The 53,636-nt window shown below is 64.6% G+C and carries 63 protein-coding genes (1 of these 63 running past the window's edge); 22 read left to right on the top strand and 41 right to left on the bottom strand.

The annotated features are described in order from the left end of the window. Positions 1–243: 243 nt before the first annotated feature. Positions 244–1,932, bottom strand: a complete 1,689-nt coding sequence (gene fadD2 / locus CHB99_RS14680) for a long-chain-fatty-acid--CoA ligase FadD2 (RefSeq protein ID WP_042126536.1) — start codon at positions 1,930–1,932, stop codon at positions 244–246. A gap of 201 nt (positions 1,933–2,133) precedes the next feature. Here fadD2 and CHB99_RS14675 point away from each other — a divergent pair, with 201 nt between their 5' ends. Continuing rightward, positions 2,134–3,078, top strand: coding sequence for an alpha/beta hydrolase (locus CHB99_RS14675; protein ID WP_042126538.1), 945 nt, complete (start codon positions 2,134–2,136; stop codon positions 3,076–3,078). Positions 3,079–3,115: 37 nt separating this feature from the next. After that, positions 3,116–3,586, top strand: a complete 471-nt coding sequence (locus CHB99_RS14670) for a MaoC family dehydratase (protein WP_042126540.1) — start codon at positions 3,116–3,118, stop codon at positions 3,584–3,586. Positions 3,587–3,592: 6 nt separating this feature from the next. Here the strand turns inward: CHB99_RS14670 and CHB99_RS14665 are convergent, their stop codons facing one another. The 5 genes from CHB99_RS14665 to CHB99_RS14645 all read right to left on the bottom strand — a co-directional run bounded on the left by CHB99_RS14665 (position 3,593) and on the right by CHB99_RS14645 (position 6,746). Then, on the bottom strand, positions 3,593–4,828 hold the full coding sequence (locus CHB99_RS14665) for an RNA polymerase sigma factor (protein ID WP_042126542.1): 1,236 nt from the start codon (positions 4,826–4,828) through the stop codon (positions 3,593–3,595). Continuing rightward, a complete protein-coding gene (locus tag CHB99_RS14660) occupies positions 4,828–5,319 on the bottom strand; it encodes an SRPBCC family protein (protein WP_042126544.1) in 492 nt (163 codons plus the stop codon). The genes CHB99_RS14665 and CHB99_RS14660 overlap by 1 nt, the downstream gene beginning before the upstream one ends. A gap of 18 nt (positions 5,320–5,337) precedes the next feature. Then, a complete protein-coding gene (locus CHB99_RS14655; protein WP_042126546.1) occupies positions 5,338–5,682 on the bottom strand; it encodes a YciI family protein in 345 nt (114 codons plus the stop codon). A gap of 42 nt (positions 5,683–5,724) precedes the next feature. After that, positions 5,725–6,150, bottom strand: coding sequence for a YybH family protein (locus CHB99_RS14650; protein WP_042126548.1), 426 nt, complete (start codon positions 6,148–6,150; stop codon positions 5,725–5,727). 107 nt (positions 6,151–6,257) lie between these two features. Beyond that, entirely contained in the window at positions 6,258–6,746 is a 489-nt protein-coding gene (locus tag CHB99_RS14645; protein ID WP_245655625.1) for a GyrI-like domain-containing protein, read from the bottom strand. A gap of 114 nt (positions 6,747–6,860) precedes the next feature. On the opposite strand from CHB99_RS14645, the gene CHB99_RS14640 reads away from it, so the two are divergent. Continuing rightward, on the top strand, positions 6,861–7,667 hold the full coding sequence (locus CHB99_RS14640; protein WP_052419485.1) for an AraC family transcriptional regulator: 807 nt from the start codon (positions 6,861–6,863) through the stop codon (positions 7,665–7,667). Here the strand turns inward: CHB99_RS14640 and CHB99_RS14635 are convergent. The 4 genes from CHB99_RS14635 to CHB99_RS14620 form a co-directional block, all read right to left on the bottom strand. Then, on the bottom strand, positions 7,645–8,289 hold the full coding sequence (locus CHB99_RS14635) for a LysE family translocator (RefSeq protein WP_042126551.1): 645 nt from the start codon (positions 8,287–8,289) through the stop codon (positions 7,645–7,647). The two genes, CHB99_RS14640 and CHB99_RS14635, sit on opposite strands and share 23 nt — an antisense overlap. A gap of 82 nt (positions 8,290–8,371) precedes the next feature. After that, positions 8,372–8,704, bottom strand: coding sequence for a type II toxin-antitoxin system HicB family antitoxin (locus tag CHB99_RS14630; RefSeq protein WP_042126553.1), 333 nt, complete (start codon positions 8,702–8,704; stop codon positions 8,372–8,374). Beyond that, the gene (locus CHB99_RS14625) at positions 8,701–8,955 is read right to left on the bottom strand and encodes a type II toxin-antitoxin system HicA family toxin (RefSeq protein WP_084702814.1); all 255 of its coding nucleotides are present in this window, start codon (positions 8,953–8,955) and stop codon (positions 8,701–8,703) included. Before CHB99_RS14625 ends, CHB99_RS14630 begins: the two co-directional genes overlap by 4 nt. A 57-nt stretch (positions 8,956–9,012) precedes the next feature. Next, positions 9,013–9,969 carry a threonine dehydratase gene (locus CHB99_RS14620; RefSeq protein WP_042126555.1) on the bottom strand — a complete coding sequence of 319 codons (957 nt, stop codon included), beginning with the start codon at positions 9,967–9,969 and terminating at the stop codon, positions 9,013–9,015. 90 nt (positions 9,970–10,059) lie between these two features. On the opposite strand from CHB99_RS14620, the gene CHB99_RS14615 reads away from it, so the two are divergent. The 3 genes from CHB99_RS14615 to ada all read left to right on the top strand — a co-directional run bounded on the left by CHB99_RS14615 (position 10,060) and on the right by ada (position 13,283). Next, on the top strand, positions 10,060–11,424 hold the full coding sequence (locus tag CHB99_RS14615) for an aminotransferase-like domain-containing protein (RefSeq protein WP_042126557.1): 1,365 nt from the start codon (positions 10,060–10,062) through the stop codon (positions 11,422–11,424). 50 nt (positions 11,425–11,474) lie between these two features. Next, positions 11,475–12,101, top strand: coding sequence for a DNA-3-methyladenine glycosylase family protein (locus CHB99_RS14610; RefSeq protein WP_042126560.1), 627 nt, complete (start codon positions 11,475–11,477; stop codon positions 12,099–12,101). Positions 12,102–12,221: 120 nt separating this feature from the next. Further along, positions 12,222–13,283: a bifunctional DNA-binding transcriptional regulator/O6-methylguanine-DNA methyltransferase Ada gene (ada, locus tag CHB99_RS14605; protein WP_042126562.1), complete on the top strand. Its 1,062-nt coding sequence runs from the start codon at positions 12,222–12,224 to the stop codon at positions 13,281–13,283. Positions 13,284–13,341: 58 nt separating this feature from the next. Here the strand turns inward: ada and CHB99_RS14600 are convergent, their stop codons facing one another. After that, positions 13,342–13,596, bottom strand: a complete 255-nt coding sequence (locus CHB99_RS14600; RefSeq protein ID WP_042126564.1) for a DUF2790 domain-containing protein — start codon at positions 13,594–13,596, stop codon at positions 13,342–13,344. Positions 13,597–13,870: 274 nt separating this feature from the next. Between CHB99_RS14600 and CHB99_RS14595 the strand changes: the two genes are divergently transcribed. After that, complete coding sequence (locus tag CHB99_RS14595; RefSeq protein WP_245655626.1) at positions 13,871–14,332, top strand: GNAT family N-acetyltransferase; 462 nt, start codon at positions 13,871–13,873, stop codon at positions 14,330–14,332. Here CHB99_RS14595 and def read toward each other — a convergent pair. From def to CHB99_RS14575, 4 genes are all read right to left on the bottom strand, one after another. Continuing rightward, positions 14,284–14,823 carry a peptide deformylase gene (gene def / locus CHB99_RS14590; RefSeq protein WP_042126567.1) on the bottom strand — a complete coding sequence of 180 codons (540 nt, stop codon included), beginning with the start codon at positions 14,821–14,823 and terminating at the stop codon, positions 14,284–14,286. The genes CHB99_RS14595 and def overlap by 49 nt on opposite strands. Continuing rightward, the gene (locus CHB99_RS14585) at positions 14,813–15,787 is read right to left on the bottom strand and encodes a YihY/virulence factor BrkB family protein (protein WP_042126568.1); all 975 of its coding nucleotides are present in this window, start codon (positions 15,785–15,787) and stop codon (positions 14,813–14,815) included. Before CHB99_RS14585 ends, def begins: the two co-directional genes overlap by 11 nt. Before the next feature lie 159 nt (positions 15,788–15,946). Then, positions 15,947–16,126, bottom strand: a complete 180-nt coding sequence (locus CHB99_RS14580) for a CsbD family protein (protein WP_042126571.1) — start codon at positions 16,124–16,126, stop codon at positions 15,947–15,949. A 126-nt stretch (positions 16,127–16,252) separates the two neighbouring features. Next, complete coding sequence (locus CHB99_RS14575; RefSeq protein ID WP_042126573.1) at positions 16,253–16,678, bottom strand: hypothetical protein; 426 nt, start codon at positions 16,676–16,678, stop codon at positions 16,253–16,255. Positions 16,679–16,854: 176 nt separating this feature from the next. Between CHB99_RS14575 and CHB99_RS14570 the strand changes: the two genes are divergently transcribed. Next, entirely contained in the window at positions 16,855–17,232 is a 378-nt protein-coding gene (locus CHB99_RS14570; protein WP_042126576.1) for a hypothetical protein, read from the top strand. Here the strand turns inward: CHB99_RS14570 and CHB99_RS14565 are convergent, their stop codons facing one another. After that, positions 17,233–18,069 carry a CvfB family protein gene (locus CHB99_RS14565; protein ID WP_042126578.1) on the bottom strand — a complete coding sequence of 279 codons (837 nt, stop codon included), beginning with the start codon at positions 18,067–18,069 and terminating at the stop codon, positions 17,233–17,235. 165 nt (positions 18,070–18,234) lie between these two features. Here CHB99_RS14565 and CHB99_RS14560 point away from each other — a divergent pair, with 165 nt between their 5' ends. Further along, on the top strand, positions 18,235–19,101 hold the full coding sequence (locus tag CHB99_RS14560; RefSeq protein ID WP_042126580.1) for a DUF6279 family lipoprotein: 867 nt from the start codon (positions 18,235–18,237) through the stop codon (positions 19,099–19,101). Between the two features lie 138 nt (positions 19,102–19,239). On the opposite strand, the gene aceK is transcribed toward CHB99_RS14560, so the two are convergent. Continuing rightward, positions 19,240–20,970, bottom strand: coding sequence for a bifunctional isocitrate dehydrogenase kinase/phosphatase (gene aceK, locus CHB99_RS14555; RefSeq protein ID WP_042126582.1), 1,731 nt, complete (start codon positions 20,968–20,970; stop codon positions 19,240–19,242). Between the two features lie 230 nt (positions 20,971–21,200). Here aceK and CHB99_RS14550 point away from each other — a divergent pair, with 230 nt between their 5' ends. Further along, positions 21,201–22,121, top strand: a complete 921-nt coding sequence (locus CHB99_RS14550; RefSeq protein ID WP_042126585.1) for a DMT family transporter — start codon at positions 21,201–21,203, stop codon at positions 22,119–22,121. Here CHB99_RS14550 and CHB99_RS14545 read toward each other — a convergent pair. From CHB99_RS14545 to cysK, 3 genes are all read right to left on the bottom strand, one after another. Further along, positions 22,066–22,947, bottom strand: a complete 882-nt coding sequence (locus CHB99_RS14545; protein WP_042126586.1) for a DMT family transporter — start codon at positions 22,945–22,947, stop codon at positions 22,066–22,068. The two genes, CHB99_RS14550 and CHB99_RS14545, sit on opposite strands and share 56 nt — an antisense overlap. Positions 22,948–23,399: 452 nt before the next feature. After that, positions 23,400–24,335, bottom strand: a complete 936-nt coding sequence (locus CHB99_RS14540; protein ID WP_042126595.1) for an aspartyl/asparaginyl beta-hydroxylase domain-containing protein — start codon at positions 24,333–24,335, stop codon at positions 23,400–23,402. A 159-nt stretch (positions 24,336–24,494) separates the two neighbouring features. Further along, positions 24,495–25,469: a cysteine synthase A gene (gene cysK, locus CHB99_RS14535; protein WP_042126597.1), complete on the bottom strand. Its 975-nt coding sequence runs from the start codon at positions 25,467–25,469 to the stop codon at positions 24,495–24,497. Positions 25,470–25,829: 360 nt separating this feature from the next. On the opposite strand from cysK, the gene CHB99_RS14530 reads away from it, so the two are divergent. Both CHB99_RS14530 and CHB99_RS14525 read left to right on the top strand, forming a co-directional pair. Next, positions 25,830–26,675: an AAA family ATPase gene (locus CHB99_RS14530; protein WP_042126600.1), complete on the top strand. Its 846-nt coding sequence runs from the start codon at positions 25,830–25,832 to the stop codon at positions 26,673–26,675. A 19-nt stretch (positions 26,676–26,694) separates the two neighbouring features. Beyond that, positions 26,695–27,873, top strand: coding sequence for a vWA domain-containing protein (locus CHB99_RS14525; protein WP_042126604.1), 1,179 nt, complete (start codon positions 26,695–26,697; stop codon positions 27,871–27,873). A gap of 118 nt (positions 27,874–27,991) precedes the next feature. Here CHB99_RS14525 and CHB99_RS14520 read toward each other — a convergent pair whose 3' ends face one another. The 6 genes from CHB99_RS14520 to CHB99_RS14495 are packed head-to-tail and all read right to left on the bottom strand — an operon-like array spanning position 27,992 to position 32,190. Further along, positions 27,992–28,912, bottom strand: a complete 921-nt coding sequence (locus tag CHB99_RS14520) for a 5-oxoprolinase subunit C family protein (RefSeq protein ID WP_042126606.1) — start codon at positions 28,910–28,912, stop codon at positions 27,992–27,994. Further along, complete coding sequence (pxpB, locus tag CHB99_RS14515) at positions 28,909–29,604, bottom strand: 5-oxoprolinase subunit PxpB (protein WP_042126608.1); 696 nt, start codon at positions 29,602–29,604, stop codon at positions 28,909–28,911. The genes CHB99_RS14520 and pxpB overlap by 4 nt, the downstream gene beginning before the upstream one ends. Beyond that, positions 29,601–30,353 (bottom strand): 5-oxoprolinase subunit PxpA, encoded by a 753-nt coding sequence (locus CHB99_RS14510; RefSeq protein WP_084702818.1) that lies wholly within the window; start codon positions 30,351–30,353, stop codon positions 29,601–29,603. Before CHB99_RS14510 ends, pxpB begins: the two co-directional genes overlap by 4 nt. 21 nt (positions 30,354–30,374) lie before the next feature. Continuing rightward, positions 30,375–30,896, bottom strand: coding sequence for a DUF2937 family protein (locus CHB99_RS14505; protein ID WP_042126611.1), 522 nt, complete (start codon positions 30,894–30,896; stop codon positions 30,375–30,377). Between the two features lie 10 nt (positions 30,897–30,906). Beyond that, on the bottom strand, positions 30,907–31,683 hold the full coding sequence (locus CHB99_RS14500; RefSeq protein ID WP_042126612.1) for a class II glutamine amidotransferase: 777 nt from the start codon (positions 31,681–31,683) through the stop codon (positions 30,907–30,909). Positions 31,684–31,707: 24 nt separating this feature from the next. Beyond that, positions 31,708–32,190: a hypothetical protein gene (locus CHB99_RS14495; protein WP_042126614.1), complete on the bottom strand. Its 483-nt coding sequence runs from the start codon at positions 32,188–32,190 to the stop codon at positions 31,708–31,710. Positions 32,191–32,272: 82 nt separating this feature from the next. On the opposite strand from CHB99_RS14495, the gene CHB99_RS14490 reads away from it, so the two are divergent. Further along, positions 32,273–34,324, top strand: coding sequence for a S9 family peptidase (locus CHB99_RS14490; RefSeq protein WP_042126616.1), 2,052 nt, complete (start codon positions 32,273–32,275; stop codon positions 34,322–34,324). A gap of 85 nt (positions 34,325–34,409) precedes the next feature. Continuing rightward, on the top strand, positions 34,410–34,883 hold the full coding sequence (locus CHB99_RS14485) for a Crp/Fnr family transcriptional regulator (RefSeq protein WP_042126618.1): 474 nt from the start codon (positions 34,410–34,412) through the stop codon (positions 34,881–34,883). Here CHB99_RS14485 and CHB99_RS14480 read toward each other — a convergent pair. After that, a complete protein-coding gene (locus CHB99_RS14480) occupies positions 34,880–35,158 on the bottom strand; it encodes a hypothetical protein (protein ID WP_042126620.1) in 279 nt (92 codons plus the stop codon). The two genes, CHB99_RS14485 and CHB99_RS14480, sit on opposite strands and share 4 nt — an antisense overlap. Before the next feature lie 124 nt (positions 35,159–35,282). Here CHB99_RS14480 and CHB99_RS14475 point away from each other — a divergent pair, with 124 nt between their 5' ends. The 3 genes from CHB99_RS14475 (at position 35,283) to CHB99_RS14465 (ending at position 36,621) form a co-directional block, all read left to right on the top strand. Continuing rightward, complete coding sequence (locus CHB99_RS14475; RefSeq protein WP_042126623.1) at positions 35,283–35,660, top strand: YajD family HNH nuclease; 378 nt, start codon at positions 35,283–35,285, stop codon at positions 35,658–35,660. 60 nt (positions 35,661–35,720) lie between these two features. Then, complete coding sequence (locus CHB99_RS14470) at positions 35,721–36,191, top strand: RNA methyltransferase (RefSeq protein WP_042126625.1); 471 nt, start codon at positions 35,721–35,723, stop codon at positions 36,189–36,191. A 67-nt stretch (positions 36,192–36,258) separates the two neighbouring features. After that, positions 36,259–36,621 (top strand): YgaP family membrane protein, encoded by a 363-nt coding sequence (locus tag CHB99_RS14465; protein WP_042126627.1) that lies wholly within the window; start codon positions 36,259–36,261, stop codon positions 36,619–36,621. A gap of 105 nt (positions 36,622–36,726) precedes the next feature. Here CHB99_RS14465 and CHB99_RS14460 read toward each other — a convergent pair whose 3' ends face one another. Next, positions 36,727–37,947, bottom strand: a complete 1,221-nt coding sequence (locus tag CHB99_RS14460; protein ID WP_089266545.1) for a hypothetical protein — start codon at positions 37,945–37,947, stop codon at positions 36,727–36,729. A 36-nt stretch (positions 37,948–37,983) separates the two neighbouring features. Further along, entirely contained in the window at positions 37,984–38,433 is a 450-nt protein-coding gene (locus tag CHB99_RS14455; protein WP_042126629.1) for a YcgN family cysteine cluster protein, read from the bottom strand. A gap of 156 nt (positions 38,434–38,589) precedes the next feature. Between CHB99_RS14455 and CHB99_RS14450 the strand changes: the two genes are divergently transcribed. Continuing rightward, entirely contained in the window at positions 38,590–39,183 is a 594-nt protein-coding gene (locus CHB99_RS14450; protein WP_042126631.1) for a nitroreductase family protein, read from the top strand. A 79-nt stretch (positions 39,184–39,262) separates the two neighbouring features. Here the strand turns inward: CHB99_RS14450 and CHB99_RS14445 are convergent, their stop codons facing one another. The 5 genes from CHB99_RS14445 to CHB99_RS14425 all read right to left on the bottom strand — a co-directional run bounded on the left by CHB99_RS14445 (position 39,263) and on the right by CHB99_RS14425 (position 43,999). Next, positions 39,263–40,195, bottom strand: a complete 933-nt coding sequence (locus CHB99_RS14445; RefSeq protein WP_042126633.1) for a D-2-hydroxyacid dehydrogenase — start codon at positions 40,193–40,195, stop codon at positions 39,263–39,265. Between the two features lie 66 nt (positions 40,196–40,261). Next, positions 40,262–40,555 (bottom strand): YcgL domain-containing protein, encoded by a 294-nt coding sequence (locus tag CHB99_RS14440; RefSeq protein ID WP_042126635.1) that lies wholly within the window; start codon positions 40,553–40,555, stop codon positions 40,262–40,264. Beyond that, positions 40,552–41,685 carry a ribonuclease D gene (rnd, locus tag CHB99_RS14435; protein ID WP_042126637.1) on the bottom strand — a complete coding sequence of 378 codons (1,134 nt, stop codon included), beginning with the start codon at positions 41,683–41,685 and terminating at the stop codon, positions 40,552–40,554. The genes CHB99_RS14440 and rnd overlap by 4 nt, the downstream gene beginning before the upstream one ends. Positions 41,686–41,809: 124 nt before the next feature. After that, on the bottom strand, positions 41,810–43,444 hold the full coding sequence (locus tag CHB99_RS14430; protein ID WP_042126639.1) for a phosphoethanolamine transferase: 1,635 nt from the start codon (positions 43,442–43,444) through the stop codon (positions 41,810–41,812). A 189-nt stretch (positions 43,445–43,633) separates the two neighbouring features. Next, positions 43,634–43,999: a 5-carboxymethyl-2-hydroxymuconate Delta-isomerase gene (locus CHB99_RS14425; RefSeq protein ID WP_042126642.1), complete on the bottom strand. Its 366-nt coding sequence runs from the start codon at positions 43,997–43,999 to the stop codon at positions 43,634–43,636. A 110-nt stretch (positions 44,000–44,109) separates the two neighbouring features. Here CHB99_RS14425 and CHB99_RS14420 point away from each other — a divergent pair, with 110 nt between their 5' ends. Further along, complete coding sequence (locus CHB99_RS14420) at positions 44,110–44,340, top strand: DUF465 domain-containing protein (RefSeq protein ID WP_042126644.1); 231 nt, start codon at positions 44,110–44,112, stop codon at positions 44,338–44,340. A gap of 40 nt (positions 44,341–44,380) precedes the next feature. Here CHB99_RS14420 and CHB99_RS14415 read toward each other — a convergent pair whose 3' ends face one another. Beyond that, the gene (locus tag CHB99_RS14415; protein ID WP_042126646.1) at positions 44,381–45,331 is read right to left on the bottom strand and encodes an aspartyl beta-hydroxylase; all 951 of its coding nucleotides are present in this window, start codon (positions 45,329–45,331) and stop codon (positions 44,381–44,383) included. Then, positions 45,319–46,110 carry an aspartyl/asparaginyl beta-hydroxylase domain-containing protein gene (locus CHB99_RS14410; RefSeq protein ID WP_042126648.1) on the bottom strand — a complete coding sequence of 264 codons (792 nt, stop codon included), beginning with the start codon at positions 46,108–46,110 and terminating at the stop codon, positions 45,319–45,321. Before CHB99_RS14410 ends, CHB99_RS14415 begins: the two co-directional genes overlap by 13 nt. A gap of 289 nt (positions 46,111–46,399) precedes the next feature. Here CHB99_RS14410 and CHB99_RS14405 point away from each other — a divergent pair, with 289 nt between their 5' ends. From CHB99_RS14405 to CHB99_RS14395, 3 genes are read left to right on the top strand one after another with little or no spacing between them, the layout of a single operon-like run. After that, positions 46,400–47,713: a glycosyltransferase gene (locus tag CHB99_RS14405; RefSeq protein WP_042126650.1), complete on the top strand. Its 1,314-nt coding sequence runs from the start codon at positions 46,400–46,402 to the stop codon at positions 47,711–47,713. A 56-nt stretch (positions 47,714–47,769) separates the two neighbouring features. Continuing rightward, positions 47,770–48,891, top strand: a complete 1,122-nt coding sequence (locus tag CHB99_RS14400; RefSeq protein WP_042126652.1) for a DegT/DnrJ/EryC1/StrS family aminotransferase — start codon at positions 47,770–47,772, stop codon at positions 48,889–48,891. After that, complete coding sequence (locus CHB99_RS14395; RefSeq protein WP_042126654.1) at positions 48,888–49,589, top strand: WbqC family protein; 702 nt, start codon at positions 48,888–48,890, stop codon at positions 49,587–49,589. Before CHB99_RS14400 ends, CHB99_RS14395 begins: the two co-directional genes overlap by 4 nt. A gap of 16 nt (positions 49,590–49,605) precedes the next feature. On the opposite strand, the gene CHB99_RS14390 is transcribed toward CHB99_RS14395, so the two are convergent. The 5 genes from CHB99_RS14390 to CHB99_RS14370 all read right to left on the bottom strand — a co-directional run. After that, the gene (locus CHB99_RS14390; RefSeq protein ID WP_042126656.1) at positions 49,606–50,247 is read right to left on the bottom strand and encodes an HNH endonuclease family protein; all 642 of its coding nucleotides are present in this window, start codon (positions 50,245–50,247) and stop codon (positions 49,606–49,608) included. Continuing rightward, positions 50,231–51,667, bottom strand: a complete 1,437-nt coding sequence (locus tag CHB99_RS14385; RefSeq protein ID WP_042126658.1) for an AAA family ATPase — start codon at positions 51,665–51,667, stop codon at positions 50,231–50,233. Before CHB99_RS14385 ends, CHB99_RS14390 begins: the two co-directional genes overlap by 17 nt. 111 nt (positions 51,668–51,778) lie before the next feature. Continuing rightward, on the bottom strand, positions 51,779–52,504 hold the full coding sequence (locus CHB99_RS14380; RefSeq protein WP_042126660.1) for a class I SAM-dependent methyltransferase: 726 nt from the start codon (positions 52,502–52,504) through the stop codon (positions 51,779–51,781). Positions 52,505–52,506: 2 nt separating this feature from the next. After that, on the bottom strand, positions 52,507–53,286 hold the full coding sequence (locus tag CHB99_RS14375) for a phytanoyl-CoA dioxygenase family protein (protein WP_042126662.1): 780 nt from the start codon (positions 53,284–53,286) through the stop codon (positions 52,507–52,509). A gap of 8 nt (positions 53,287–53,294) precedes the next feature. Continuing rightward, positions 53,295–53,636 carry the end of a class I SAM-dependent methyltransferase gene (locus CHB99_RS14370; RefSeq protein ID WP_042126664.1) on the bottom strand. It continues 438 nt past the right edge of the window, so the window shows 342 of its 780 coding nt (coding positions 439–780); the start codon falls outside the window, past its right edge; the stop codon is at positions 53,295–53,297.

The following is a 53,636-nucleotide window of genomic DNA, read 5'->3' as shown; positions in this document are numbered from 1 at the left end:
ATTATTGATATTTGATGTCAGTTTATTGCAAACCGAGTGATCAGAAGCGCGCCGAGAGTAACAGCTTTGATTTGTGTCGCCTAGAGCTAAGGTAGCCCAACTGGTCATTAAAATGACTCATTATGTTGCTACGGTCATTTTTAGAGTTAATAGTCTAATGGCTTTGTTCGGCGCCATGAAAAAGCCGCGAGAAGCGCCTTTTTCAAGGCTCTAACTCGCGGCTTTCGGCTTGGCTCAGGGGGCTTATGCAGGTTCTCTCAACTCGCGCCGCAGGATCTTCCCGACCGGTGTCATCGGCAGCGAATCGCGCAGGACGATGTGCTTGGGTACCTTGTAGCCGGTGAAGTTGGCCTTGCAGTAGGCCTTCAGTTCTTCCAGGGTCACACCGCCCTCGCGGGCCACGACGAAGAGCTTCACTGCCTCGCCGGAACGCTCGTCCGGCACGCCGATGGCGGCGCAGGCGGCGACTTTCGGGTGGGCCATGACCACGTCCTCGATCTCGTTCGGGTACACGTTGAAGCCCGAGACGATGATCATGTCTTTCTTGCGATCGACGATGCGGGTGAAACCGTCCGGATCGATCACCGCGATATCGCCGGTCCTGAACCAGCCGTCGCCATCGAACGCCTCGGCGGTCGCGTCCGGACGCTGCCAATAGCCTTTCATCACCTGCGGGCCCTTGATGCACAGCTCGCCGCGCTCGCCCAGGGGCATTTCGTTGCCCTCGTCATCGGTGACCTTGAACGCCGTGCCCGCCACCGGAATCCCCACGGTACCGAGGCGCGCCAGCTCGCCATAGGGGTTGGTGCTGGCCACCGGCGAGGTTTCGGTGAGGCCGTAGCCCTCGACGATGCGACAGCCGGTGAGCTGCTCCCAGCGCTCGGCGGTGGCCTTGACCAGCGCAGTGCCGCCGGAGTTGGTGACCTTCAGCGCGGAGAAATCCAGGTCCTTGAAGCCGGGGTTGTCCATCAGTGCGACGAACAGGGTGTTGAGCCCCAGCAGCGCGGAGAAGCGCCACTTCTTCAATTCCTTGACGAAGCCCGGGATATCTCGCGGATTGGTGATCAGGACGTTGTGGTTGCCGGTCACCATCATGCACATGCAATTCGCCGTGAAGGCATAGATGTGGTACAGCGGCAGCGGCGCGATCATCACTTCCTGGCCGTCCTTGAGCAGCTTCTGCCCATCCGCGCCGAGCTGGGAGAAGCAGGCCAGGACCTGGAGCATGTTGGCCACCAGGTTGCCGTGGGTGAGCATGGCGCCCTTGGCCACCCCGGTGGTGCCGCCGGTGTACTGCAGCACGGCGATATCGTCGTGCGCGGACTGCACCGGCTTCAACGCATGACCCTTGCCCTGGCGCAGCACCTGCCTGAACGGCAGCGCCTGCGGCAGGCTGTAGGCGGGGACCATCTTCTTCACCCTGGCGACGATGGTGTTGACCAGCCAGCCCTTGGCCGGCGGCAGCATGTCGCCCATCTTCGCCTCGATGAGGAAGTCGATGCCGGTGTCCGGCAGTACCTCCTGGACCAGCTTGCCGAACATGTTCAGGTAGACCAGGGCACGGGCGCCGGAGTCCTTGAACTGGTGGCGCATTTCCCGCGCGGTGTACAGCGGATTGGTGTTGACCACGATCAGCCCGGCACGCAGCGCGCCGAACACGGCGATGGGATACTGCAGGACGTTGGGCATCTGCACGGCGATACGCTCGCCCGGCTTGAGGTCGGTGTACTGCTGCAGGTAGGCGGCGAAGGCCGCGGAGTAGCGATCCAGTTCGGCGTAGGTCAGGGTCACACCCAGGTTGCTGAAGGCCGGTCGGTCGGCGAACTTCTTGCAAGAACGTTCGAATACTTCGATCACCGACTTATAGCTGCTCATGTCGATCTGTGAAGGTACGCCAGCAGGGCGTTTGTCGTTCCAGAAATCGGCGTGCATTTATTATTGTCCTCAGTCCTGAGCCTTTTCGGGGCCGCATTGCTGCTTGCAAAACGGCATTCAGCGGACGTTAGCACCTCTGTGGCAGGTGGCAAATATGCCAAGCGTTGTCATTGATTGTGTGAATACTGGGTCTCCGCACCTTGCAACTCATCAAGCGGCTATACACTCAACGGCATCCCACGGTCTGGAAAACCGCCCATGCTCTACGACGCTTTCTGGCTGCCGGCCAGCAACCATTGCAGCCTGTATGTCCACCAGTGGCTGCCGTCTACACCGGTGCGCGCGGTGGTATTGCTGGCCCACGGCATGGCCGAGCATGCCGGTCGCTATCAGCGCTTCGGCGAGGCCCTGAGCAGTGCCGGCTTCGCCCTCTATGCCCACGACCAGCGCGGTCACGGACGCACCGCCGAGCTGGGTACCCTTGGCCTGTTCGCCCGCGAGAACGGCTGGAACAGCGTGGTCAACGATCTCGGCCTGCTCAACCAGCACATCGGCCAGCAGCATCCCGGCGTGCCGGTATTGCTTTTCGGTCACAGCATGGGCAGCTACATCGCCCAGGCCTATCTGCTGCACCACAGCGCCAGCCTGCAGGGTGCGGTGCTCAGCGGCTCGAACTTCCAGCCGCCAGCGCTGTACCGCGCGGCGCGGCAGATCGCCCGTCTGGAAAGCTGGCGCCAGGGCCCGCTGGGGCGCAGCGCCCTGATCGAGTGGCTGTCCTTCGGCTCGTTCAACAAGGCCTTCAAGCCAAACCGCAGCGCCTTCGACTGGCTCAGCCGCGACCCCGACGAGGTGGACAAGTACGTGCAGGACCCGCTGTGCGGCTTCCGCTGCTGCAACCGCCTGTGGATCGACCTGCTCGCCGGCCTCGAACAGATCAGCCGCACCAGCAACCTGGCGCAGATCGATCCGAACCTGCCGATCCTGGTGATTGGCGGTGAATGTGATCCGGTCAGTGCCGGCAAGCGTCTGAAGGATCTGACCGGTGCCCTGCGCCTGTCCGGGAACCAGCACGTGGAACTGCGACTCTATCCGCAGGCCCGCCACGAGCTGCTCAACGAAACCAACCGTGACGAGGTCACCACGCAGGTGATCGACTGGCTCGAACGGACCCTGGCCCTTGGCCGGCCCGTGCGCAGCGAGTGATACTGCCTCCCCGTCGCACCCAGAAGGAATCTCCTGAATGACCCAGGTCACCAACACGCCTTACGAATCCCTCGAAGTCGGCCAGACCGCCAGCTTCAGCAAGACCGTCGAAGAACGTGACATCCAGCTGTTCGCCGCGATGTCCGGTGACCACAACCCGGTGCACCTGGATGCCGAGTTCGCCGCGAAGAGCATGTTCAAGGAGCGCATCGCCCACGGCATGTTCAGCGGTGCGCTGATCAGCGCCGCGGTAGCCTGCGAGCTGCCCGGCCCCGGGACCATCTACCTGGGCCAGCAGATGAGTTTCCAGAAAGCGGTGAAGATCGGCGACACCCTCACCGTGCGCCTGGAAATCCTCGAAAAGCTGCCGAAGTTCCGCGTGCGCATCGCCACCCGGGTGTTCAACCAGAACGAAGAACTGGTGGTCGACGGCGAAGCCGAGATCCTCGCCCCGCGCAAGCAGCAGACCGTCGAGCTGGTCAGCCCGCCACCGATCACCGTCGGCTGATCCGCCTCACAGCCCTTGCAAGCGGCGCTCGATGAAGCGCCGCTCGGGCTCCTGCCGGGTCAGGTCGAGGGCGACGCGATACGCCTCGCGGGCCTGACCGTGGTGTCCCATCTGGCGATACAGCTCGGCCCGCGCGCAATGCGCTGGCTGGTAGTCGCGCAGGTCGCCGCGATGCAGAATCGCTTCCACCACCGCCAGCCCGGCCTGCGGCCCGTCCCGCTGCGCCAGGGCGGCGGCCCGGTTGAGTTCGATCACCGGTGAAGGCCAGCCGCGCAGCAACACATCATAGAGCCCGACGATCTGCACCCAGTCAGTCTGCGCCGTGCTCGCCGCCTCGGCATGCACCGCGGCGATCGCCGCCTGCAGGCTGTAGGGACCGAAGCGCCGGCTGCGCAACGCCTGCTCCACCAGGGCGCAGCCTTCAGCGATCAGGGCCTGGTCCCACAGTGCGCGATCCTGCTGTTCGAGCAGGATCAACTCGCCCGGCAGCGCGCTGCGTGCCCGCGAGCGTGACGCCTGCAACAGCATCAGCGCCAGCAGGCCGAGCACTTCCGGATCGGGCAGCAGCTCGCGCAACAGCCGCCCCAGGCGGATCGCCTCGGTGCACAGGTCGTCGCGCACCACACTGTCGCCGGATGACGCCGAATAGCCTTCGTTGAACACCAGGTAGATCACCCGCAGCACACTGTCCAGACGCTCCGGCAACTCGGCGAGGGCCGGCACCTGGTAGGGAATCCGCGCATCGCGGATCTTGGCCTTGGCGCGGACGATGCGCTGGGCGATGGTCGCCGGCGTCTGCAGGAAGGCCTTGGCGATTTCCTCGGTGGTCAGGTCGCAGACTTCGCGCAGGGTCAGCGGCACCTGGGCATCCGCCGCCAGCGCCGGGTGGCAGCAGGTGAAGATCAGGCGCAGGCGGTCGTCCTCCAGGTCGTCCACGTTCATGTCCTGCGCCTCCAGATCCTCCAAGGCCTGGCGCAAGACCTCGGGCGAGCGCTCGAAACGGGCCCGTCGACGCAGGCTGTCGATGGCCTTGAAGCGCCCGGTGGACACCAGCCAGGCCCGCGGGCTCGCGGGAATGCCGTCGCATTGCCAGCGCTCCACGGCGATGAAGAAGGCTTCATGCATCGCCTCCTCGGCCAGATCGAAATCGCCCAGCAAACGGATCAGGGTCGCGAGAATCCGTCGCGACTCCTCGCGATAGACCGCCTCGACCGCCGCGCGGACTGCCTGCGCCTCGACCATCAGTCGTCCAGCGGTCCGCTCACCAGCTCCACCAGACGGTCGAGACTTTCGCCCCAGCCGCGGTGGAAGCCCATCTCCTCATGGGCCTGGCGATCGCTGGCGCTCCAGTGCCAGGCGCGGGCGGTGTAGAGGGTCTTGCCATGGATATCGTCGAGGGTGATGACCACGGTCATGAAAGCCTTGGCCGATGGCACCCAGCCAGGGCCGAAGGCGTCGGTGAAGACGATCCGCTCCGGCGCGACGATATCGAGAAACACCCCCTGGTTCGGGTACTCGCTGCCGTCCGCGGCACGCAGCACGGTGCGGAACAGGCCGCCGACCCACAACTGCATCTCGCACAACGGCGTGGTCATGCCGTGCGGACCCCACCAGCGACTGAGCAGTTGCGGATCGGTCCAGGCACGAAACACCCGGGTGCGCGGCGCGTCGATCAGACGACTCAGCGACAGTTCATGCAGCACCTCTCCCTGGCCGGGTTGTTGAGGATGCATTGGTCTTGTTCTCCTCGTTCAGGGTTGCAGCTCGCGCACCGGCCGGACCTCGACGCTGCCCACCCGCGCCGCGGGAATGCCGCGGGCGATGTTCAGCGCCTCGTTGAGATCGCGTGCCTCCACCAGGTAGAAGCCGGCCAGTTGCTCCTTGGTTTCGGCGAAGGGGCCATCGGTCAGGCTCATCTGGCCGCCCCGCACCCGCACCGTGGTGGCGGTCCGCACCGGCTTGAGCGCCTCGGCGGCGAGCATGCGCCCGCTGTCGAGGATCGACGCCGCGTAGGCCATGCATTCGGCATCCGCGGGGCTCTCGGGCAGACCGTGCAACAGGGTTTCATCACAGTAGACCAGACACAGGTATTTCATGATGTTCTCCGACGCGGGGTGAGGGTCGATCGATGACTGGCGTCAGGGCTTGAGGTCGAACAGGGCTTTCTGGGTTTCCATGTCGAAGGGCGCCGACCAGTGTTCGTGGATGACCTGCCAGGCGCCACCACGACGCCGGTAACCCACGCTGACGCGCATGTAGCCGCACTGGCTTTCGTCGTCCGCCGGGCCGCAGCGATTGAGCCAGTGCGCCAGGGCCAGGTCGCCATCGGCGTGCACGGTCAGTTGCGCCACCTCGAAGACCATCGGCCCGGTGCAGAAACCCATGCACATTTCCCAGTGCGCGCGGTAGGCGGCCTTGCCCTTGAACTGCAGGGACTTGATCGCATCGAAGGCGACGATGTCGTCGGCATAGGGGGCGACGATGGCGTCCAGATCGCGGTCTTGCACCGACTGGATCCAGCGCTCGACCAGTTGACGGATTTCGTGTTCGGCTGCGGTATTCATCGCTACGCCCTCCGGGGCTTCGTCAGGTTTCGGCGTCAGAACATTCCGGCGCCGTCACTCACTGGTCGAACGGGAGGGGCGGCAATCGACAGCCCGCCTGAAAAAAATCAGCGGGGCTCCAGGGGAATCCAGATTTCCACCGTGCCACTGGCCGACTCGGGGTCGAAGGCCTCGCCATAGCGCTCGAATTCGGGCGCGTCGGCCGCGCGTTCACCGGACTGCGGGAGCCATTGTTTCCAGATCTTTTCAAAGGTGTGACCGAGGCCGTTGACCTTGCCGTGGTGCTCGAACACCGCATAGCGCTGCGGGGCCAGGGTGTGCCAGGTAAATCCCTGGGGCAGTGCGTCGGGATTGCGTACTTCGACCCCGGCGATGTAGAGAAACCCGCCCTTGCCGTCGAAGTTGCAGCAGACCCCATAGCTGTCGCAGCCAATCTGCCCGGGCACCTTGCCGATGTGTGCGGCGAAACGCTGCCAGAGTGCAGGAATGCCTTTGTTGGTCTGCAGGGTGTAATGCTCGCCGAAACCGGCGATGGTGAATGACCGTCCATTCTCGATTCTTGCCGGAGCGAATCCGGTGTCCATTTGGGTCGACATATCCGTGCCTCACAAGGTCTGGTCAAAAAAGCTGGCGGGGCGGCATTTTCGGTTGCCGCGCCTGCTGGCACTCGGCTAGCGTAGCCGCGTTGCACACTTCGGGGAATCTGCCAGATGGCATTAGTCAGTCAGGCGTTACGGACTTGTGGACTGGTCGAATCTTCCTGGGTTGAGGCCAGTGACGCCGCGCGCTTCGAGCGCCACACTCACGACGAGTACGTCCTGGGCGCGAACCTGCGGGGAAACGAGCGGATCTGGCTGGATGGCGAGACTCTCGACGTGCCTCCCGGGGCCATCACCCTGTACAACCCGCTGGCGGTCCAGGCCTCGGAGTTCGGCCCGGGCGGCGTGGAGTACATCAGCCTGCACCTGGCCCCGGACGCGCTGCGGCGGATCGCTCGGGAAAACAACCTGAAGCAGGTGGACGGCCTGCCGAGCTTCGCCCAGGGCGTATCGCACGATGCCGGGCTGTACCGCGCCATCATCGACTTCGCCCGCAGCCCTGATGGACAGCCTGCGGATCAGGAGGAAGCGCTGCTGATCCTGCTGGCCCGGCTGCTCGAACAACCCACCGCGCCGCTGCCCGAACGAACCTACGCGGTGCGCCAGGCGATCCAGTGCATGCGCGACACCGCGCAGGGCCGGCTGGAACTGGAAGAGCTGGCGGCGGTGGCGGGCCTAAGCAAGTACCACTTCGTGCGCTGCTTCAAGAAGGCCACCGGACTGGCGCCGTTGCAGTACCACATGCAGGTGCGCCTGAGCGAGGCGCGCCGCCGCCTGCGCCTCGGCGAGCATCCCGCGGAAGTGGCGGATGCCCTCGGCTTCTATGACCAGAGCCACTTCATCAACGCCTTCCGCCGGGTCATGGGCATCACGCCCAAGCACTACTGGCTGGCGTTCAGAGGGCCGGGGCGAGGATGAATTCGCGGTAACCGGAGACGATCACGTAGACCGCGAAGTAGCAGAAGATCCCCGCCGAAGCCAGGTACGACCAGATCAGCAGACGATCCCCGAGCAGTCGCCCGCCATGGCTGGCGACACCGCACAGGGTCAGGCACCAGAGCACTCCGGCACAGAAGAACCCGCCGAGGAACAGCCCCGCCTCCAACGGGCCGCCAGCGCCGGAACGGGAAATCAGCACCCCGCCCACCGCGGCGAACCAGAGGATCGCGCTGGGCGAGGACATGGCCAGCACGATCCCGCGGACAAACTCGCGCCAGGGCGACTCGCGCACCACCTGCACCGCGGTGTCCAGATGCGCATCGCCGCGCAGCGCCGCCAGCAGCATCTTCACCGCGAACCACACCAGCAGCAGCGAGCCGCCGATCCACAGGGTCCAGCGCACCGCCTCGAACTGCAGCAGCACGGTCATCCCGGCCAGCGCCGCGAGGGCGTAGATCAGGTCGCCGACGCAGGTGCCCAGGCCCAGCCACATGCCCTGCCAGAAGCCGCGCTGCATGGCCAGGGTGATCATGGCGATATTGGCAATGCCGATATCCAGGCACAGGGACAGGCTGAGAAGAAATCCGTTGGAGAAAGGCATGAAGGGATCCGCTACCGACTACGAAAAAGGCAGCCGGTATTGAAGCGGATCAGGCAGGAAATGTATTGGAAGAAATTGCGGATCAGGCCAAGGCAGCCTGCTCGAAAACCTCATCGGCCCATTGGTTGAGACTCTTGCCCTGCTTTTGCGCGGCAATGGTCGCAGCCGCATGGACCTCCGGGCGAATCCGCAGCATCACCTTGCCGGACGCCGGCTTGTCCGGCGTCACACCGCGCTCGATGCAATCGGCGAGATAGTCTTCCAGCGCGCCCCTGAATGCCTCGTGCAGTTCACTGACGGAACTCGCGTGGAAACTGATGATGTCGCGCACACCCAGCACCCGCCCCACGAAAATATCGTCGCGGGCATCGTACTCGACCCGCGCCGAATAGCCTTTGTAACTCATGTTGCTCATGCCTGAACTCCTGCCCGCAGAAGAAACTCCCGTGCTTCTTCGACCTGATAACGCCTGGCCTCCTTGCCCGGATGTGGCCGGTGGCAGCGCCATTGATGCTGCCCCAGCACAAGCTTGACCCGCGAACCTTCACGCTCATGCACCGAGCCGCCCAGATGGACGATCAGGGCTTCGATATCGGCGAACACCAGTGAAGTACTGGTGGGTAGCCTGAAGATGGCTTCGAGAGTCTTGCGATGTCGATTCTGCATCGGAAAATGCTATCAAATTAAGATAGCACTTTTTCCCTGAAGTTCATTCAAGACTTTTCAATCCCCCGCCAGCACCCGCGCATACCCCTGCCGATCGATGTTCGCCCCACTCAACACCACCGCCACCTTCTTCCCGCGCTGCCGCTCGCGCTCCTGGCACAGCGCGGCCAGGCCGGCGGCGCCGGCGCCTTCGGCCGTGTTGTGGGTGTCCTCGTGATAGATGCGCATGGCCTCGGCAATCTCGGCATCCGTCACCCGGACGATACGCGCCGCCCCCTGGCGAATGATCTCGAACGCCTCCGCCACCGGCATGCGGCAGGCCATGCCGTCGGCGAAGGTATTGGCAGTCGCGGTGGTGACGATACGGCCCTGCTCGAAGCTCTGCGCGTAGGCATCCGCTTCACTGGACACCACACCGATGATCTCGGTATCCAGCCCCAGCAGGTCGCGGGTCCGGATCAAGCCGCAGATACCCGAGCCCATGCCGATCGGCACGTACACCGCATCCAGCCGCGCCACGGCCTCGAACAGTTCCAGCGCGTAGGTCGCCACACCACGAATCAGGTCCGGGTGAAACGGCGGCACGCTTTCATAGCCATGCACTTCGGCCAGTCGCGCGGCCTCGGCCCGCGCCAGATCGAAGTCGGCACCGTGCTCCACCAGCTCGGCGCCAAGGGCGCGCATCGCCGCGTTCTTTTCCCGGGAATTGCCTTCGGGCACGACGATGATGATCGGCACCCCGGCCTTGCCTGCCGCCAGGGCCATGCTCTGCCCGTGATTGCCCCGGGTCGCGGTGACCAGGCCACGCGTCTGCGGTGCCCGGGCCAGCAGCGACTGCACATAGAGCAAGCCGCCACGCACCTTGAAGGCGCCGGTGGGCGCATGGTTCTCGTGCTTGACCCAGACCTCGCAACCCAGTCGCTCGGCCAGGCGCGGCCAGGCGTACTGCGCAGTGGCGGGGACCTCGGCACGGACCAGACGGGACGCTTCGCGCAGGGCAGGCAGATCGAACATGGAACACCTCGGATCGGATGGAGTTGACCCGATCCTGGCTGCCGCGCATTGTATGGGTCAAACCTTATATTGCATGGCCAACAATAAAACATGTGGACCCCCACCCTCACCGATGACGGCCAACCGCGCTACCTCGCCCTGGTCGATGCCATCGCCCGCGCCATCGAAACCGGCGAACTCAAGGTCGGCGAACGCCTGCCACCACAGCGTCGCCTGGCCTGGACCCTGGGCCTGAATCCGAGCACCACGCAGCAGGCCTACCGCGAGGCGGCGGCGCGGCATCTGGTGTCCGGCGAGGTCGGGCGCGGCACCTACGTGCTGGCCGGCAGCAAGGAAGCCACGCTGTTCCGCCTCAAACAGCGCGACGACGGCAGCGCCAGCATCGATCTGTCGACCAACGTGCCGGTGGTGGACGAGCACAGCCAGGACCTCGAACAGGCACTGCGCGCAGTGCTTCAACAGGGTGCCGGCCATGCGCTGGAACACTATCTCGGCGCCGAACAGTTGCTGCTCGGCCGCCTGCACGGCGCCAGCTGGCTGAATCGACGCAGCCTGGCGCTCAACGCCGCCCAGGTGCTGCTCTGCGGGGGCGCGCAGCAGGGGTTGTTCAGCGTACTGCTGTCGTTCTGTCAGCCCGGCGAAGCGGTGATGGTCGAAGCGTTGACCGCGCCCGGCATCAAGGCCGCCTGCCGCCAGTTGCGCCTGCCGCTGCACGGCATCGCCATGGACCGCGAAGGCATCCTCCCCGACGATCTCGACCGCGTGGCCCGGGCCAGCGGCGCGCGGGTGGTGGTCCTGACCCCGGCGTTGCACAACCCCACCGGGGCGCGCATGGGCGAACAGCGGCGGCGTGCCGTCGCCGCCGTGGTCGAGCGCCTGGACCTGCTGCTGGTGGAGGACGATGTCTATGGCGCCCTTGGCGACGAGCCACCGCTGCTGCCGTTGCTCGGCCCGCGCGGCTTGCTGGTCAGCAGCCTGTCGAAGACCGTCTGCGCCGGCCTGCGCCTGGGCTGGATCGCCGGCGACGCGAGCCTGCTGGGACGCATCGATCCGCATGCCCAGGCCACTCACTGGCAGATTGCACCGTTGATGCTGGACATCGCCTGCCGCTGGATCGACGACGGTACCGCCGCGCGCAAACTGGCCTGGCAGCGCGAGGAAGTCATGCAGCGCTGGCGCCTGGCGCAACGCCTGCTGGGGCCGGCGCTGGCCCATCAGGAGCGGCCATCGCCGCATATCTGGCTCGGCGGCCCCCGCCCCGGCGACGTGTTGGCCGCAGCCTGCCGCGCCAAGGGTGTCGAGGTGGTGCCGGCGCAGGTGTTCGCGGTGAAGCAGGGGCAACTGCCGGCGCTGCGCATCAGCTTGACCGCAGCGCGCAGCCGGGCCGAACTGAAGCAGGCACTGGAGCGGGTCGCCACGGTGCTCGGCGAATTCACGGCGCAGGATCCGGAGTGACAAGCCTCCCAGCCCGCCTACACTCCAGCAGCTTTGCGGAACGGATAGCCATGAACGAACGCGACCACTTCTACACCCGGGCCACGGATCACCTGCGCCAGCAGAGTGCGCTGTGGGCCGCGCATATCGATGCCATCGGTGCGTGCCTGCATGTGCCGTTGCCGACCCGCGATCCCTACCAGGCACTGGTGCGGGCCATCGCTTACCAGCAATTGCATGCCAGGGCCGCCGAGGCGATTCTCGGGCGCTTTCTCGCGTTGTATCCCGGGCAGGACTTTCCGTCCCCCGAACAACTGCTGGCGACCACCCCGGAGCAACTGCGCGCCTGCGGCTTCTCCGGGCGCAAGATCAGCACCGTGCAGGCCGTGGCGCAGGGACGGCTGGACGGGCTGGTGCCGGATCATGCCGAGGCCCGCAACATGGATCATGAGGCGCTGATCGAACGCCTGACCCGCCTGCCCGGCGTGGGTCGCTGGACCGTGGAGATGCTGCTGATCTACACCCTGGAGCAGATGGACATCCTGCCGGTGGACGACTTCGGCGTGCGCGAGGGGTATCGCCGGCTGCATGGCCTGGAGGCGCAGCCGACGCCGAGGCAGTTGAGGGAGCTGGGTCTGGCATGGAGTCCGTACCGGACGGTGGCGGCCTGGTATCTGTGGCGGGTCCCGGCGAAGTGAATTCGAAAGCAAGAGGCGGAGTTTTCGGATGGCAAGGAATTCCTAGAATCCCTCCATACCGCTCAAGGACTGTGTCGGCCCTGCCTGATGGGCGCAAACAAAGGCTATCGGAGACTCCCCATGCGTCGCAGTACACCCGTCATCACCGAATCCGACCCACGCTGGCAAGCCCTGCTGGCCCGTGACGCCTCCGCCGACGGCACCTTCGTCTACGGCGTGCGCACCACCGGCGTGTATTGCCCGCCATCGAGCCCCGCGCGCCGCCCGCGGATCGAGAACGTCGAGTTCTTCGACACCCCGGCCGACGCCGAAGCCGCCGGCTATCGTCCCAGCCGGCGACGTGGCGGCGACCAGAACACACTGGCGCGCCAGCACGCCGCCCAGGTCACCCGCGCCTGCAAGCTGATCGAAAGCGCCGAGGTCGAGCCGAGCCTGAGCCAGTTGGCCGAGCAGGTGAACATGAGCCCCTACCACTTCCATCGGGTGTTCAAGCGCGCCACCGGCCTGACCCCCAAGGCCTACGCCAGCGCCCACCGCGCGCGCAAGCTGCGCAACCAGTTGCAGCGCGCCGACTCGATCACCGAAGCGATGTACGAGGCCGGCTTCAACTCCAACAGCCGCTTCTACGAATCGAGCAACGCCCGTCTCGGCATGACACCGGGCACCTGGCGCGACGGCGGCGCCAACACCGATATTCACTTCGCCATCGCGCAGTGCTCGCTGGGCGCGATCCTGATTGCGCAAAGCGCCAGGGGCATCTGCGCGATCCTTCTGGGCGACGATCCGCAGGCGCTGCTGCAGGACCTGCAGGACAAGTTCCCCAAGGCCAATCTCATCGGTGCGGACGCGCGATTCGAGCAACTGGTGGCACAGGTGGTGGGCTTCGTCGAGGCGCCGGCCATCGGCCTCGACCTGCCCCTGGACCTGCGCGGCACGGCCTTCCAGGAACGGGTCTGGCAGGCGCTGCGGGAGATTCCGGTGGGCAGCACCGCCAGCTATGCGCAAATCGCCGAACGTATCGGCGCCCCGAAAGCGGTACGCGCGGTAGCCCAGGCCTGCGGCGCCAACAGCCTCGCGGTGGCGATCCCCTGCCACCGGGTGGTGCGCAGCGATGGCAATCTCTCCGGCTACCGCTGGGGCGTGGAACGCAAACAGCAACTTCTCGAACGGGAAAGACAATGAACAGGCAATAAAAAGCCCCCGTGAAGACGGGGGCTTTTTATTGCCTTACTTACAACTTTCAGCCCTGGCTGCAACCATCACCCATGACCCGGTATTCGAGGGTATGACGCTGGCCTTGATGATCTTCATAGACCATGGTGGCCGGCACGACTTCACAGACATTCGCAACTTTCGACAGGCTGATGACCTTGGCGATATCCAGATCAGTGCCGTAGCTGTATTGCTCGGGCGCCGGCTGCTGGGCACTGGCGGCCTGGTCAGCGAGGGCGAACGAAGACACGGCAAGTAATGCAACTGCAACTAATGCTTTCATGATGTGTGGGCCTTTAAAGCAATCAAACCAACAGATTGACTTCATATGCCAAGTGGCGCGGAGAAGTTGTTATTCCAACACTGGAGATAACACGAAGTACCGATCCCATCAGGTGGTGTTTAGTGGGGATGCGCTCAGTTTACTGATCTGCTAACTTCGTTGAATCATCACGCCTGACATTCACTGTTACCGATTCAGCAACAATCCAGGCTGATCCTTACCCGTCCGAACAGCATTCAGTCCGCGCCAAATGCCCGCCCCAGAGCCTCCATCCGTGCCCAACCCCGTACCGATCCAGTGCAGCCCGCTGACCGCCAGCGAACGCCCGCTGTTGAACAAGTTCTATAAAAGCCAGTCCTCGCCCATGCGTGGTAGCGACAGCGGCGTGGCCTGGGTCGCGCGTGCGGGAGCGATCGTCGCGGCGCTGAACCTCAGTCCGGTGCCGGGCGGGCATTGGTTGACCGGTTTGCTGGTGGCCCAGGACTGGCGGCGGCGACAGGTGGCGCGACGCCTGATCGAACGGGCCAGCCAGGACGCCACGGGTTGCATCTGGCTGTTCTGTCATCCGGATCTGCAAACTTTCTATGAAAAGCTGGGCTATGCCGTCAGCGAAGACCTGCCCGCCGTGCTCGCCGAGCGCCTGGCCCGCTACCGGCGCAGCAAGCCCCTGCTGGCGATGGCGCGGCATCAGTCGTCGGCGGCGGGATCGAGTCCGGGGAACAGCACCTCGGTGTAGCCGAAGCGGCTGAAGTCGTGGATGCGCGACGGGTACAGGCGCCCGATCAGGTGATCGCACTCGTGCTGCACCACCCGGGCGTGAAAACCGTCGGCGGTGCGGCGAATCGGCTGCCCCTGCGGGTCCACGCCCTCGTAGAAGATGCTCTTGTAGCGACTGACCACCCCGCGCAGGCCCGGCACGGACAGGCAGCCTTCCCAGCCCTCCTCCAGTTCGCTACCGATCGGGGTGATGACCGGGTTGAGCAGGATGGTCTGTGGCACCGGCTCGGCGTCCGGGTAACGCTCGCTGCGCTCGAAACCGAAGATCACCAGTTGCAGGTCGACCCCGATCTGCGGCGCGGCCAGGCCGACCCCACCGACATGGCGCATGGTTTCGAACATGTCGTCGATCAGTTGCCGCAGTTCGGCACTGCCAAGCAGGTGCTCAGGGACCGGCGGGGCGATGCGCAACAGGCGCTCGTCGCCCATTTTCAGGATTTCACGAATCATGGGAGGTTCGGCTCACGGGTTCGGGTCCGGCGGCCGGGGCGTGATCGCGGCCCAGCCCGGAGTGGCGATTTGTAGCACGATCCGGCGCTCCGTCGCCGGGTTGTTTTTCCCCGGGACGCTTGCCTTCCGCGGACAGGTGCTCGATCGCCGCATTCATTTCCGCGCCGAGCAGCAACACCGCGGCGGAAATGTAGAAGTACAGGAGCAGGACGATGATCGCGCCGATACTGCCGTACATGGCGTTGTAGTCGGCGAAGGTCTTCACGTAGTAGCCGAAACCCAGCGAGGCGATGATCCAGACCACCACCGCCAGCACCGAGCCGGGGGTGATGAAGCGGAACTCCTGCTTGACGTCGGGCATGACGTAGTAGATCAGCGCCACCGCCACCATCATCAGCGCCACGATGGCCGGCCAGCGCGCCACGGTCCACACGGTGACGATGAATTCCTCCATGCCCACCTGCGAGGCCACCCAGCCCATCACCTGCGGGCCGAGCACCATCAGCGCGGCGGCGGCCAGGAGCATGCCGGCGATACCGACGGTGTAGAAGATCGACAGCGGAATGCGCTTCCACAGCGGACGCCCCTCGACCACGTCGTAGGCGGCGTTCATCGCGCTCATCATCAGGCGCACGCCGGCCGAGGCGGTCCATAGGGCGATGACGATACCCACCGAGAGCAGTCCGCCCTTGGATTGCTGGAGCTGGTCGATCACCGGGTTGACCTGCTCCAGTGCCTGCGGCGGCAGGACCAGTTCCGACTGCAGACGCAACCAGGAGAAGAAGTCCGGCAAGTGCAGGAAACCGATCAGGGCGATCAGGAACAGCAGGAACGGAAACAGCGAAAAGAGCATCTGGTAAGCCAGTGCCGAGGCGTAGGTGGACATCTCGTCATCGAGGAATTCCTTGACGGTGTGCACCAGCACGCGATGTACCGGTACACCGCGCAGATGGGTGAATCTCATTGGCGTCTCCTTGCGCTGCCTGAAGCTCGTATTCCCGGGTCACCCCGGGAAGCGTTACAAAACAGTCTAATAGACCCTCGATCACCGGTCGCGATTCACTGTCCCGGTAAAAAAAACGGCCATCCGAAGATGGCCGTCATCGTGCGCCGGGTGCAACGATCAAGGCTTTTTCACGGCATCCTTGACCTTGCCCACGGCTTGCTGGGCTTCGCCCTTCAGTTCCTGGGCCTTGCCTTCGGCGCGCAGGCGATCGTTGCCGGTCGCCTTGCCCACGCCCTGCTTGATATTGCCGACCGCTTCGTTGGCCATGCCTTTGACTTTGTCTTTGGTGCCACTCATGGGATGTCTCCTTGAAGGGAACGTCGGAATCGACAGTCGGTGGAGTGGCGAACGAAGCGCAGAGTTTCATTTATTTTCACGCAAGGTGTCGCGGGCCTTGCGTGAACGTGCGTTGGCGTTGTCGGTTCAGCGAGTCTCAGACTCGCACATCCTGCGCAGATCGTCGTCGCCGATACTGCCGCAGCTGCCATTGTGTGTTTTCGCCTCGCAATAGCGACGCTGGTCGGAATCGCCGATGCTGCCGCAACTGCCGTTTCCGGTTTCGGCTTCGCACATCCTGCGCAGATCCGAGTTACCGATGCTGCCGCAACTGCCATTGTTTGTTTTCGCCTCGCAATAGCGACGCTGATCGGAATCGTCGATGCTGCCGCAACTGCCATTCCTGGTTTCGGCCTCGCACATCCTGCGCAGGTCGGAGTTGTCGATGCTGCCGCAACTGCCATTGCCCGTCTTCGCTTCGCAATAGCGGCGCTGGTCCGAGTCGTCGATGCTGCCGCAACCGGCATGGGCGAAACCGCTGAACAACACCAACAGCGCGATAAGTACTCGCATTTTCGTTCTTCCTTGCAGAGGGTAGGCGAAGAGAATCGCCGGCCGCCGAGTGGCGACATCACATTGACATCAGTGATGGAAAAAGTTCCGGCTTTCGAAGCGCCCTGCGGCTTTATGTTTCAGCCCATTGCCAGCACAATACCCGGCCTTACCAAGCGTCACTCGCAGGACACCGCATGAAACTCGACAAGACCACTGCCATCGCCCGTCGCAACGAGGCCCTGGGGATTCCCGCGCTGGACAGCGACAACACCCTGTTCGCCGTGCTCGACAGCAAGCGCAGCCTGTGGTGGTTCGATGTGCCAGTGGCCTGGCTGCGCACCAATACCGGGTGGGTGAACCTGCTGCTGCACACCCCGGAAGGCGATCAGTTGCAGCACCTGAAGGTACCGAGACGCTACCTGCGCTCGCACATGGACCAGATGGAAGTGCGCAACCCGGGCAAACGCCGCTCGACCATCAGCCTCGCCCTGTCCGCCGACCGCGACTCGCTGCTGCGCGACCTGCGCCCGGGCGGCGAAAACCTGGATTTCTCGGGTTTTCGCCAGCGCTGATCAGGCCAGTTCGATGCGGTTGTCGTGGATGACGATCTGACCGCTCTTGTACAAGGCGCCGATGGCCTTCTTGAAGTTGCCCTTGCTGACCCCGAACAGGTCGCTGATCACCTGCGGGTCGCTCTTGTCGCTGACCGGCAACACACCGTCGGCGGCCTTGAGCTTGCTCAGGATCTGCTCGTGCAGGCTGCTGGCGGCGGCTTCGCCGACCGGTTGCAGGCTCAGGGCGATCTTGCCGTCGTCGCGGATTTCCCTGATGTAGCCCTTCTCCTGCTTGCCCGAACGCAGGAACTTGAACACCTCGTTCCTGTGGATCAGGCCCCAGTGCTGGTTGTTGATGATGGCCTTGAAGCCCATCGGGCTCTCTTCGACCACCAGCAGGTCGACCTGCTGGCCGACCCGGTAGTTGGCCGGGGTCTTGTCGAGGTAGCGGTCGAGCTTGGCGGTGGCGGTGATGCGCCGGGTACGGCGGTCGAGGTAGACGTGCACCACGCAGTACTCGCCGGCGCGCATCTGGCGCTTTTCCTCGGAGTACGGCATCAGCAGGTCCTTGGGCAGGCCCCAGTCGAGGAAGATGCCGATGCTGTTGATCTCGACCACCTTGAGGCTGGCGAACTGGCCGACCTGGACCTTGGCCTTCTCGGTGGTGGCGATCAGCTTGTCCTCGCTGTCCAGGTAGACGAAGACGTTCAGCCAGTCCTCGACCTCGGTGGGCGTGTCCTTGGGGATGTAGCGGTTGGGCAGAAGAATCTCGCCATCCGCGCCGCCATCCAGGTACAGACCGAAGTCCGTGTGCTTGACCACTTGCAAAGTGTTGTAACGCCCAACTAAAGCCATCGTCGAAATCCTCGTTGCGAGGCGCGCATTCTACACCCGAACTGCGACTGTCGCCCGGCGCTTCGGCGGTTTCCCCCCACCGATCGGAACAAAGACAGCGGCTTGAACCGCATTGGCCGAACCTGCTCTATAAACACAGAGGAAGCCCATGCAAGGACTCGCATCATGTCCACTCGTCCCTCTCGCTGCCTGCGCCCGATTCTGCTGATGCTCGCCAGTCTCCTGCTGCTGTCCTGCACGCGCCTGGACCTGGCCTACCGCAACCTCGACGTGCTGGTGCCGTGGTCGCTGAGCGACTACCTGGACATGAACCGCCAGCAGAAGCGCTGGCTCGACGAGCGCCTCAAGGAGCAACTGGCCTGGCACTGCAAGACCCAGTTGCCCGGCTACCTGACCTGGCTGGACGGCATTCGCCAGATGGTCGCCAGCAACCAGGTCACCGACCAGCAGTTGCGCGAGCGCACCGGGCAAGCGCACCAAGCCGTGGCCCGGGTCGCCGAACGGATCACCCCGCAGGCCGCTCAGTTGCTGCGGGGCATGAACGACGAGCAGGTGCGCGAGCTGCGCGAGAACTTCGCCCGCGACATCGACAAGCGCCAGGCCTGGTACGTCAGGACGCCGCTCGCGCAGCAGATCGAGGAACGCGGCGCGCGCATGGAAAAACGCCTGTCGCCATGGCTCGGCGGGTTGAGCCCGCAGCAGAAGGCGCGCGTGGCCTCGTGGTCGGCGCAACTGGGCGGACAGAATCGCCAGTGGATCGCCAACCGCGCCCACTGGCAGGCGCAGTTCAGCCAATTGATGGAGCAGCGCCATCAGGACGATTTCGAACCGCGCCTGGGTCAGTTGCTCAAGGAGCGCGAACGCTTCTGGACCCCGGAGTACCGCATCGCCTTCACCAGCAGCGAGGCCCACCTGCGCAGCCTGCTGGTGGACCTGATGGCGCAGAGCAGCGCCGAACAGCGCCAGCATCTGGACCAGCGCCTGGACAAGGTGCGCAAGGACTTCAGCGAACTGAAGTGCCTCAAGCGCTAGGGTCTGTATGAAATGTATTCGAGCGAAGACCAGGCAAGGCGAAAACGGGCGAGGAAGCGGAGTTTACTGGAGTAAATGAGCATTCCGAGCCCGTTTTCAACGCAGCATGGGCGAGCTCGGATGCATTTCATACAGAGCCTAGACGATGGCCTGCTCCCTGCCCTTGCGCCGATACGGGAAGACATCGATCACTTTGCCCGCGCGGATCGCGTCCTGCAGGCCTTTCCAGTAATCGGCGTCGTACAGCTCGCCATGCAGCTGATTGAACAGCCGGCGCTGGCCGATATCGGCGAACAGGAACGGCGGGAACTCCTCGGGGAACACGTCGTGCGGACCGATCGAATACCACGGCTCGCTGGACATCTCGTCCTCGGGGAAACGCGGCGGCGGGATATGGCGGAAATTGGCTTCGGTGAGGAAGGTGATCTCGTCGTAGTCGTAGAACACCACGCGACCATGGCGAGTGACGCCGAAATTCTTCAGCAGCATGTCGCCAGGGAAGATGTTCGCCGCCGCCAGTTGCTTGATCGCCAGGCCGTAGTCGTCCAGCGCCTCGCGTACCTGGGCGTCGTTGGCGTTTTCCAGGTAGAGGTTGAGCGGGGTCATGCGCCGCTCGGTCCAGCAGTGACGCACCAGCACGGTGTCGCCCTCCAGGCTGACCGTCGAGGGCGCCACTTCCAGCAGCTCGGCCAGGCATTCGGGCTCGAACTTGCTCAGCGGGAAGCGGAAATCGGAGAACTCCTGGGTATCGGCCAAGCGCCCGACCCGGTCGACACTCTTCACCAGGCGGTACTTTTCGATCACCGTGGCGCGATCCACGCTCTTGGACGGCGAGAAGCGGTCCTTGATGATCTTGAACACGGTGTTGAAGCCCGGCAGGGTGAACACGCTCATGACCATGCCGCGCACGCCGGGAGCCATGATGAAGCGGTCGTCGGTGCTGGCCAGGTGGTTGATCAGGGCGCGGTAGAACTCCGACTTGCCGTGCTTGTAGAACCCGATCGAGGTGTACAGCTCGGCGACGTGCTTGCCCGGCAGGATGCGCTTGAGAAAGCCGACGAACTCCGCCGGCACCGGGACATCGACCATGAAGTACGAACGGGTGAAGGAAAAGATGATCGACACATCGGCTTCATCGGTGATCAGCGCGTCGATCTCGATGCCATGACCTTCGCGGTGCAGCAGCGGGATCACCAGCGGCCATTGTTCGTCCTGGGTGAAGATGCGCCCGACCAGGTAGGCACCCTTGTTGCGATAGAGCACCGGGGAGAACAGCTCGACCTGCAGCTGCGGGTCCTTGCAGACCCAGTCCGGCAGACTCTCGCGCAGTTGCGCCTGCAGCCGCGCCAGGTCGCCGGACAGGTCGGCATAGGGCACATCGAAGCGATAATCCTCGAAGATGCGTGCCAGCAGGCCGGACAGGTGGCCGTCGGGACGGTAGATGCGGGTCTGCGCCGCGCGCTCGTGGGCGCGCAGTGACGGCCGGGTGGTATGGATGAACATGCAGCCATCGCTGATCAGGTCGTGGCTGAACAGGCTGCAGAAAATCGAGTTGTACCAGGTCTCCGACAGCTCATCGTCGAAACGCGGGTCGATCAGGCCGATGTAGGCGCTCTTCACCAGCGGCCACAGGGAAACGTCCAGCAGCACGTCGTCGGTGAAGGCCTCATGCAGGCGCACGGTGACCTCCGAGACTTTCTCTTCGTACAGGTTGATCCGCGCCGCGGCGGCGCTCTGGATCTGCTGCCAGAGGGCTTTTTCGAAGCGCTCGCGGGCACCATCGGTGATCTGGCGGAAATGCTCGCGATAGTTGTCGAAACCATCGAGGATCGTCCGCGCGATAGCGGCGGCCGGCCATTGCTGGGGCATATCTGGACCTCTGGCGGGAAGGGCGAAAGCCTGAGAGTAACCGCGGCGCCCGCGCCTGCACAGGGGGTGGATCGGCCAAATCGGGGCCAGGGTGCCAGCATCGCGAACGGCTGTTTCTGCGCAGCGGACGACATCAACCGCAATGAACGGATTCAGCCCGCAAGAAAGCGCACGAGATCGGCCCCGGTTATGCCGTACACTCGTTTCCCGGTTTTCCCCTGGAGTACCCCGTGAGCCCCATCGCCCTGTCCCGCCTGCTGATCCTCGCCGCCATCTGGGGCGCCAGCTTCCTGTTCATGCGCATCATCGCGCCGGTACTGGGGACGGTGCCGACCGCGTTCTTCCGGGTGTCGATCGCCTGCCTGGGGTTGATCGCGATCCTCGCCCTGCTGCGCGTGCGCTGGGACTTCGGCGGCAAGTTCAAGGTGGCCCTGGTGCTGGGGATGATCAACTCGGGAATTCCCGCGACCCTCTACTCGGTGGCGGCCCAGGTGCTGCCGGCGGGCTACTCGGCGATCTTCAACGCCACCACGCCGCTGATGGGCGTGCTGATCGGCACGCTGTTCTTCCACGAGAGCATGACCCTGGCCAAGCTCGCCGGGATTTTCCTCGGGTTGCTCGGGGTGGGCATTCTCAGTGGCGCGGGGCCGGTGGCCTTCGACCTCGCACTGCTGCAGGGCGCCCTCGCCTGCCTCGGCGCGACCGCCTGCTATGGCCTGGCCGGGTTTCTCGCGCGGCGCTGGCTGGACCAGCGCGGCGGCCTCGACAGCCGCCTGTCGGCACTGGGCAGCATGATCGGCGCCAGCCTGCTGCTGCTGCCGCTGTTTGCCTGGAGCGTCGCCACCCAGCCGCCCGCCAGCTGGGGCGGCTGGCAGGTGTGGCTGTCGCTGCTGGGCCTGGGCCTGCTGTGCACCGCCTTCGCCTACATCCTGTATTTCCGCCTGATCAGCGAGATCGGCCCGGTGAAATCCTCCACCGTGACCTTTCTCATACCGGTGTTCGGCGTGCTCTGGGGGGCCTGGCTGCTGGACGAACCGCTGTCCACCGCACACCTGTACGGTGGACTGCTGATCGGCCTGGCCCTGTGGCTGGTGCTCAAGCCGGCGCCGCGGCCCGTGCCGGCTGACGGAACACGAACAGCAGGCCGATGACGATCAGGCCCATGCCCAGCAGGCTCATGGCCGCCAGACGGTTGCCGAAGATCAGGTAGTCCATCAGCGCGGTCACCGCCGGCACCAGGTAGAACAGGCTGGTGACGTTGACCAGGTTGCCACGGGCGATCAGGCGGTACAGCAGCAGGGTCGCCAGCACCGAGACCACCAGGGCCATCCACAGCACCGCCAGGGTGAACTGCCGGGTGGGCTGGATTTCCAGCGGCTGGAACGGCGCGAACGCCATGCACATCAGCAGGCCGGCCAGGTACTGCAAGGGCAGCGTGCCAAGGGGTTGGTCAGTGATGCGCTTCTGCATGATCGAGCCGCCGGTCATGCTCGCCAGGGCCAGCAGGGCAAAGCCCATGCCGGCCAGGGACATGCCGCCCAGGCCGATCCCCTGCCAGACCACCATGACCAGCCCCGCCAGTCCCAGACACAGACCGAACAGGCGGCTGAAGGACCGCTGCCGCTCCATCAGGGCCACGGTAAGGATCGGCTGCACGCCCATGACCGTGGCCATGACGCCGGGCGTGATCTTCAGGTCCAGGGCCAGCAGGTAGAAGATCTGGTAGGCGCCGAGCAGGACCGCGCCGGTGGCCAGGGCCTGCCACACGGCGCCGCGCTCACGCGGCCAGCGCAGGCGCAGCAAGGGCCCGAGCAGCAACAGCGCGACCAGGGCGATGGCGAAGCGGACGAGAAGGAAAGCGAAGGGTGTCGCCTGGGCCAGCCCCAGCTTGGAGACGATCGCCCCGCTGCTCCAGAGCAGGACGAACAGGCTGGTGGTGGCCGCCGAGGCCACGGATGCTTTGTTGAGAAGAGACATGGAGTTGCCACCTGTATTCGGGCAAATGAACCGAACGGTCGGGCTGCGTCGTGGCAGCCGCCGTACTCAGAAACGTTGGGGGTGCAGGGCCTCAGGCCACTGCCACCACGGCTGGCGGTGCGCCTACTACGCACGCCACAACGGTTCCGACAGGTGGGGACTGGCTGATGACCGGCTGCTGAATCCCGCGCACGACAACCACCGCGTCGAGCGCGGCAGCGAGTACTGGGGTTACAGGGGAAGCAGGCATGAGCGAGTCTTCGGTGAAGAGAAAGTGCTGGGGACTATAGGCCTGGCCATTTGATAGCGCAAGCTCCAGTTCAATTGCCGCGCACTGCCCTGTAGGAGCGTGGCTTGCCCGCGAAAGGACCGCAAAGCGGTCCCCGATGACATCCCAATGGGACCGCGTTGCGGTCCTTCGCGGGCAAGCCGCGCTCCTACGGGAGAGCCGATCAGAACAGCCAGCGATACAGCAGCCAGGCCACCACCACCGCCAGCACCGGCCGCAGCACGCGGTAGGCCTTCGGATTGGCGCGCTTGAAGGTCTTCACCCGGGCGCTGATGACATTGCTGAACTTCTTGCTCCAGGCATAGGCCTGGTTGATCCCGCCAACCCGCTCGTCGTCAGTGTTCTGCGGCGCGGTGGCACGGCCGAGGAAAGCGCTGACCTTGCGGTTGATCCGGGTCATCAACGGGCTGCTCAGCGGACGCTCGACGTCGCAGAACAGGATCACCCGGGTCGTCTCGGTTTCGTTCTTCACCCAGTGCACGTAGGTTTCGTCGAACATCACGTCCTCACCGTCGCGCCAGGCGTAAGGCTGGCCGTCGACGTAGATGCGGCAGTTGTCCGAGTTCGGCGTGGCCAGGCCCAGGTGATAACGCAGGGAACCGGCGAACGGGTCACGGTGCGGGTTCAGGTGGCTGCCACCGGGCAGCAGGGCGAACATCGCGCCCTTGACGTTGGGAATGCTGTTGACCAGTTCGACGGTCTTGGGGCACAGCAACTCGGCCGATGGCAGGGCCTTGTCGTACCACTTCAGGTAGAAGCGCTTCCAGCCCTTCTTGAAGAACGAACCGAAGCCGGCGTCGTTGTCCTTCTCGGCGGCACGGATGTAGCCCTCGTCGAACAGGTGCATGGCCTCTTCGCGAATGGTTTCCCAGTTGTTCTTCAGCACGTCCAGCTCGGGGAAGCGCTCACGGTCCAGGTACGGCTTGGACGGTACTCCGGAAAACAGGTACATCAGCGAGTTGTAGGGAGCGAACAGCGCCGAATGGTTGACGAACTGGCGCAGCACCGGCAGCCGCGCCTTGCCGCGTAGGTGCACGAACAGGACGCTGCCGAAGAACAGCAGCAGCACGCCTGCCTTGGCGACGAAGGAAAAAGTCATTCAAAACTCCTAGGAAATTTCGTTCGGGCTCGGCGCCGGAAATCGTCCATGATAAACCGAACAGGCCCCGGTAAAAACAACCGGGGCCTGACATACAGTATTGGGAATTGTGCAATAAACCCGGCGCCGGATCATTGCCCGGGATCAAACGGCGGGTTCCTACTGCTGGTTTTCCTGTTCGGTGAACAGGTCGCTGAACAGCATGCTGGACAGGTAACGCTCACCGGAGTCCGGCAGGATCACCACGATCGTCTTGCCCTGCATTTCCGGCTTCTCGGCCAGGCGCACGGCGGCAGCCATGGCGGCGCCACAGGAAATCCCGCAGAGAATCCCCTCCTCCTGCATCAGGCGCAGGGCCATGGCCTTGGATTCGTCGTCGGTGACCAGTTCCACCTGGTCGACCATGGCCAGGTCGAGGTTCTTCGGCACGAAGCCGGCCCCGATCCCCTGGATCTTGTGCGGGCTCGGCTTGATCTCATCACCGGCCCGCGCCTGGGTGATCACCGGCGACACCACGGGCTCGACCGCCACGGAGAGAATCGCCTTGCCCTGGGTCTGCTTGATGTAGCGCGACACACCGGTGATGGTGCCGCCGGTGCCGACGCCGGCGACCAGCACGTCCACCGCGCCATCGGTGTCGTTCCAGATTTCCGGGCCGGTGGTCTTCTCGTGGATCGCCGGGTTGGCCGGGTTGTCGAACTGGCCCGGCATGAAGTATTTGCCCGGGTCGCTGGCGAGGATCTCGCTGGCCTTCTCGATGGCGCCTTTCATGCCCTTGGCCGGTTCGGTCAGGACCAGTTCGGCGCCCAGGGCCTTGAGGACCTTGCGCCGCTCGATGCTCATCGACGCCGGCATGGTCAGCAGCAGCTTGTAGCCGCGGGCGGCGGCGACGAAGGCCAGGCCGATACCGGTGTTGCCCGACGTCGGCTCGACGATGGTCATGCCCGGCTTGAGCTTGCCGCTGCTTTCCGCGTCCCAGACCATGTTCGCGCCGATCCGGCACTTGACCGAATAACCCGGGTTGCGCCCCTCGATCTTGGCCAGGATGGTCACGCCGCGCGGGGCGATGCGGTTGATCTGCACCAACGGCGTATTACCGATGGAATGGGCGTTGTCAGCGAAGATACGGCTCATGGCAGGAGGTCCTTTTGGCACCGAGCGAAAACCTCAAGGGTAAGCCTGCCCCGGAAGGGCGTCTACCCCGGTGAAACTCCGTCGGGGCGCCTCGGGCCAACCGTTCATCCGTGTCCCTCCGCATTCCGCAAGAGGCCGATGAAATGCTTCCCGCGGATCCTGCGCAACGGCTTCATCGAAGCCTTCGACGCACGCTGCGAGCGTTCGCCGCCCAAGTCTGACCGAGCCACCGAGTGACGGCCCATTCAGAGACTGAATGGGCCGTCTGCGTTCCCACTCCTGTAGGACGCGCGTTATAGTCGCGTATGACAATTTTCCACCAGGGCCAAGCCCCCTGGCATTCGCAACGAGGATGGACAGATGAAGTTCGAAGGCACCAGCGCATACGTCGCCACAGACGACCTGAAACTGGCGGTCAACGCGGCGATCACCCTGGAACGACCGCTGCTGGTCAAGGGTGAGCCGGGCACCGGCAAGACCATGCTCGCCGAGCAACTGGCGGCGTCCTTCGGCGCCAAGCTGATCACCTGGCACATCAAGTCCACCACCAAGGCCCACCAGGGCCTGTATGAATACGATGCGGTCAGCCGCCTGCGCGATTCGCAGTTGGGCGTGGACAAGGTCCACGACGTGCGCAACTACCTGAAGAAAGGCAAGCTGTGGGAAGCCTTCGAGGCCGAGGAGCGGGTGATCCTGCTGATCGACGAAATCGACAAGGCCGACATCGAGTTCCCCAACGACCTGTTGCAGGAACTGGACAAGATGGAGTTCTACGTTTACGAGACCGACGAGACGATCAAGGCCAAACAGCGCCCGATCATCATCATCACCTCGAACAACGAGAAGGAATTGCCTGACGCCTTCCTGCGCCGCTGCTTCTTCCACTACATCGCCTTCCCCGACCGCGACACCCTGCAGCAGATCGTCGACGTGCACTACCCCAACATCAAGAAGGACCTGGTCAGCGAGGCGCTGGACGTGTTCTTCGACGTGCGCAAGGTTCCGGGCCTGAAGAAAAAGCCCTCGACCTCGGAACTGGTGGACTGGCTCAAGCTGCTGATGGCCGACAACATCGGCGAGGCCGTACTGCGCGAGCGCGATCCGACCAAGGCCATCCCGCCGCTGGCCGGCGCCCTGGTGAAGAACGAACAGGACGTGCAACTGCTCGAACGCCTGGCCTTCATGAGCCGTCGCGGCAACCGCTGAAGCCACGGGGGCGATCGCCATGCTGCTCAATCTGTTCAATGAAATGCGCGCGGCGAAGGTGCCGGTGTCGGTGCGCGAACTGCTCGACCTGCTCAATGCCCTGAAGCAACGGGTCACCTTCGCCGACATGGACGAGTTCTACTACCTGTCGCGGGCCATCCTGGTGAAGGACGAACGGCATTTCGACAAGTTCGACCGGGCCTTTTCCGCCTACTTCAAGGGGCTGGAAAACCTCGATCGGCACCTTGAGGCGCTGATTCCCGAAGACTGGCTGCGCAAGGAGTTCGAGCGCTCGCTGACGGACGAGGAACGTGCGCAGATCCAGTCCCTCGGCGGGCTGGACAAGCTGATCGAAGAGTTCAAGAAACGCCTGGAAGAACAGAAGGAACGCCATGCCGGCGGCAACAAGTGGATCGGCACCGGTGGCACCAGCCCGTTCGGTTCGGGCGGTTTCAACCCGGAAGGCATTCGCATCGGCGATGCCGGCAAGCGCCAGGGCAAGGCGGTGAAAGTCTGGGACCAGCGCGAGTACAAGAACCTCGACGACCAGGTCGAACTGGGCACGCGCAACATCAAGCTGGCCCTGCGCCGGCTGCGCAAGTTCGCCCGCCAGGGCGCCGCGGACGAGCTGGATATCGACGGCACCATCGACCACACCGCCCGCGATGCCGGCCTGCTCAACATCCAGATGCGCCCGGAGCGGCGCAACAGCGTGAAGCTGTTGCTGCTGTTCGATATCGGCGGTTCGATGGATGCCCACGTGAAGATCTGCGAAGAGCTGTTCTCCGCGTGCAAGACCGAGTTCAAGCACCTGGAGTACTACTACTTCCACAACTTCGTCTACGAGTCGGTGTGGAAGAACAACCTGCGCCGCACCTCGGAGCGCACCTCGACCCTGGACCTGCTGCACAAGTACGGCGCCGACTACAAGGTGGTGTTCGTCGGCGATGCGGCCATGGCGCCCTACGAGATCACCCAGCCGGGGGGTAGCGTCGAGCACTGGAACGAGGAAGCCGGGTATGTGTGGATGCAGCGCTTCATGGAGAAGTTCAAGAAGCTCATCTGGATCAACCCGTATCCGAAGAACACCTGGAACTACACGTCGTCGACCAATATCGTCCGCGAACTGATCGAGGACCGGATGTATCCGCTGACCTTGCAGGGGCTGGAAGAAGGGATGCGGTTCCTCTCCAAGTAATGGTCTGCCTGCGCGGTCCTCTGTAGGAGCTGGCTTGCCTGCGAAGGACCGCGTAGCGGTCCCTGATAGCGGTGAGGTCCGGGACCGCTGCACGGTCCTTCGCGGGCAAGCCACGCTCCTACAGGGGCACGCCCGCAAACCAATTCTGCATCTCGCCCCACGCCAACGCCTGCACCACCGCCCTGAACCGCACCTTCTCCCCCGGCAGACACTGCGCCAACCGTGCCACCGCCAGCGGCGTCAACGCCCCCAGCCGCGGATACCCGCCAATCGTCTGCCGGTCATTGAGCAACACGATCGGCTGCCCGTCCGGCGGCACCTGCACCGCGCCCAGCGGGATGCCCTCGGAAATCATCGGCTGGCCCTGGTAGCGCAACACCGGCCCGGTCAGGCGTATGCCCATGCGGTCGCCGCGACTGTCCAGCGTCCAGTCGCTGTTGAACAGGTCGAACAGGCTCTGCCCGCTGAACTCGCCCAACTGCGCGCCCATCACCAGATCCAGACAGGCCACCCCCGCCAGGCACGGACGCAACGCTTCAGGCACGTCGCCACGCCCCTGTGATCGCCCTTCGAAGTGCAGCTCATCGCCCTTGGCCAGCGCCCGCCCGGCCGCGTCCGGCCCGCCCAGCCCTTCGCGTACCACCGTGGCGCAACTGCCCAGCACCCGGGGTGCAACGAACCCTCCCGGCGCCGCCAGGTAGGCCCGCGCGCCCTGCAATGGCTGGCTGAACTGCAAACGCCGGCCCTTGCGCAGGGTGAAGCTGCGCCAGGGTTTCAGCGGCTCGCCATCGACCCGCGCATCGAGGTCCGCGCCCGCCAGGGCCAGTTGGCAATCCGCCTCGGCCACCACGGCAAAACCACCCAGGGTGATCTCCACCACCGGCGCATCCGCCGGATTATCCAGCAACCAGTTGGCCCAACGCGCCGATACCCAGTCCAGCGATCCACCCTGGGTCACGCCAAGATGACGAACGCCGAAACGCCCGCTGTCCTGCAGCTGGCACAGCGGCGTGCTGGCTTCGATACGCAGACGACTCACGAGCGCTCCTCCAGCGGCGTGTCGTCGCCGCCCAGCCTGACGAATTCGTCCCGTTCGATCGCCACGAAGCGCACCCGATCCCCCGGCTGCAACAGGCTGTAGCCGTCACGCTGACGATCGAACAACGGCGCCGGGGTACGCCCGATCAGGTTCCAGCCGCCGGGGGACAGGGCCGGGTAAGCGGCGGTCTGCCGCTCGGCAATCCCCACGCTGCCCGCCGCCACGCGCTTGCGCGGGGTGGCCAGGCGCGGCGCGGCCAGGGACTCCTCCACCAGCCCCATGAAGGCGAACCCGGGCGCGAAGCCCAGGGCGAACACCTGATACTCGCGGCCCGTGTGCCGCTTGATGATTTCCGCCTCGCCGACCCCGCAACGCGCCGCCAGCACCGGCAGTTCCGGCCCGACGCTGGCGTCGTACCACACCGCCATCCGCATGGACCGCCCGCCCTGGCCGCTGTCGGGCCGCAGGTCGCGCAACGCCTCGGCGACCAGCGCCCGCGCCTCACCCGGCGCGCAGTCGAACTGCACCATCAGCGTCGTGTAGGACGGCACCAGTTCGACCAGCCGTGCGCCGAACGTCGCCCGCAGCCTGTGGCTGGCGGCGAGCATCCAGGGCATGTTGGCTTCGTCGATGGTATCGAACAGCCGCACCATCAGTGCGTCGAGGGCGACCACTTCGATACGCGGCTTCATGAGGCGGTCAGGGCATCCAGGGCCTGGCGGATCTGCCGTACCGCCGCCAGCGAGCTGTCGTTGTCGCCATGCACGCAGAGGGTCTGCGCACGCAGTCGCACGGCACTGCCGTCGCTGGCGCTCAGCGCCTCGCCCCGGGCCAGGCGCAGGGCCTGCTCGACGATCAGCGCCGGATCGTGATGCACCGCCCCTGGCAGGCGTCGGGAGAGCAGGCGGCCGGCGGCGTCATAGGCGCGATCGGCGAAGGCTTCGAACCACAGGGTCACGCCCAGTTCGTCACCCAGCGCCCGCGCCGCGCTGTCGTCGGCGGTGGCCATGAGCATCAGCGGCAAGTGCCGGTCGTAGGCGGCCACGGCTTCGAGCACGGCACGCAGCTTGCCATGGTCGGCCATCATGTCGTTGTACAGCGCGCCATGGGGTTTGACGTAGGCCACACGGCTGCCCTGGACCCGGCAGATGCCGTCCAGCGCGCCGATCTGGTAATGCAGCAGGTCGCGGATTTCCTCGTTGCTGCAAGCCATGGAGCGGCGGCCGAAGCCGACCAGGTCGGGGTAGGACGGATGGGCGCCGATCCTGACCTTGTTCGCCACGGCCAGGGCCACGGTCTGGCGCATGATCCCGGGATCGCCGGCGTGAAAACCGCAGGCGATGTTGGCGCAGTCGACGAAGGGCATGACCTCGGCATCCAGACCCATCGTCCAGTTGCCAAAGCTTTCGCCCATATCGCAGTTCAGTAGCAGACGGCTCACGGCAGGGGCTCCGAAAAGAGGTTAACGCCAGCTGGGCTGCACGGCCTTGCGCCGACCACCCATGATCACCCAGCCGACCAGCAGCAACAGGCTTTCCACCACCAGCGCGAACAGCAACGCGCAACTCAGGCCCCAGCCCGCCGCTTCCGGCGTGAGGAGAATCTGGTAGCTGTAGCCCTTGAGGGTTTCCTCGCGGATCGCCGGGTCCGGCTGGGTCAGCACATGCAGGGTGCGACTGGCCCATCCGGCCTGCAGTGCCTGCCACTCGCCCTCGAGCATGCGGTTGCGGCTGACCAGGCTGTCGATGCTCTCGGCATCGCTCTGGAACACCGGATCGTCGCTGGCGCGGTAATGCCGCACCAGGGCCTGCAGGTCGCCCTTGAAGAAACGCTGCGCGGTCTGCTGGAAGCCCTTCAGGCCCTCCCGCGACTCCAGCAGGTGCGCCTGCACGCGCTGGCTGTAGTCGTTGATCAGGCCGGGAACCTGAATGCCCAGCAACAGGCCGCATGTGAACAGGATCAACCGCAGGTAGCTTCTGAGCATGTGCCCGTCCTTAGCTGGTCTGGCCCTGGGCGATGCATTCGCCCTTGCGCCACAGGCCCCACTCGCCGGGCTGGTAACGCTGCCAGGTTTCGTTCTCGGTGAGCGCTTCGGTGGTGATGACCGTGACCACGTCATCGGGTGTGGTTTCGGCGTGGAAGTCGACGATCATGTCGACGTCCTTGAGCCGCGCCGGGCCGAACGGCGCGCGCCGGGTGATATGCACCAGCTTGGTCGAGCAGAAGCAGAACAGCCAGTCGCCATCGCTGAGCAGGCAGTTGAACACGCCCTTGCCGCGGTACTCGGCGCAGGCCTGCCGCAGCACCGGCAGCAGTTGCTCGGCCTCCACCGGCTCGGGGAAGGCTTCGCGGATACGGTTGAGCAGGTCGCAGAACGCCGCTTCGCTGTCGGTGTCGCCAATCGGCCGGTAGAAGGTGCGCAGACCGTCGAGGCCGGCCAGCTGGCCGTTGTGCGCGAAGCACCAGTTGCGTCCCCACAGTTCGCGGACGAACGGGTGGGTGTTGGACAGGCAGACCTTGCCGACGTTGGCCTGGCGGATATGGCCGATGACCACTTCGCTCTTGATCGGGTACCGCTGCACCAGGTTGGCGACTTCCGATTCGCAGCTTGCCGCCGGGTCCTGGAACACCCGCAGGCCGCGGCCTTCGTAGAAGCCGATGCCCCAGCCGTCGCGGTGCGGGCCGGTGCGGCCGCCGCGCTGCATCAGGCCGGTGAAGCTGAAGACGATATCGGTAGGGACGTTGGCGCTCATGCCCAGCAGTTCACACATGTTCGGGTCGCTCCAGGGCTGCGCTCAGAGACGCGGTTCGAGACGCTGACGCGGGCCGCCCAGCGGCGGCTCCGGCGGTTCGTTGCGATAGCGCTCGCGGCTGTCCGCAGGCTCGGCCATGACTTCCTCGGCATCCCGCCTGGCCGCCGCTTCGGCGCGCTCGCGACGGGCCCGGCCGCGAGCCTCCAGCGGCATGCGGATGGCGACGAAGATCAGGTACAGGGCGAAGGCGATCATGCCGTACATCGCCAGGTCCGCGGCGGCACGCCAGACGTTGTTGCCGACCTTGAAGGCCAGATCGAGGGCGCTGATGGCGATGGCCGGGGCGAACAGGTCCTTGGCCGGATCGACGATGGTCGGGGTCAGCAGCAGTACCGCCAGCAGCAGGCGCAGCGGCTCGCGCAGCCAGCGCCACATCCAGCCGGTGATACGGAAACCCACCCACAGGCAACCCAGGGCAGCCAGGGCATACAGTCCCCAGGCGTACAGATAATCGTTTTCGGTCATGGCGTCCGTGGAAGGTAGGCAAACAGGCGCTTATGATAACGATTTTTCCGCGCGCAGGCGCCCCCCAGCCAAGGAACCGCACATGCCCTCCTCTGCCCCAGCCCTTTCTGCCCCGCTCGCCCGCCGCGACGACGGTGCCGATCCCTATGCCTGGCTGCAGCAACGCGACACGCCCGAGGTGATGGCCTACCTGGAAGCGGAGAATGCCTTCCAGGAAGCGCAACTGGCCGATCAGGCGCCACTGCGCGAGCAACTGTTCGAGGAGATCAAGGCCCGCATCCTCGAAACCGACCTGTCGCTGCCCTCGCCCTGGGGCCCGTACCTGTACTACACGCGCACCACCGCCGGCGACGAATACCCGCGGCACTATCGCTGCCCGCGCCCGGCGGACGACTCCAACAGCGTCGACGAAAGCCGCGAGGAACTGCTGCTGGATCCCAACGTGCTGGCCGCCGGCGGTTTTCTCAGCCTTGGCGCCTTCAACGTCAGCCCGGACCACCAGCGCCTGGCCTACAGCCTGGATACCAGCGGCGACGAGATCTACACCCTGTACGTGAAGGAACTGGCCGACGGCACCCTCAACGAACTGCCGTTCGACGACTGCGACGGCAGCATGACCTGGGCCAACGACAGCCAGACCCTGTTCTTCACCGAACTGGACGACACCCACCGGCCATTCCGCCTGCGTCGCCACCGACTCGGCAGCGCGGGTGCCGACACCGTGTTCGAGGAACACGACGGGCGTTTCTTCCTGCACTGCTACCGCGCCAGCTCCGAACGCCAACTGGTGCTGGCACTCAACAGCAAGACCACCAGCGAATCCTGGGTCCTCGATGCCGATACCCCGGAACAGGCATTCCAGTGCATCGCGCCACGGGTCGAGGGTCACGAATACGACGTCGACCACGGCAAGCTGGACGGCGAATGGCACTGGTTCGTGCGCAGCAACCAGGACGGCATCAACTTCGCCCTGTTCCATGCGCCGAGCGCTTCGCTGCCGACCCGCGAGCAGTGGCGGGTGCTGGTGCCGCACCGCGATGACGTCATGCTCGATGGCCTGACCCTCAACGCCAGCGCCCTGACCCTGAGCCTGCGCGAAGGTGGCCTGCCGGTGATCGAGGTCCGCCCGGCGGGCCTGCCGAGCTACCGCGTGCAACTGCCGGACGCGGCCTACAGCCTCTACGTGCAGGACAGCCTGGAGTTCGCCAGCCCGCGCATCCGCCTGCGCTACGAGGCGCTGAATCGTCCGGCCCAGGTGCGCCAGCTGGAGCTGGCCGATGGCGCACAGAAGATCCTCAAGCAGACCCCGGTGCTCGGCGACTTCGACGCCGACGACTATGTCAGCCAGCGCCTGTGGGCCCGCGCCACCGACGGCACGCGGGTGCCGATCAGCCTGGTGCAGCGCCGCGCCGACGTCGGCCGTCCGGTGCCGCTGTATCTCTACGGCTACGGCGCCTATGGCGAAAGTCTCGACCCGTGGTTCTCCCACGCCCGCCTGAGCCTGCTGGATCGCGGCGTGGCCTTCGCCATCGCCCATGTGCGCGGTGGCGGCGAGCTGGGCGAGGCCTGGTACCGCGCCGGCAAGCAGGAACACAAGGCCAACACCTTCAGCGACTTCATCGCCTGCGCCGAGCACCTGATCGCGACCGGCGTGACCAGCGCCAGCCGCCTGGCGATCAGCGGCGGCAGCGCCGGCGGCCTGCTGATCGGCGCGGTGCTGAACCAGCGTCCGCAGCTGTTCAAGGTCGCCATTGCCGAAGTGCCGTTCGTCGACACCCTCAACACCATGCTCGACCCCGACCTGCCGCTGACCGTTACCGAATACGACGAATGGGGCAACCCGCAGGAGCCCGAGGTGTACCAGCGGATCAAGGCCTATGCGCCGTACGAGAACGTCAGCGCCCAGGCTTACCCGGCCATGCTGGTGATCGCCGGCTACAACGACAGCCGCGTGCAGTACTGGGAAGCGGCCAAATGGGTGGCGAAGTTGCGCGTGACCAGGACCGACAGCAACCCGCTGCTGCTCAAGACCGAACTGGGCGCCGGCCACGGCGGCATGAGCGGGCGCTATCAGGGCCTGCGCGATGTGGCCCTGGAGTACGCCTTCGTCCTCAATCAGCTGGATGTGGTGTAAATCGCGTTTTTCGTTGTCTGAGCTTGCGCCGCGACCGCAGTCGCGGTGCGATCTCCTCCGGACCGACAAGAAAAGACCGAACGTGATGCCCGACGCCTCCCTGCTCAACAATGCAATCCGCGACCAGTTGATGGACTGCGGCCTCTTCGACCAACTGCAGCCCGGCGACTTCGCCGCGGCCGCCGGCTACTTCGCCCTCAGCGCCATGAGCGCCGGCCAGGACATCTTCCGCGAGGGCGATGCGGGCACCTTCATGTGCATCATCGTTTCCGGACAGGTTTCGGTGCGCAAGACCGATGCCGAGGGCCGCGAAGTGGAAATCGCCGTGCTGCGCAAGGGTCGCGCCTTCGGCGAAATGGCGGTGCTCGACGGTGAGCGGCGCTCGGCCTCCTGCGTCGCCGCCAGCGATTGCCAGTTGCTCAGCCTGGGCAAGGATGCGCTGGAGAAGATGCTCAACGATGCACCGAAGATCGCCGCCAAGGTGATTCGCGCCCTGGCGGTGGCGTTGTCGAAGCGCCTGCGCATGGTGGACGGGCAGTTGCTGGCGCAGCAGGTCTAGCCGCTTTTCGGTCTGTCTTTGTCCGGATCAGGCGTCAGTCCCGGCAGCGGCTGGTCCCTGGGCGGTGATGGCAGGGGCATCGGCGGCAACAGCGGCGCGCCAGGCTGGCCGTCGTTGGCCCGTGGCGCCTGCGGTGGCGTCACTTGCGGATAGGGGGTGGGCGTCGGCGTGCCCGGCGCACCAGGCGCCGGGCCGATGACCCGCGGTTGCAGGTCTTCGGCCTGGGCGCTGGCAACACTGGCCAGGCACAACAGCAGGATGCTCGTCAGACGCATGGGAGGCTCCTGGTCGAGGTCATGTCCTACAGACTACTCCGCCGTGTGGCGGATTGCCTGCCCAGTGTGCGGGAGTGGCGTTAGACTGACGTCAAAACCGTGAAACACCTGAGCAGGTACAACAATGACGCAATCTTCCTCCGCCGCCGCCACCGCACGGCTCGACCGTATCCTCGCCGACGCCAAGCGCGACGATGAAAGAGGCTATCGCCAGAAAGCACTGAGGATGTATCCGCACGTCTGCGGGCGCTGCGCCCGTGAGTTCTCCGGCAAGCGCCTGAGCGAACTGACCGTGCACCACCGCGACCACAACCACGACAACAATCCCCAGGACGGCTCCAACTGGGAGCTGCTGTGCCTGTACTGCCACGACAACGAGCACGCCCGCTACACCGACCAGCAGTACTTCAGCGAAGGCTCGCTGAGCACGCCGTCGATCGCCAAGGCCACTCATAACCCGTTCGCCGGCCTGGCCGGGCTGCTCGGCAAGAAGGACGACTAAGGTTCGCCGCCCCGCACCCGGGCCCGTATAATCGCGTCTTTTTTGCGAAGGGCCCGGCACGTGGCGAACAAAAGGTACAGCTGCATCGGCCTGTACAACCCCAAATCCCCTGAGAACGTCGGTTCGGTGATGCGCGCCGCCGGCTGCTATGGCGTCAATTCGGTGTTCTACACCGGCAAACGCTACGAGCGTGCCCGCGACTTCGTCACCGATACCAAGCGGGTGCACTACGACATCCCGCTGATCGGCATCGACGACCTGCAGAAGATCATTCCCCTGGGCTGCACCCCGGTGGCCGTGGAACTGGTGGATGGCGCGCGCCCGCTGCCGGAATACACCCACCCGGACCGCGCGATCTACATCTTCGGCCCCGAGGACGGCAGCCTGGACGACAGCATCCGCGCCTGGTGCGAAGAAACCATCTACATCCCGACCAACGGCTGCATGAACCTCGCGGCCACGGTCAACGTGGTGCTCTACGACCGCATGGCCAAGGGCCTCAACACCCGGTCCGGACCAAAGTTCAAGTAAGCGATTGAACGCCGGCCGCGGGCTGGCGGTCTGCTGACTACCCCATCACGCAAGAGGAGCCGCACCCATGCGCCAGAAGCCCGAGATTCCGCCAACGCCCTTTCACAGCGACCCCGAACACAACGTGCAGGGCTGGGAGCGCGCCGGCTCGGTGGCCACCGGGGTGGTGATGGTCGGCAAGGGCCTGCGCCGTGGCGGCCTGCTGGGCCTGATTCAGATTGCCATTGGCGGCGCGGTATTGGCCCGTGGGGTGACCGGGCATTGCTCGGCCAAGAGCCTGCTGGAGCGCGGGCGCCAGGACCTGGACGGGATCCGGGCGAAGATCGAACGCACCGGGAGCGAGTTGAAGCAGTTGAAAGATGCGGCCGAGGCGGCGACCCAAAGTGCGACGGTGGCCGGGAATGATTCGCTGGTGAGTCCCAAACCCTAGGGGCCGCCTTGCGACCCTTCGCGGGCAAGCCACGCTCCTACGATGCCGCGCAATCCCGTAGGAGCGTGGCTTGCCCGCGAAAGGCCCGCAAAGCGGGCCCGATGATCAACGCAACAACGCACTCTGCAACACCTCCGACTCCCGCCCCAGCACACGCTCCGCCAACTGCACGAACTCCGCCGTATTCACGCTGTTCAGACGCATCAACGCCCGGACCAGATCATCCAGCGATTGCTTGTTGTGGGTGTGGATGCGAATTTCCCGGTCCAGCGCCTGCAACAGCAGCACCGCGCGGGCGATGGTCGGCGCATTGACCTGCTCGCCACGCAGGGTGGTCACCGCCTTGCTCTCCTTGGCCAGACGCGCCTGCAACGCCTGATAGCGGTCATCGCTGATCCCCCCGGCACGCCGCAGCAGCTCGGTGGCGTAATACTCCGCCAGCCCTTCACCGATCCAGTCGCTGCCCTCGCGGTCGTCGATCCGCGCGAACACCCGCACCAACTCACGCAGCAGCGGACTGGAACCGCTTTCGCTGACCAGCGGTGTGGCGCTGTTGAGGTAGATCGAGTTGTTCGCCGCCCGCGCACCACGCCACAGGTGCTCGCGCGCCCCAACCAGCAGCAGCTTCGGCGGATTGCGCGGGAACACCGCCTGATACTGCGGCCAGACGAACGTCAGCAAGGTCAGCGCATCCATCCGGCGCAGGCCCTGCCCCAACGGGCCGGCCACGCTGACCTCGGTTTCGCCGAGCCGCGCCCGCCGCGCACCGACATTGCCGGCGAGCATCCAGCCGGTCGGCCGGTCGAACAGCCGTGAAGGGTTGTCGATGCGAAAACGCTGCTTGCCGACCCGTGGCCAGGCGGTTTCGATGCTGTTCCAGCCACTGGGCAGATCGACGCTCAGGCGCGCCACCAGTTCGGTACCGTCCTGCTGGTCGAGGCGCGCCGTCGGTACCAGGTCATCGCCACGGAACAGCGCCCAGTTCGGCGCGATGCGGCTGTCGTAGCTGCCGTTGCGCAGCTTGTGGTTGAGGCGGACCCGGTAGCTCAGGCTGGCCTTGCCCGACGCCGGCTGCCAGCGCCCGCGCTGGTTGTCGGGTTGCAGTTGCCACGGTCCGTCGGCCTTGAAGTCGCTGTACAGGCCTTCGTTGCCCAGGTCGAAATCCAGGCTGCGTACCTGGGCGCCCTCGGCCAGGGTCAGGCGCACCTCGGCCTGGCCGCTCTGCGGCAGCAGGCGCACGTGGTAATCCAGGTCGACTTTCTTCGCCCAGGCGGCGTTGCTCGCCAACAGCAACACGACCCACGCCAGAGGGTGACGCACAGGCATTGCCCGACTCCTTGTTCGAACGCGGAACGCGCCAGCTCAGCTGGCGCGGAATATCAGATAGTCTTCCCAGTCATCTTCGGCGACGCTGTTCTCGCTGAGCATGCGCCCGGACTGCGAGATGCGCTGGGCGTGGACCTGCTCGCGGTCACCACAGACCAGATGGTGCCAGCTCGGCAGATCCTTGCCCTCGCTGACCAGGCGGTAACCACAGGTGGGTGGCAGCCATTTGAACTGGTCGGCCTTGCCCGGGGTGAGCTGGATGCAGTCCGGCACCTGCTCGAAGCGGCGCGGGTAATCGCTGCACTGGCAGGTCTTGAGGTCCAGCAGTTTGCAGGCGATCCGCGTGTAGTAGACGCTGTTGTCGTCTTCGTCCTCGAGCTTCTGCAGACAGCACAGGCCACAGCCGTCGCACAGCGACTCCCATTCCTGGGGGTCGAGCTGATCGAGGGTCTTGCGGGTCCAGAACGGCTCGGGGCTTGCCAGCATGTCGCGGTGATCCTGTATCAAAATTCTTCAGCCCTTGTCAGGCGGCGCCAGTCTAGGACGTGTGCTGCAGCTTTGCCAGACCGCTTGTCAGGGTGCTGGCGACAGTTGTAGTTTTGCAAATCGTTTCAGTTCTCATCCCCCCATCAGGAACCCGCCATGAGCGCCAACCCACGTATTGCCGACTACGCCATTCATGAACAGTTCATCCAGCGCTGGTCGCCGCGCGCCTTCACCGGCGAGGCGATCAGCGAGGAAACCCTGCTGAGCTTCCTCGAAGCCGCGCGCTGGGCGCCATCGGCGTACAACTCGCAGCCCTGGCGGTTCCTCTACGCCCGCCGCGACACGCCAAGCTGGGAGCGCTACCTGGGCCTGCTCAACGAGTTCAACCGCAGTTGGGCGCAGCATGCTTCGGCACTGGTGATCATCGTCTCCAAGACCACCTTCACCGCCCCGGGTGCCAGCGAGGAAACCCCGGCGCTGTGGCACACCTTCGATACCGGTTCGGCCTGGGGCCACCTGGCGCTGCAGGCCAGCATCAGCGGCTGGCACACCCACGGCATGGCCGGCTTCGACCAGGAGCTGACCCGCAAGGAGCTGAAGATTCCCGAGGGATACGCGCTGCACGCGGCGGTGGCGATCGGCAAGCTGGGCGACAAGGCGACCCTGGCCGAGTACCTGCAGGCGCGGGAAGTGCCGAGCCCGCGTCGTCCGCTGAACGAGCTGGCGGCTGAGGGTGATTTCACTTTGTAAGTCTTTTTGGGACCGCTTTGCGGTCCTTTCGCAGGCAAGCCAGCTCCTACTAGAACGTGGCTTGCCCGTGAGAGGTCAATCAATAGCCCCGCTGGAAATCCACTTCTCCGCGCAACCCGTCGCCCCGCCCATAGGCTCCCAGGTTCTCGACGAACAAGCGCACCATCGCCTCCGGCGAGGTGGGCGCCGAGCTGTGCCCGGTCAGCAGCAGCCCCACGGCCGTCCAGAACGGATGATTGCGCGGCAACGGCTCCTGCCGGCAGACATCGATCACCGCCGCGGCCAGATGGCCCCGGGTCAGCGCCTCGACCAGGTCACCATCGACCACCGCCGCGCCGCGCCCGGCGTTGATGAACAGCGCGTCCGGATTGAAGCGGGCGAACAGCGCCGCGTCGTAGATATCGTGCGTTGCCGGGGTGTCCGGCAGCAGGTTGAGCACATAGTCCACCTGCCCGACCAAACGCCCGAGATCCTCCAGCCCGGCCACCTCGATGAACGGCGCCAGTTGCCGCGGCGAGCTGGCGATACCGTACAGCTTGCAGCCGAACGGCACGAGGAAGCGCGCCACCTCGCAACCGATATCACCGGTACCGACGATCAGCACCCGGCGTCCCTCCAGGCTGCGCCCGGGGCGACCATCCCACTTGCGCTCGACCTGGCTCATCAGGCGGGTCAACACCTCGCGCTCGTGACCGAGCATGTAGGTCAGCACGTATTCGGCCATGACCTGGCCGAAGATGCCCACGGCACGGGTCAGTCGGTAGTCCCGTGACAGCCCGTCGGCCAGCAGCGGGGTAATCCCGGCCCAGGTCGACTGCAGCCAGTCCGGGCGATGCCCCTGGCGCAGCAGGCTCGCCAGCAGGTCGGGCTGGCCCAGCCACACCGGGCACTGCGCGGCCTGGCGCGCCAGTTCGGCGGAATCACCGCTGGTCAGGACGTCGAGTTCGGGTAAAGCCTCGCGCAACAGGCGGGCATAGAGGGCGTGATCCTGTTCGGCGATCAGAACGCGCATATCGATTACAACCTTGCAGAACGGCGGGAGGACCGACCGCCAGAGTCGGTCCTGCGGGGAAAGGGGTCAGACCGGGTCGTTGCGACGCAGCAGTTCTTCCGGGAGGTGTTCGATGTACTCCTCCTCGGTCGGCGGCATCTGCAGGTGATAACCCTGGGTGTCGAGGTTTTCCAGGACCTTGGCGATATCCTCGCGGGCCAGGGTGCGTTCCGGGGTCAACACCAGGTCGAAGGCGTGCTGCGGCGTGCCGAACAGCGGCAGCAGGGCTTGCGGCACCTTGCTCAGGCCGTCGGCCTTGAGCAGGTAGAGGTACATTTCGTGCTTGCGGGGACTGCGATAGATCGAACAGATACGTTTCAAGACGGTTCTCCAGCGTCGGCCAGGCAATCCAGCAGGGCCTGGCCCATGCGCTCGCGACGCCAGCCGCGCAGCGAGTCGGGCAATTGGTACGGTCCCCCGGGGAAGCCGCTCTTGAGCAGCAGTTCGAGGGTTTTCTTGCGCAGCATCAGCTCCGGGGCGATGTTCAGGCGCTCGGCCTGTTCCTGGCCGATGGCACGCAGCTTCTTCAGCAGCGCCGCGGCTTCGACCGGCAACGGCTCCGCGACCGCCGCCGGCCACTCCCCGGGGGGCAGGCTGCCAGTGCGCTTGATCAGGTCGAGGAGGAAGTCGCCGTCCTGGCGGATGGTGCGCGGGTGCATGTCTTCGATGCGGCCCAGGGCCACCAGGTTGTCCGGCTGGGTCCGCGCCATCGGCCACATGGCATGTTCACGCAGGACGCGGTTGCGCGGTACGTCGCGCTCGCGGGCCTGGATCTCGCGCCAGGCGCACAGCTCGCGCAGCACCGCCAGTTGGGCTCGGGAAAGCTTCCAGGCCAGCTTGGCCTCGCGGTACAGCTCGTAGGGATCGGTTTCGCGACGCAGTTGCACGACCAGCTCGGCGCCGTCTTCCAGCACCCAGGCGTTCTTGTCGTCGCTGAGCTGCGGACGCAGGCGCTCGTAGAGCTCGGCCAGGTGCACGGCATCTTCCGCGGCATAGCTGATCTGGGTGTCGGAGAGCGGGCGCTGCAACCAGTCGGAGCGGGTTTCGCCCTTGGGCAGCTCGATGCCCAGGACTTCCTGGACCAGACGCGAGTAGCCCATGGAGAAACCGAGGTTGAGGTAACCGGCGGCCAGTTGCGTGTCGAACAGCGGTGCCGGCAGGCTGCCGGTCAGCCGGGCGAGCACTTCGAGGTCTTCGCTGCAGGCGTGCAGGACCTTGATGACATCGGGGTCTTCGAGCAGTTCGGCGAGCGGCCGCCAGTCATCGATCAGCAGCGGGTCGATGAGGAAGGCACGGAGCCCGTCGCCGACCTGGATCAAACCGGCTTTGGGATAGAAGGTATCGACCCGCATGAACTCGGTATCGAGGGCCACGAAGGGCAGTTGACGCCAGAGCCGGCAATGTTCCGCCAGGGCGCTGTCGTCGCGGATCCAGTGAATATCGATGGCCACAAGGCTCTCCCACAAACAATGGCGCGCAGTATATACGGCACAGGCCACCGCCGGGAAACCGCTCGACGGTGGCTCTTGGAGCGTAGATGCGGGAGGGTCGGGGCGGCGTTTTTTCGATTGATCGCTAGCGCGCGGCCTGGGCCGGACGGCACCCGGCGAACAGGTCCAGCTGCGGGTTGTACAGCGACGTCTTCACCTGCAGCAGGCCGAGCATGGAATGGAACAGGTTGTCCTGACTCAGCGGACGCTCGCGCTGCTGTCGCAGGCAATCGACATCGACAGCGAAGCTCGCCCGGTAGTTGTCCGAGAACCAGGCCAGCATCGGCACATGCTTCTGCTGTTCCGGCGCCAGCATGTAAGGGGTGCCGTGGAGGAACAGGTTGTACTCGCCCAGCGACTCGCCATGGTCGGACAGGTAGATCATCGCGGTGTCGACCCGGTCCTGCTTGCTGCGCAGGACATCGATCAGCGAAGCCAGCACATGGTCGGTGTACAGCAGGGTGTTGTCGTAGCCGTTGACGATGCTCTGCCGGTCGCACTGGTTCAGGGCATTGCTGTGGCAGACCGGGGTGAAGCGTTCGAACGCGGTCGGGTAGCGCTTGTAGTAGTCCGGGCCGTGGCTGCCCATCTGGTGCAGGACCAACACGGTGTCCTGCTTGAGGTCGTCGATGCGCGCGGCGAGGTCCTTCAGGAGGATTTCGTCATGGCACTCGCTGTCCGCGCACAAACCGGGTTCCTTGAGGTCGCTGACGTCCTCGACCTGAACGCGGTCGCAGGTGCCCTTGCAACCGGACTGGTTGTCGCGCCAGTACACGGCGAGGCCGGCACGCTGCAGCATGTCGAGCAGGCCCTCCTGGTTCTTCGCCCTGGCCGCGTCGTAGTCCTTGCGGGTCATGCCGGAGAACATGCAGGGCACCGACACCGCGGTTTCGGTGCCGCAGGAGGTGACATTGTCGAACGCCACCAGGCCCTGCTCCTTGCTCAGTCGCGGCGTGGTATCACGCTCGTAGCCGAGCAGGCCGAAGTTTTCCGCCCGGGCACTCTCGCCCACCACCAGCACGGTCAGGGATTTGCGCGGATGAGCGGCCCAGGCCGGCGCCAGCGTGGCGTCCTCGCCAATCTTGCGGAACGGCTGCGAGGCCACGCCGACCTTCTCGCGGACATAGTTCAGCGAAGCGCCGATATAGTTGCTCGGCACCACCATCAGGCGCAGTTCGTGGTGATTGCGAAACAACGACGCCAGGCCCTGGTAGTTGACCATCGCCACCGCCGCGAGCAAGGCCGCGCTGGCCAGCGCCACCCATAACTTCTGCAACAACTCGCGGGGCCAGGAACGGAACGCGACGGGTGCCTTGAACAACAGGACGGTCGGCAGCACACCGAGCAGCACTATATAAGCGAACAACTTCAACGAGAGCAGATCACGCACTTCCGTGACATTGGTTTCCACGGTATTGCGCAACATGCCGATATCGATCAATACACCATACTGGCTCATGAAATAAGCGACACCGGCACTGACGATGAACAACGTCGCCAGCAGCGGCTTCAGGGTTCTGCGAAAGGCCAGCAGGGTCAGCACGATATTGAACGCGCACAGCAGCAGCACGCCGAAGGCCAGGCGCAGCAGCAGGGCATGGCGGTCACCCTGCAGCACGCTGCCGATGTGTTGCCACAGCACTGAATTGAAACCGATCAACAGATAGGCACTGGCAAGCAGCGTCACCCATTCCGGACGCAGCGAAGTTATTTTCGGCATGACGATTCGCTTATAAAAAGATCCACCACTAATGTCTTTGCGACATCAGCTTGTTTGCGGGGTGGACTTTAAGCAGCCTTTCATCAATTTTCCGTGAAAAAAATGCCAACAAATACGGGTCTGAAATTAACTTTTATTTACCTGCGCGGCGGACTTCGGCCGCCGCTCGGAAAACGGCGGCCGTGGCACTCAGGCAGGCAAGCGCACTTTCGAATAGGAATCGCGATCGATATCGAGCATTTCCACGCACAGCTGGATATCCACCCCGGCCTGCGCCGGCACCAGGTCTTTGAGCACTTCGAGCAGATCGGCGGACAACTGGCGTTTGACCTCCGGCGAGCGACCGCTGAGCAGCGCCAGCTTCACATGGACGAAGGCACGCTCCGCCGGCGCGATGCCGACGCGGAAAACCTCATGGGCCACGGCGCGGCTCTTGATATCCACTTCGTCGCTGAACTGGCCGCTGGCGACCAGCGCGTTGTTCAGGCGCAGCAGCGCCTTGTCGGTGTCCAGACTGCGCAGGTTGGCGCTGTACTCCAGATGAAGTTGAGGCATGACGGTTACCGATTACAGGAAAGATCCGACAGACTAACGCCAGCTTTCCAACCCGGCAAAGGCAACTATTCTGAAGATTCATGCCCCGACCCGACTGAGGAGATCCATCTATGCCGGTCAAGCACAATCTGTACGCCGACCTGGGCGTGACTGCGGAAGAATTCGAGGCTCACAAGAAAAAGGACTCGCGCCTGAGCACCCTCGAAGAGGACTACCTGCGCAAGGACAAGCAGGTCGTCGAGGCCGAGGAAAACGCCAGTGCGGATGAGGAAGTCAACCGGCTGCGCAAAGAGCGCCTGAAGATCAAGGACGAGATCACCGTCCATCTGCGCAAGCCCTGACCCACCCGCGGCGTCGGCGCGGGCAGGCACTCGCCCCGCGTCAGCGTCGCGCCTGGCGCATCGCCTCCAGTTCCAGGTAAGGCTGCCGCGCCCACGCCTCGACTCGCTCCCGCGCAAGCTCGGACGCCTCGTCACGCTTGCCCTGGCTGTCGGCAACGAAGGCATCGCGCGGGTGCTTGGCGTTGCGCGTCGAGGCGCTCATGGCCAGTTCCACCTCCTCCGGGCCAAGGCCGAAGAAATCCGCCAGGTGCCCGCTCATGGCCGCCGGCAATTCGTTGTAGTTGAGCAGCAGGCTGCCTTCCGCCCGGCTGTGCTGCACGGCGGCCTCCAGGATCAGGCCCAGGCGCCGGGCAATTTCATCCTCTCGCGGGCCCGGCCCCTGATCACCGTCCAGCCAGGTCGAAGCGATGAGGCCCGGGATCATGTGCATGCCGCTCTGGCGCAAGTGCGACACGGCGATCTCCAGCGGCTCGCGATAGAGATACAGCCAGGGCACCTCGGGGAAGCAGTCACGCAGCAAGGCCCGCTCGCGGATGTTCCAGGCGTCCAGCTTGATCACCAGCGCCCGCTCCTGGCCGCCGCGGACCTGGCCGAAGGCCGAGAGCAGACCGCGCAGGGCCGGCATGCGCACGGCAGCGGGCAGCTCGGCGCGCAACAGGGTGTCCAGCGCCGGCGGCTCGGACAGCACCACCTGGCTCGGCAGGCGCGAGAGCATCTGGCCAAGCAGCGTCGAACCGCAGCGCGAGGCGTGGTAGATGAAGGCGCTCGGCGCCACACCGGGACTTTCGTGCTGCCACTGGGTCAAGGCCGCCAGCGGCGTCTGGCGCCGGAAGGCCTGGTTGAACGGCAGGCGCAGGGCGTCATCCACCGACTCGCGGAAAAACGGCTGGTCGAGGCGCTGCTCACCGAACCAGCACCAGTCCACCCACCATTCCCCGGCCTCCTCCCAGATGCGGATCGGCAGCCAGCCGTGCAGATTCAGACTTTCCATTGATCACTCCAGCTGCTGCGCCCCTGGCGCATGGCCGCGCGCACCTGCGCGTGGCTGAAGACGAAACCCTGTTCGGCGGCGAGGGCCAGGGTCTGTTCGATGAACGAGTCGCGGTCGCTCAGCGCCTGCAATCGCGCGCAGGCCTGCGGCTGGCGTTCCAGCCAACGGGAGAACCCGGCGAAAGCCGCGGCGAAACGGCCGATACCCGGTGCGGGGGTGGTCGCCAGGCCGTTCTCGATCGCCGCGTCCAGCCACGGGCCGGGACGACAGTCGATGACCAGGTGGACCCGCGGGCTGCTGTCGTGGTTGTTCACGCTGTGTGGCCGGTTCAGGTCGAGAAACCAGCACTCGCCGGCCTGCATCGGCACGCGCCGGCTTTCCAGCATGAAGTCCACCTGCTCCGGCGTGAGCAGCGGCACATGCAGGCGCATGTCGGCATCCGCGCCGCCGAGGTCGTAGTCGCGATGCTCATGGATATGACTGTTGGGGCCGAGGCGCATCAGCCGCGCGCTGCGAATCTCCACATCGAGCCCGCGCAGGCCCTGCTGCCAGCGCGCATCGTCGCGCCAGGGCTGGCGCTGCACCGCCGGCCCCTCGCCATGGGTCAGTTCGCTCGTCGCGTCGGCCGGAGAGATCAGCGCGACACCACTCCAGTCGCCCTCGTAGTAGCCGTGATTGAAATGCGCCTGCCACTGCCCTTCGTCGATCTCTGCCAGCGCCGCCAGCAGCGGCACCACGTCGATCGCGACGGGCAGGCGCGAGAACGCCGGACGACGCACGCCAGCGTCCAGACAACGCGAAGAATCCATATGCCCAACTCCCAGTGGAATGCGGCCCAGTCTAGAGTGGGCGGGATCGCCGTCAAGCAAAATGCCATCACGCAGCCCACGCATTTCGTCGCAGGCCTTCGCCTGTTCCGGCGACCCTGAACCGCCATACCTGTTGTGGTCAGCGCAGCGCCTGGTGCATGCTGCGCCGGCCTTCATGTTCGCCGCCCGGCGGCCGATACACTGGTTGAGCCGGCCCCGCTGGCCGCCGAACTTCACGCCCCCTTCGAAGCGATAACGTATGCAGTCCATCTACCTGAATCTCGGTTGCGCCGACCACCCACGCCAGGGCTTCTTCAATATCGACCTGGACGAAGCCGGTGTGGATTTCCAGCTCGTGCCGGGCGAGGCCCTGCCCTGGGAACGCGGGACGGTTCCGGGGATCTACAGCGCCCATCTGCTCGAACGCCTGCCGTTCAACCAGGGCATCCGCCTGCTCCACGAGTGCCGCCGGGTCCTGCAGCCGGGTGGCGTGCTGCGCCTGGTGGCGACCGACCTGCGGGCGCTGATCGACGATTACCTGAGTGACCGCGCCCACCCCGAAGCGCCTGGCATCGGGCGCGGCGAGCGCCTCAACCGGGCCCTGCGCGCGCAGGCCTGGAGCTACGACGCCGAGGAGCTGACGCGGATCTGCAAGATGATCGGCCTGGAGCCGGTGGCTGACATCGCGACGGGCCGCAGCAGCGATGCCAGGCTGAACGACCTGGAAGGCGCTGACGCGGGGCAACTGGTCCTGGAATTCCGCAAGCCGCAGCGCCAGCTGGCCGCGGATGCCGAGCCGCTGGTCAGCATCGTCATGCCGACCTACAAGACCGAACACCTGCACCAGGCCCTGGAAAGCGCGCTGAACCAGACCTACCGCAACCTGGAAATCCTCCTCTGCGACGACTGCCCCAACGACGCCATCGAAAACATCGCCCGCGAGTACGGCCAGTTCGACCCGCGGGTGCGCTACGTGCGCAACCCGGACGCCGGCAAGGACATCGGCCGCCTCAACCATGTGCTGTGTCTGAACGAGGCGCGGGGCGAATTCATCAAGTTCCTCAACGACGACGACCTGCTCGACATCGAGTGCGTCGAGCACATGGTCAAGGCCTTCACCGACTATCCGGACATCACCCTGGTCACCTCCAAACGCCAGCGCATCGACCAGCATGGCGCGCCGCTGGCCGATATCCCGGCGACCCAGGCACCGGTGGCGGCCGACTCGATGATCGAAGGCCTGTCCCTGGGCACCGCGCTGATGCTCTCGCAGATCAACTTCGTCGGTGAGCCGAGCACGGTGATGTTCCGCCGCGCGGACATGCTGGAGGTCACCCCGGACTTCATGTCGGTGGACGAACAGCCGATCGCCTGGGCCTCGGACGTGGCGATCTTTCTCAACCTGGCCCTGAAGGGCAACACGGTGTACCTGATCCAGCCGCTGAGCAGCTTCCGCATCCACGCCGAACAATGCCAGGTACTCTATGGCGCCGCGGCGCAGGGCGAATCGCGGCGCTGCTGGGGCATCATGCGTGACTTCTGGACCCGGCATGAATTCGACAAATCGCTGTGAACAGGCCCCTGGGGCACGGATCGGATGAAGGAACGGATCGAAGCGATGTGCAACCCATGAGCAAGCGGGAACCGATCTACGTCACCCAGCCCGCCCTGCCCGAGCTGGAAGCGTTCATCCCCTACCTGGAGGAAATCTGGGGCAGCCGCATGCTGACCAACGGCGGCGGCATGCACCAGCGCCTGGAAGCGGCGCTGTGCGAGTACCTGGAGGTCGAGCATCTTTCGCTGTTCTGCAACGGCACCCAGGCGCTGATCACGGCCATACAGGCCGCCGGGCTCAGTGGCGAGGTCATCACCACGCCCTACTCCTTCGTCGCCACGGCGCATTCGCTGCTGTGGAACAACCTGCGCCCGGTGTTCGTCGACATCGACCCGGACACCCTGAACCTCGACCCGGCGCGTATCGAAGCCGCGATCACACCGCAGACCACGGCGATCCTGCCGGTGCACTGCTACGGCCATCCCTGCGCCACCGCGGCGATCCAAACGATCGCCGAACGCCATGGCCTGAAGGTCATCTACGACGCCGCCCATGCCTTTGGCGTGCGCGACGAAGCCGGCAGCCTGCTGCGCCACGGCGACATGGCGGTGTTGAGTTTTCATGCAACCAAGGTATTCAGCACCTTCGAGGGCGGCGCCATCGTCTGCCGCGACGCGGCGACCAAGCGCCATATCGACCAGTTGAAGAACTTCGGCCTGTCGCCTGACGGCAGCAGCGTGGAGTTCACCGGTACCAACGGCAAGCTCAGCGAAGTCCATGCCGCCTTCGGCCTGCTGCAACTGCGCCACCTCGACCAGGCCCTGGAAAAACGCCAAGCCATCGATCAGCGCTATCGCCAGGGCCTGGCCGGGGTCACCGGCATCCGCTGCATCGACGGCATCGGCGAGCAACGGGCCAACCACGCCTATTTCCCGATCCTGGTCGAAGCGGATTATCCGCTGCAGCGCGATGCACTGTTCGCGCGCCTCGCCGCCCACGACATCCATGCCCGCCGCTACTTCCAGCCGCTGCTCAGCGGCCTGCCGATGTACCGCGACAGCCCTTCCGCGGCCGCCGCCAACCTGCCGGTGGCACAGCGCGTGGCGGACCAGGTGATCTGCCTGCCGATCTACCCCAACCTGGACCATGACAGCGTCGATTTCATCATCGGACTGATCGCCGGGGCCGCTGCATGAGCGCCGTGGCGATCATGCAGCCGTACCTGTTTCCCTACATCGGCTACTGGCAACTGCTCAAGGCCACGGACTGCTTCGTGGTCTACGACGACGTCAACTACATCAACCGCGGCTGGATCAATCGCAACCGCATCCTGGTCAACGGCGAGCCGGGCCTGATCACCCTGCCGTTGCTGCAGGCCTCGCAGAATCGCAAGATCGACCAGATCGACATCGCGCCCGCCGCGCAGTGGCAGGGCCGCCTGCTGCGGACCCTGGAGCTGACCTACCGCAAGGCGCCGTGTTTCACCGAAGTGTTCCCCGTGCTGGAGCGCATCCTCAGCCATGACGAACGCAACCTCGCGCGCTTCCTGAGCCACCAGTTGCAGACCCTGGCCCGCTTCATGGACCTGCCGACGCGGATCGTGCCGAGCAGCCGGGTCTACGCCAATGCGCACCTGACGGCGCAGGAACGCATCCTCGATATCTGTCGCCAGGCGCAGGCGAGCCGTTATGTGAATGCCCAGGGCGGGCGCGAACTGTACGAGCCGGCGGCGTTCACCGCAGCCGGCATCGACCTGCGCTTCATCGCCATGCGCGCCCTGCCCTACCCGCAGCGCGGCAAGGGTTTCACGCCGTACCTGTCGATCGTCGATGCGCTGATGGAGGTGGGGACCGCCGGTATCGGGGCACATCTGGCGGCCTTCGATCTTTGCTGATCCGGCACCGCAGCCGTTATTTCGGCCGGGCCGCGAGCCAGCCTCTGAGGACATTGACGACCACCGGGGCGAAAGGTTGCAGCCTGCCCTGCTGAGGACGGCTGAGATCATCGATGACCATTTCCAGCAAGTCGTCGTCCTCAAGAGGTGAAGACGGATCCAGACCATTTACCGTCAACAGGGTTCGCGACAACTCCCGGCGCTTTTCCACCAGCTTCCTGTTGTTTGTCTCGTGATCACCCAGATTCAGCACGGCAATCGCCTCGATCGCTCTCGGCGACAGGCCTTCGACGCGCCCACTGATGAGAAAACGCAACTCCTCTTCGCATGCGCTGATCAACGGCGAGAGCGGAAGATCCTTGTTGCCCTTGGCCGCGTCACACTGCCCGGAGGTAGTACAGCTGGCAACGATGTTGTCGAATACCAGGCTGAGGTGGGGATGGCGGTCGCGGCACTGCAGATGCTCGTTCATGGTGTCGGGTCGCTCACCCGAAACTTCCGCACAACAGTAGGCGCATAGATAAAACTGCTCCGCCGCGCAGGTCGCCCGGATGGCGGAGCGCTCCGGCTGATCGAGATCTCGGTAGTGCTGGCCGGGATGGCGTGCCTTGAAGCTTGTCAGCGCCGGCGGCTCTGCGCCCTTATCGATCTTTCTCAAAGCGCAATTCCTGCTTGCGAAGGACCAGCTTGACCTTGGCCAATTCCAGGTTGGATGAGGGCAACTGCTCGTCGAGCGCTGCGATGAGTTCTCGGGCTTTATCCAGGTGTCCGCTCTGGATGGCATCCAGCGCATCATTCAGCTTCGCGCCGACTTCCGGGTTGCGAATATCCGTATCCATGACATCCAGCAGAACGGTATTGGCATCCTGGCCGAACTGCGACGGCACTTTTTCCAGCTGGCCATCGTTCAAGGCGTATACCAGGACGTCGGGATAATCACTGATGACCAGGGGAGAATGGGTGGTGAGGATGAACTGGCAGTTGGGGAATGTCTGCGTCAGGTTGTGAATGATCCTTCGCTGCCAAGTGGGATGCAGGTGCATATCGACTTCATCGATCAACACGATGCCCTGGCCATGAAGAGGATTTTCAAGGGCCGGGTTCATCATCGCCAGGCGCCGGGCGATATCTCCGACCAAGGCCATCAGGGTTTTCTCGCCTTGGGAAAGTTGCAGGATATTCAGTGTCAGATCGTTCTTGTCGACAATCAACTGCAGGCGCGGCTTACGCTGGACACGAAGATTGCAAAAGCCGGGCATGAATTGCTCGATCGCGGAACGGACCGCTGACAGTTGAGGATCCTTGGGGACCTTCGAGAAATTTCGAATACCCGTCATCACGTCGCGCAACTTGGAAAATTCTTTGTTCAGCGCCTTGAAATCCAGAGGTTCTATATCCTCGATGGACTGCTCGCCAAGGGCATGGACGAGTTTGTCCAATCGCTCAAATTCATCGCGTTTGCTATCACTTTTGAATGCTTTGCTACTCAATTCATTTTCATGATCTTCACGATCCCTGAACCACTCGAAGAACTTCGTGAAGTTCACCGACGGGGTCAAGAAATCCTCATACCCGACCAATTGATAGAAAGCATTTCTCTTGTTGACCTTCAACGGCACTTCCAGCACCGAGCGCTCAACCGGGTAATACGCCACGAGCGGAAGGCTGCAATTGCCAATGAGGGTCAGTTGTGAGCGATAGTGATCTGCCAGGTCCGACGCATCGATCAACACGGAAGAATGCTGGCCTTTCATACCTTGACGAACTCGCGCCACAGTCCAGCGAAACGGCCCCTGCCCTACCTCAGCGTCGTCGACACTGATATCGATTGCCGCCGACGGCGCGCGCTCACGAATCGAATGATCGGAGATTGGCGTACCACTGCCCTTTTCCGCACGCAGTCGACCGACAAACCAGCTCAGAGAAGTGGCCAGCGCCTTGAGGATGGACGTCTTGCCGGCACCGTTGTTGCCAACCAGGACGATGACCTTGGCGGGATCGGTTTCGTTCTCCATGAACGAAGCCTCGAGGTTTTCGAACCGTCCGAAGTTATGTAACTGAAACGCTCTGATCTGCATGCTTGATTTCCGGAATAGCCCTGCTTCCAGGGAATACCCAGGGCCCTGAAAATTGCCCGAGCATAGCATGAGGTCACCCGGTAATCAGGGCGTGGCCCCCTGATTCCAGCCTCAGGCCGTGCAGACCACGTACACGCTGGCGGTCAGATCCGGGTATTTCATGCCCAGCTTGTAGCAGCCATCGAAGAACGCCTGGTCGATGATGCCGGCGCGGTACGCCGCATCGAACTGGAAGTTGGCCAGCGGCTTGAACAGGATGCCGCCGCGCTGTTCGACCTGGAACCCCGCCTGCAGGGCTTCGTGCTCCAGGGTATCGAGGCTGTAGGTGCAACGGTGGCCGTGCTTGCGCTCGCCCTCGGTGACCGCCGCGTTGAAGTCGATCAGGCCCATGCCCACGGCGATCTGCCGCGACGCCGCATTGGCATTGGGCACCACGATGAACAGGCGACCGCCAGGGCTCAGCCATTCGCGCACCTTCTTCAGCACCGGCTGCGGTTCGCTGAGGTGTTCGAGGGTGTGGATCAGGAAGATATTGTCGAAGCGCTGTTGAAGTTCGACATCCTCGAACCGACCCAGGATGAATTGCGCTTTGTCCTCGACGTTCCCGCGGGCGATCTCGATCAGGTCGGAAGCGCCCTCGATCACCGTTACATCGGCGAACACCTGCAGCAGCTTCCTGGTGAACTCGCCGTGGTAGCAGCCCATCTCCAGCGCATTGCCGGGACGGAAATACCCGGCCAGCGCCTTGATCATGTAGTCGCGGTGGATGTAGTCGAAGTCGTAGGCGTACAGGCGGTTTTCCGTGTCCTGGTACTCGGTGTTCAGGTCGCGTGACATGGTTAGCCCTGGTTGGAGAGATACATGCGTTTTTCCGGCGGCTGGTACCACTCGTCAAGGGTAACGGGCACCCGCGAGTTGTAGCCGATGATCTGCCGCAGGGTCTCGGCGAATTCCAGGCCACGGTCATACCCCAGCGCTCGCGGATAGTCGAACTGCGGCTTGAGAAACGGCTTGCAGAACATCGGCGTCACCGAGCGGCGCAACTGGTCGGTGGTGTTGACGCCACCGGCATGCCAGACATTGGAGTTGAACATCAGGATGCTGCCGGCCGGCGCGATGGCCTGCTCGGCATGCGCCTTGAAGTCGTCATCGTCAGGCTTGGCCTCGGCCTTGTGCGAGCCGGAGAGCATCCAGGTGGCGCCGTTGTCGGCGGTGAAATCGTCGAGCATTACCAGGGTGTTGAGGAGCAGTGCCATCCGCCCCGAATACGAGCGGATATCACGATGTACCCGCTGCGCATAGGACACGCTATCCCGGGTGTTGATGGCGCCACCGAAGGAGTTGAGGATGAACTTGCCGCAGAAGTAACGCTCGATGAACGGGTAGATCGGGTAAGCCTTGAGACAGTCGAGAAAGCTGTCGAACTGGCCGATCAGGTGATGCACCGTGTAGCTGGTGTCCTGATCGATGCCGTTCTTGATCTGGTAATCGCGACAGATGGCATAGGCCTTGTGGATGTCCTCGCGCATCTGTTCGACGATGGCCATGGGAATGGCCCTCTCGAAAATGACCCAGCCCTGCTCCTCCATGCGGGCGTCGAATTCCTCGATGGAAATCATGAACAGTCCTACCTGATGGTGACGATGCACTTGGAAGGGTACAGCTCGCATTTCTCCAGGGTGTATTCGTGGGCCTGGAATACTTCCTTGAACGCCAGCGCCTCGCCCGGCGACTCGGCCCAGGTCAGTTCGTCCATCAGCAGCACGCTGCCGCTGACCAGGTGCGGCCTGATCGCCTGCAGCGCGGCCAGGGTCGGCTCGTACAGGCCCATGTCGAAATAGGCGAAGGCGACGATGGCCGAGGCGTTGTCCTGGAAGTACCGCGGTGCGGTCTGGCACACGTCACCGGCCACCAGCTGGTGGAGGCCGCGCTTGTGGCCAAGGATGTTGTTGCCCTCGTGCACCTGCAG

It is taken from the genome of Pseudomonas japonica (assembly GCF_900188455.1).
Classification (GTDB): Bacteria; Pseudomonadota; Gammaproteobacteria; order Pseudomonadales; family Pseudomonadaceae; genus Aquipseudomonas; species Aquipseudomonas japonica.
Note: the sequence above shows the minus strand (reverse complement) of the source record. Positions and strands in the feature narration are given on the sequence as shown.

Excerpts from the sequence above, each read along its gene's own strand:
- CHB99_RS14650 (WP_042126548.1), bottom strand. The coding sequence starts at position 6,150 with ATGAATACCGCAGCCGAACACGAAATCCGTCAACTGGTCGAGCGCTGG.
- CHB99_RS14580 (WP_042126571.1), bottom strand. The coding sequence starts at position 16,126 with ATGAGTGGCACCAAAGACAAAGTCAAAGGCATGGCCAACGAAGCGGTC.
- CHB99_RS14480 (WP_042126620.1), bottom strand. The coding sequence starts at position 35,158 with ATGCGTCTGACGAGCATCCTGCTGTTGTGCCTGGCCAGTGTTGCCAGC.
- CHB99_RS14425 (WP_042126642.1), bottom strand. The coding sequence starts at position 43,999 with ATGCCTCAACTTCATCTGGAGTACAGCGCCAACCTGCGCAGTCTGGAC.
- CHB99_RS14490 (WP_042126616.1), top strand. The coding sequence starts at position 32,273 with ATGCCCTCCTCTGCCCCAGCCCTTTCTGCCCCGCTCGCCCGCCGCGAC.
- CHB99_RS14525 (WP_042126604.1), top strand. The coding sequence starts at position 26,695 with ATGCTGCTCAATCTGTTCAATGAAATGCGCGCGGCGAAGGTGCCGGTG.
- CHB99_RS14485 (WP_042126618.1), top strand. The coding sequence starts at position 34,410 with ATGCCCGACGCCTCCCTGCTCAACAATGCAATCCGCGACCAGTTGATG.
- CHB99_RS14395 (WP_042126654.1), top strand. The coding sequence starts at position 48,888 with ATGAGCGCCGTGGCGATCATGCAGCCGTACCTGTTTCCCTACATCGGC.
- CHB99_RS14620 (WP_042126555.1), bottom strand. The coding sequence starts at position 9,969 with ATGTTCGATCTGCCTGCCCTGCGCGAAGCGTCCCGTCTGGTCCGTGCC.
- CHB99_RS14540 (WP_042126595.1), bottom strand. The coding sequence starts at position 24,335 with ATGACTTTTTCCTTCGTCGCCAAGGCAGGCGTGCTGCTGCTGTTCTTC.
- def (WP_042126567.1), bottom strand. The coding sequence starts at position 14,823 with ATGATTCGTGAAATCCTGAAAATGGGCGACGAGCGCCTGTTGCGCATC.
- CHB99_RS14665 (WP_042126542.1), bottom strand. The coding sequence starts at position 4,828 with ATGGTCGAGGCGCAGGCAGTCCGCGCGGCGGTCGAGGCGGTCTATCGC.
- CHB99_RS14660 (WP_042126544.1), bottom strand. The coding sequence starts at position 5,319 with ATGCATCCTCAACAACCCGGCCAGGGAGAGGTGCTGCATGAACTGTCG.
- CHB99_RS14430 (WP_042126639.1), bottom strand. The coding sequence starts at position 43,444 with ATGCCGAAAATAACTTCGCTGCGTCCGGAATGGGTGACGCTGCTTGCC.
- CHB99_RS14675 (WP_042126538.1), top strand. The coding sequence starts at position 2,134 with ATGCTCTACGACGCTTTCTGGCTGCCGGCCAGCAACCATTGCAGCCTG.
- CHB99_RS14570 (WP_042126576.1), top strand. The coding sequence starts at position 16,855 with ATGAAACTCGACAAGACCACTGCCATCGCCCGTCGCAACGAGGCCCTG.
- CHB99_RS14565 (WP_042126578.1), bottom strand. The coding sequence starts at position 18,069 with ATGGCTTTAGTTGGGCGTTACAACACTTTGCAAGTGGTCAAGCACACG.
- CHB99_RS14405 (WP_042126650.1), top strand. The coding sequence starts at position 46,400 with ATGCAGTCCATCTACCTGAATCTCGGTTGCGCCGACCACCCACGCCAG.
- CHB99_RS14460 (WP_089266545.1), bottom strand. The coding sequence starts at position 37,947 with ATGCCTGTGCGTCACCCTCTGGCGTGGGTCGTGTTGCTGTTGGCGAGC.
- pxpB (WP_042126608.1), bottom strand. The coding sequence starts at position 29,604 with ATGAAGCCGCGTATCGAAGTGGTCGCCCTCGACGCACTGATGGTGCGG.
- CHB99_RS14500 (WP_042126612.1), bottom strand. The coding sequence starts at position 31,683 with ATGTGTGAACTGCTGGGCATGAGCGCCAACGTCCCTACCGATATCGTC.
- CHB99_RS14645 (WP_245655625.1), bottom strand. The coding sequence starts at position 6,746 with ATGTCGACCCAAATGGACACCGGATTCGCTCCGGCAAGAATCGAGAAT.
- CHB99_RS14655 (WP_042126546.1), bottom strand. The coding sequence starts at position 5,682 with ATGAAATACCTGTGTCTGGTCTACTGTGATGAAACCCTGTTGCACGGT.
- CHB99_RS14560 (WP_042126580.1), top strand. The coding sequence starts at position 18,235 with ATGTCCACTCGTCCCTCTCGCTGCCTGCGCCCGATTCTGCTGATGCTC.
- CHB99_RS14465 (WP_042126627.1), top strand. The coding sequence starts at position 36,259 with ATGCGCCAGAAGCCCGAGATTCCGCCAACGCCCTTTCACAGCGACCCC.
- CHB99_RS14575 (WP_042126573.1), bottom strand. The coding sequence starts at position 16,678 with ATGCGAGTACTTATCGCGCTGTTGGTGTTGTTCAGCGGTTTCGCCCAT.
- CHB99_RS14640 (WP_052419485.1), top strand. The coding sequence starts at position 6,861 with ATGGCATTAGTCAGTCAGGCGTTACGGACTTGTGGACTGGTCGAATCT.
- CHB99_RS14625 (WP_084702814.1), bottom strand. The coding sequence starts at position 8,955 with ATGCAGAATCGACATCGCAAGACTCTCGAAGCCATCTTCAGGCTACCC.
- CHB99_RS14505 (WP_042126611.1), bottom strand. The coding sequence starts at position 30,896 with ATGCTCAGAAGCTACCTGCGGTTGATCCTGTTCACATGCGGCCTGTTG.
- CHB99_RS14630 (WP_042126553.1), bottom strand. The coding sequence starts at position 8,704 with ATGAGCAACATGAGTTACAAAGGCTATTCGGCGCGGGTCGAGTACGAT.
- CHB99_RS14475 (WP_042126623.1), top strand. The coding sequence starts at position 35,283 with ATGACGCAATCTTCCTCCGCCGCCGCCACCGCACGGCTCGACCGTATC.
- cysK (WP_042126597.1), bottom strand. The coding sequence starts at position 25,469 with ATGAGCCGTATCTTCGCTGACAACGCCCATTCCATCGGTAATACGCCG.
- fadD2 (WP_042126536.1), bottom strand. The coding sequence starts at position 1,932 with ATGCACGCCGATTTCTGGAACGACAAACGCCCTGCTGGCGTACCTTCA.
- CHB99_RS14375 (WP_042126662.1), bottom strand. The coding sequence starts at position 53,286 with ATGATTTCCATCGAGGAATTCGACGCCCGCATGGAGGAGCAGGGCTGG.
- CHB99_RS14385 (WP_042126658.1), bottom strand. The coding sequence starts at position 51,667 with ATGCAGATCAGAGCGTTTCAGTTACATAACTTCGGACGGTTCGAAAAC.
- CHB99_RS14400 (WP_042126652.1), top strand. The coding sequence starts at position 47,770 with ATGAGCAAGCGGGAACCGATCTACGTCACCCAGCCCGCCCTGCCCGAG.
- CHB99_RS14445 (WP_042126633.1), bottom strand. The coding sequence starts at position 40,195 with ATGCGCGTTCTGATCGCCGAACAGGATCACGCCCTCTATGCCCGCCTG.
- CHB99_RS14610 (WP_042126560.1), top strand. The coding sequence starts at position 11,475 with ATGAACGAACGCGACCACTTCTACACCCGGGCCACGGATCACCTGCGC.
- ada (WP_042126562.1), top strand. The coding sequence starts at position 12,222 with ATGCGTCGCAGTACACCCGTCATCACCGAATCCGACCCACGCTGGCAA.
- CHB99_RS14615 (WP_042126557.1), top strand. The coding sequence starts at position 10,060 with ATGTGGACCCCCACCCTCACCGATGACGGCCAACCGCGCTACCTCGCC.
- CHB99_RS14415 (WP_042126646.1), bottom strand. The coding sequence starts at position 45,331 with ATGGAAAGTCTGAATCTGCACGGCTGGCTGCCGATCCGCATCTGGGAG.
- CHB99_RS14495 (WP_042126614.1), bottom strand. The coding sequence starts at position 32,190 with ATGACCGAAAACGATTATCTGTACGCCTGGGGACTGTATGCCCTGGCT.
- CHB99_RS14635 (WP_042126551.1), bottom strand. The coding sequence starts at position 8,289 with ATGCCTTTCTCCAACGGATTTCTTCTCAGCCTGTCCCTGTGCCTGGAT.
- CHB99_RS14585 (WP_042126568.1), bottom strand. The coding sequence starts at position 15,787 with ATGAGATTCACCCATCTGCGCGGTGTACCGGTACATCGCGTGCTGGTG.
- CHB99_RS14380 (WP_042126660.1), bottom strand. The coding sequence starts at position 52,504 with ATGTCACGCGACCTGAACACCGAGTACCAGGACACGGAAAACCGCCTG.
- CHB99_RS14600 (WP_042126564.1), bottom strand. The coding sequence starts at position 13,596 with ATGAAAGCATTAGTTGCAGTTGCATTACTTGCCGTGTCTTCGTTCGCC.
- CHB99_RS14545 (WP_042126586.1), bottom strand. The coding sequence starts at position 22,947 with ATGTCTCTTCTCAACAAAGCATCCGTGGCCTCGGCGGCCACCACCAGC.
- aceK (WP_042126582.1), bottom strand. The coding sequence starts at position 20,970 with ATGCCCCAGCAATGGCCGGCCGCCGCTATCGCGCGGACGATCCTCGAT.
- CHB99_RS14455 (WP_042126629.1), bottom strand. The coding sequence starts at position 38,433 with ATGCTGGCAAGCCCCGAGCCGTTCTGGACCCGCAAGACCCTCGATCAG.
- CHB99_RS14670 (WP_042126540.1), top strand. The coding sequence starts at position 3,116 with ATGACCCAGGTCACCAACACGCCTTACGAATCCCTCGAAGTCGGCCAG.
- CHB99_RS14450 (WP_042126631.1), top strand. The coding sequence starts at position 38,590 with ATGAGCGCCAACCCACGTATTGCCGACTACGCCATTCATGAACAGTTC.
- CHB99_RS14420 (WP_042126644.1), top strand. The coding sequence starts at position 44,110 with ATGCCGGTCAAGCACAATCTGTACGCCGACCTGGGCGTGACTGCGGAA.
- CHB99_RS14530 (WP_042126600.1), top strand. The coding sequence starts at position 25,830 with ATGAAGTTCGAAGGCACCAGCGCATACGTCGCCACAGACGACCTGAAA.